The sequence below is a fragment of the Streptomyces sp. NPDC006372 genome (assembly GCF_040612515.1).
Taxonomy (GTDB): domain Bacteria; phylum Actinomycetota; class Actinomycetes; order Streptomycetales; family Streptomycetaceae; genus Streptomyces.
In genome coordinates this window covers 114,221-158,743 of sequence record NZ_JBEXQJ010000022.1, presented here as the reverse complement: position 1 = coordinate 158,743, position 44,523 = coordinate 114,221, and the positions used below count along the sequence as shown (strand labels likewise).

The following is a 44,523-nucleotide window of genomic DNA, read 5'->3' as shown; positions in this document are numbered from 1 at the left end:
GGGCGCGGCGGAGCGTGCTGTAGCGGGCCTCGTACTCCTGGCACAGCTGTTCGCCCGACTCACGCCACGACGTCGGCGCTGGAGGCGGCCGGTCGGTGGCCGTCTCGCTCGGCGTGCGCCGCCGCGAGGAGGAGGTAGCTGCCGGCGGTCCAGGTGTAGGCCCGGTCACGCAGGCCCGTTCCGGTGAGGGCGTCGAAGTTCTCGGCGAAGCCGTGGGTCTCGCACAGGGCGCGGAAGCGGGCGCTGATGTCGTCGGCCAGCCGCTGGTGGCCGGCGCGGCGCAGACCGTCCTCGACGAGGACCGTGGCGGGGGCCCAGATCGGGCCGCGCCAGTAACCGTCGGCGAGGTAGTGCGGTGAGGTGGGCAGTTCGGTGGCCAGGCCGTACGGGGTGAGGTGGGCCTTGATGTGGTCGGCCAGCGCGCTGCTGATCTCGCCGGGCAGGTACTCGCCCAGCGCGATGGGCATCAGGTCGAGGAGGCTTGCGCTGCTCCAGGTGTTGCCGGTGGCGACCGACCGCGCGACGAACCGGTCGCCCCGCCAGAGCTGGTCGAGCAGCGCGCTCTGTGTCTCCACGGCTGCTGCCGTCCAGTGCCGCGCCGCATCCTGCTTTCCCAACTCCCCTGCCATCCGGGCGAGTTCACGCAGCTGGAGGACGAGGAAGGCCGCCAGGTCGGCGGTGACGACCACGCGCTCGGGGTCGAAGGTGGTGGCGTTGTCCCAGCCGCTGTCATTGCCGTGCTGGTAATGGGGCAGTTCGGCGCCGGGGGCCCGTCGCGCGGTGAGCCAGAAGGCGGTCCAGCGTTCCAACAGGTCGTAGATTTCGGCCAGTTGACCCTCTGCGGGAGGTGCCGGCAGGAGGCGGCGCAGGTGACCGAAGGCCCAGCCGTGGATGGGCGGCTTGACGAAGTTGTACAGGACCTCGGAGTGGGTGACCGAGTCGGGCAGGGCGCCGCTGTCGTCCTGGTGGTCGAAGGGCAGGGCGAACTGGTCCAGGGCCAGTTCGGGACAACCGGGTGCCAGGGCGAGGGCGTTGAAACAGTGGTCCCAGCTCCAGACCTTGTCCATCCAGTGCTTGGACATCAGCACGGCGGGCCGGGTGACCAGCCCCGCCGGCCGTACGGTCGCCGACCAGACGACGTAGGCGGCGAGTTCCGCGGCCGGTGTGGCGGACGAACGCCAGGGGGCCACCGCGTCGACGAAGTCGGCGAACGCACGCCGTGCGGACTCCACGACGCCGTCGAAGGTCGCCGAGGACGCGTACGGCGGGCGGGCCGTGTCGAGTTCGTCGATCGCGATCTCCCAGGCCCCGTCCCCGTCCGCGGTCACGGCGACACCGCGGCCGGCGCTGCCCAGGGCCTGCGCCCCGGCCACCTCGGCGGGGGTGCCGGACAGTACGGTGACGCGGTAGCGGCGCCCGGTCTCGTACGACGTGAAGACGTGCCCGCCGGCCGCCGGGTCGTGGAAGAAGTACGTGCCGCTGAACGGGGTCAGCGCCTGCGCGGCGGCGAAGACGCCGAAGCCCAGGCCGCTCCCCCGCAGCCGTACGGTGTCCGGCGACTCGTAGGCGAGGTCGACGCGCCCGCTCTCGCCGATCCAGCTGAGCAGGCCCGGTGTCGCCTCGACGTGGGTCTCGGCGCGGTCGCCCTTCGCCGTGTTCAGGGGGACCAGGCGCAGGACGCCGTGCATGCCGTTCTGGTGCGAGACGAGGTGGAGGTCCTCGGCGTACGTCTTCTCCGCCACCACGGGCGAGATGTCGAACCAGGATCCGTAGGTGCTGAACGGGATGTCGCGGACGGAGAAGGCCGGGCCTGATCGGGCGGCGGTCATGTGGCGTGACTCGTTTCTGGAGCAGGGGAGCGGACGACCCACACTGGTCGGTCGTTCTGCGGGGTCAGGTGCTCAGTCCTTGACGGCACCGGCGGTCACGCCGGCGGCTACGTAGCGCTGGGCGAGGACGAGGATCACCGCGGCCGGCAGCGAGGCCACGACGGCGGTCGCCATGATGGCGTTCCACTGCTGGTTGTTGTTGCCGATGTAGTGGTAGATGCCGAGCGTGATCGGCTCGTGTGCGCCGCCGTTGGCCAGGGTGCTGGCGAAGACGAAGTCGGACCAGGACCACAGGAACGCGAACAGTGACACCGTGACGACGGCGTTGCGGCTCATCGGCAGTACGACGGACCAGAAGGTGCGCAGGGCCCTCGCTCCGTCCATCTGCGCTGCTTGGAGCAGTTCGCCGGGGATGCCGGACATGAACGCCGTGAAGATCAGGACCGCGAACGGGACGGCCAGGGTCGAGTCGGCGACGATCAGGCCGGGCACGGACTGGAGCAGCCCGAGTTGCAGGTAGATGGCGTAGAAGCCCATCGCCATGATGATGCCGGGGATCATCTGCGCGGCCAGCAGGAGGAAGCTCAGGATGCCGCCGCCGCGCGGGCGCAGCTTGGCCAGGGCGTAGCCGGCTGGGGCGGACAGGAGCACGGTGAGCAGGACGGTGCCCAGGCCGATGACCAGGCTGGTGGCGAGGTAGGGCAGCTGCTCGTCGAGGACGGTGCGGTAGCCGGCCAGGGTGCCGTGCAGCGGCAGCAGGTCCGGGGGGCTCTTGCGCATGTCCTGGTCGCGGGTGAGCGACACGTTGATCATCCAGTAGACCGGGAAGAGCATGATCCCGGTCAGCACGACGCCGATCGTGGTCTTCACCCGGGTACGCCTGCGTGTGCGGCTCATGAGAGGGCCTGCTTTCTCTGTACGCGGACGTAGACCAGGCCGAAGACCAGGGCGGCGACCACGAGCAGGTTGCCGACGGCGGCACCCGGGCCGAAGGCGGGAAGGAGGTTGCCGAAGCCGAGTTGGTAGGACCAGGTGGCGAGGGTGGTGGAGGAGTCGGCCGGACCTCCCTTGGTCATGATCCAGATGATGTCGAAGACCTTGAGTGTGTAGACCAGCCCGAGGAGCAGGGTGATCGCGGACACCGGGCGCAACAGCGGGAAGGTGACGCTCCAGAAACGGCGCCAGGCGCCCGCCCCGTCCAGCGCGGCGGCCTCGTACAGGCCGGCCGGGATGGACTGCAGGCCGCTGTAGAGGACGACCAGGTTGAACGGGACGCCGATCCAGATGTTCGCGATGATCACTGAGGTCAGCGACCAGGACGGCGAGGTCAGCCAGTTCACGGAGTCGATGCCGACGGCGTGCAGGGCGGCGTTGACGATGCCGGAGTCGGTGTTGAGCATCCACGACCAGGTGGAGGCCGAGACGATCAGCGGCAGCAGCCAGGGGACGAGGAACAGGGCGCGCAGGGTGGCCGAGAGCCGGAAGTGCTGGTTGAAGAAGACCGCGAGGGCGAGCCCGATGGCGTACTGGAAGACCAGGCACACGGCGGTGAAGAGCGCGGTGTGCAGCAGGGCCGGGGCGAAGGTCGGGTTGTCGAAGACCGTGCGGTAGTTCGCCAGGCCCGTGAACGGCGCGTCGCCCTGGACGAAGGAGCGGACGGTGTAGTCGCGCAGGCTCAGGTCGAGGTTGCGGTACAGCGGATACGCGTAGAAGAGGGCGAGGTAGACGGTCACCGGGGCGAGGAATCCCCAGGCGGCCCACTGGGTGGAGGTGGGCCGGCGGCGACGCTTCCTGCCGCGGGGCCGGGGCGGGGCTGTGGTGTGCTCCGCCTCGCCCCGGACGCGCTCGGACCGGTGGTCCGGCAGCTCTGTCGTGTGGTTCATCAACGACCCTCGTGGTCCGGTTACTTGACGGCGGACTGGGCCTCGGACAGCGCGTCCTCGGGCGACTTGGAGCCGCTGAGGGCGGCCTGGACGGCCTTCCACATCTGCTCGGAGATCTTGGGGTACTTGGTGCCCAGGTCGTCACTGGTGCGGCCCTTGGCGGTCTTGACGGCGTCGACCCACGGCTTCAGGTCGGGCTTCGCGGCCACCTGCTTGTCCTGGACCTCGCTGGTGGGGGCCACGTAGGACAGGGTGGTGTCGGTGTTGTAGAGGTTGTCGCCGCTGGTCAGGCAGGTCACCAGCTTCTTGGTGGTGGCGTAGCGGGCGGAGTCCTTCTGGATGGGGACGGTCACGAACTCGCCGCCGGTAGGGGCCGCGGCGTTGCCGCCGGTGGCGCCCGGGATGGGCAGTACCCCGTAGTCGAAGCCCGCCTTCTCGGCGCCCGCGAGCTGCCAGGTGCCGTTCTCCGCGAACGCGTAGTCGCCGCCGGTGAACTCCTGCCAGCTGGTGGTCTGGGTGTTGTTGAGGACCGAGTTGGGGGCGTAGCCCTTCTTCAGCCAGTTCTTCCACAGGGAGAGCGCCGACACGGCCTGGGCGGAGTCGAGTTCGGTCAGCTTCGCGCCCGAGCCCCAGAACCAGGGCAGGAACTGGAAACTGCCCTCCTCGGTGCCGATCGCCGAGAAGGTGATGCCCTTCTTGCCGGCCTTCTTGACCTTGGCCAGCGCCGCCGTCAGCGTGTTCCAGTCCTTGACCGAGGCGATGTCCACGCCGGCCTTCTTCAGCACGTCCTTGTTGTAGTAGAGAGCCAGGGTGTTGGCGCCGATGGGCGTGCCGTAGGTCTTGCCGGCCGACTGGCCGGCCGCGAGCAGGTTGGGGTCGATCTTCGAGGTGTTCAGACCGGTGTCGTCGGTGGTGGTGAGCACGCCCGCCTCGGCCAGCGTCGACACCACCGGGTTGTCGACGATCAGGACGTCCGGGGAGTTGCCCTGCTGCGCCGCCAGCAGCGTCTTGTTGCCCAGGTCGCTGGTGTCGAAGCCGGTCCGCTTGATCTTCACTCCGGCCTTGGTGCCGCACTGGTCCAGCAGCTTCGCCCAGGCCGACGTCTTGTCGAACTGCGGGTACGGGTCCCAGACGGTGTACGTACCGCTGCCGGCGCCGTTGCTGTCGCTGCTGCCCGAGCCCGAGGAGCAGGCGGTGGCGGCCACGGCCACGGCCAGGGCGGTCACGGCCGCGGCGGTCAGACGGCGCTGTCTGGAGGTGCTGTTCATGGCGACGGTTTCCTTTGTTCCGGGCGTGCGGCTGCCGAGGCACGGGGTGGTCGGGACAGGCGGGCACGGCGAACGGCGATGTCGGGCGGTTCGGGCGTCCGTGAGGTGAAGCGGATGACGCAGGCGAAGGGGGACTACGCGGGTTCGTCGGGTCAGGGCGCGGTACCGGTCCCGGCGGGGCCGGTGCTGGCGCGCAGGGAGATCGGCGGGACGAGGAGGTGGTGCCGGGGCGGTGCGTCGGGGTGGTCGAGCCGCTCCACCAGCAGGTCGACGGCGCGCCGGCCCAGTTCCTCCGCCGGTACGTCGGCGGCGGTGAGCTGCGGGGTGACCGTCTCGGCCCAGCGACTGGCGACGGCCCCGGTGACGGAGAAGTCGCGTGGTACGTGGCGGCCCGCCCGGGCGAGCCCACGGTAGAGACCGCCCAGCGCGGCCTCGTTCAGCGTGACCAGACCGGTGGTGGCCGGCTCGTCGTGCAGGATCTTTTCCAGGCAGGCCTGCCCGGATGCCGCGTCGTCCCCGCAGCAGTACGTCCGCACGGTCAGCCCCCGCTCGGCCGCGGCCTTCGTGAAGCCGTCCAGGCCGCGGTGCGCGGACTCGTACCCGGCCCGCAGGAGTTGCTCGGGGCGGTTGACGAAGGCGACCTTGCGGTGGCCGAGGTCGGCCAGGTGGTGGACGCAGGCCGCGGCGAGCGCGGTGTGGTCCAGGCCGACCCACCAGCTGCCCTCCGGGTGGGCGGTACGGCCGATGGCGACGAAGGGGAAGCCCAGCTCGGCCAGGTGGTCGGCCCGGTCGTCCTCGAGCCTGATCTCCATCAGGATCGTGCCGTCGACCCGCCGCTCCCCCAGCAGCCGCTGGAACGAACGGTCGCTGTCCACACCGCTCGGTGAGAGCAGGACGTCGTAGTCGTGGGCCGCGGCGGCCTCGACGACACTGCCGATGAAGTCCAGCTGCATGCCGGTGTAGTGGTTGCCGGCCGGCGGGAAGACCAGCCCGATGGTGTTGGTCCGGCCGTTGGCGAGAGCGCGCGCGCTGGCGTTCGGGCGGTAGCCCAGCTCGTCGATGACCCGCTGGATCTTCCGTCGGGTCTCGTCCGAGACCGGGCGCTTGCCGCTCAGCGCGTAGGACACGGTGCTCCGCGAGACACCGGCCCGGCGGGCGATCTCACCGATGTTCACGGGTGGCTCCTTCGTCGAACCGGTTCGCTTGCGACCGGTCGTCGAACCGGTTCGCGTGAAGTGAAGGTAGGAACTGCCCGAACGTCTGTCAACACCTCTGAAGGCGCTTTTGCACCTGCTTCGGCTCGGAGAGATCCTCGTGTCGGAGGGATTGCTGGCCGGGTTTCCCGGTGCTAGCTTCCCCGAACCGGTTCGACGAAGTGATCCTTCCGCGGCCGCGGGCCCGTGCCCGGCCCTCCCCCGTAGGCACAGGCCCCGTCTCCGGTCGACAAGCCGAGTCCCCTACGCCGTGCGTCACACGACATCGAACCGATTCGAGACAGCCACCCGAGGATTGAGGACGCAGTCCATGCCATCCGCTGACAGATCCGCCCGGCGCCGGGCCCCGGCCGCCATGACGCTGGCTCTCGGTGCGGGGCTGCTGGCCGCCCCGGCCGTTCCCGCGCAGGCGGCCGAGACGCCCCGGCCCACCGCCCACTACACCTTCGACCAGGACGACCTCGCCACCGGCAAGATCGCGGACAGTTCCGGCAACGGTCTGACGGCGACCCTGGTCAACGGTTCCACCGCCGAGTCCGTCGCGGGTACCGACGGCGGCAAGGCGTTGTCGCTGCCCGGCGGTGCGCCCGCCTCCGACGGCGCGTACGTCCGGCTCCCCCGCGAAGTCCTCGGCGACGCCGGCGACTTGACGGTCTCGGCCCGCGTGAAGTGGAGCGACGACAAGTCGGCCTGGCAGCGGATCTTCGATCTGGGCACCGACACCGGCAAGTACCTGTTCACGACGCCGTCCAACGGCGGAGTGCTGCGCACCGCCGTGACCACCGGCGGCGGAGGCGCGGAGGCACAGGTCTCCGGTTACGCGCCGCTGCCCGCCGACGGCTGGCGGACGGTGACGGTCACCCTCGACACCGCGAACCACCGGGTGACCACCTACCTCGACGGTGTCGCGGTCTCCTCCGCCGCGACCACCGTCAAGGCCAGGGACCTGCTGGCCGGTTCGGCCACGGCCGCCGGATACATCGGCAAGTCCTTCTACCAGGACCCGCTGCTCAAGGGCGCGATCGACGACTTCACGGTCTGGCACTCGGCGCTCACCGCCGAGCAGGTCGCCGGCACGGTCGGGACGCCGCCCACCCTCCAGCAGCTCTCGCGGACGTCGTTCGACGTCCGTACGACGACCGGCACCGCCCCCTCCCTGCCCGCCTCGGTGCGTTCCGCCTTCTCCGACGGCTACGACCGCGACACGCCGGTCACCTGGGACGCCGTACCGGCCGAGAAGTACGCCCGGCCGGGCACGTTCACCGTGGCCGGAACGGCGGCCGGACGAAACGTGAAGGCAACCGTCACCGTGGTCCGCGAGGGCGCTCTCACCGTCGACCTCGGCTCGGACACCGGTGCCTTCCACGGCGGCGCGTCCGGCACCCTCTACGGCGTGTACGGACCGGACGTCCCCACCAACAACCTCATCGAGGGGATGGGCCTGCGCACCGTCTCCACCAAGGCGCAGGACGGCCCGCAGCACCCCGGTGCCGACGCGCTGGACGTGGTGAAGCCGCTGGCCGACTCCACCGACGGTGATGTGTACATCTATATGACGGACATCCACCGCGGATTCCCGTACGAGTGGCCCGGCGACACCCCCGCGGAGAAGCTCGATCTCTACGAGAAGAAGCTCGCCGCGCAGGTCGACCAGGTTCTGAAGCTGCCGAAGCAGTACCAGGACAACATCGTCTTCGTGCCGTTCAACGAGCCCGAGGGCAACATGTTCGGCACCGGCCAGTGGAGCTACGACAAGGTCAGCTGGCTCACCGACCCCAAGGACTTCTTCGCCGCCTGGGACTCCGCCTACAAGCTCATCAAGGGCAGGATGCCGGACGCCCGCATCGCCGGGCCCAACACCAGTGTCCTGTACGACCAGGTGAAGGGCTTCCTCACGCACACCCTGGCCGCCGGCACGCTCCCCGACGTGATCACCTGGCACGAGCTCAGCCACCCGGAGGCGGTGCGCCAGAGCGTCGACAAGTACCGGGCGTGGGAGAAGGATCTGTTCAAGGGCACCGACCGCGAGGGCACCCGACTCCCCGTCAACATCAACGAGTACGCCTTCAACTACCACACCTCCGTGCCCGGTCAGATGATCCAGTGGGTGTCCGCGATCGAGGAGTCCAAGGTGGACGCCGACATCGCCTACTGGAACATCGACGGAAACCTCTCCGACTCCGCGGTGCAGTCCAACCGCGGCAACGGCCAGTGGTGGCTGATGCACTCGTACGCCTCGATGAGCGGGCACACCGTGAAGGTGACCCCGCCGTTCCCGGGCGAGAACTACACCATGCAGGGCGTGGCCACCCTCGACGTGACGAAGAAGCAGTCCCGGCTGGTCTTCGGCGGGTCCGCCGGCGAGGGGCACATCACCTTCGACAACGTCCCCCGGAAGGTCTTCGGGGACAGCGTCCACGCCTGGGTGCGGGAGATCGACTGGAGCGGGCAGGTCGGCGACAACTCCGGCCCGAAGCTCCTGACCGAGACGAACCTGAAGGTCGGTGACGACGGCAAGGTGATCGTCGACTTCGGCGACGGCACGCTGCCGAAGCTCAAGGAGTCCTCGGCGTACGAGATCGTCCTCAGCCCGGCCGGCAAGGCGAAGGGCACGCAGTCCGCGCCCGTGCGCTGGCAGGGCTCGTACGAGGCGGAGGACGCCGCGCACACGGGATCCGGCTACTCCAAGAACGGCCCGGAGGGCTCGACGAGCGACGTGTCGAAGTTCTACACCTCCGGCGGCTATGACGTCGGCGGGCTGCGTACCGGCTCGGATGTCACGCTCGACTTCACCGTGGACGTCCCCGAGGACGGCACGTACGACCTGAGTGTCTTCGCCAACTCCCTCAACACCTTCGACAAGGTGAAGGAACAGGGCCCGACCAACGTGTTCCTGCGCGTGGACGGCCAGGCGGACAGCGAGCAGGAGCTGTACATGCCGCTCGGCTACAAGTGGGTGGTGTGGGACCACACCGACGCCAAGGTGCACCTCACCAAGGGCAAGCACACCCTGACGCTGGCCGCGAAGAGCCTCGACGGCAAGCGCGTCACCAAGGGCGACACCATCGTCGACCGTCTCACCCTGTCCCTGCCGGACGCTGCGGCAGCCACCGCGGTCTACGAGGGCGAGCTGGCCTGGACGAGCGGCGGGGCGACCCCCGTCTACGACCTGCCGAAGCACACCCCGGCCCCCGCCACCGGCTCCGGCGCGGTCCGGGTCGCGAAGAACCAGAAGGCCACGTTCTGGGTCTACTCCCCCACCGACCGCGAGGCCACCCTCGACGTCGGCACCCTCGGCGGCGCGGACGCCCGGCTGTCCGTCAACGGGCACGACGTCCTGGAGGTGACCAAGTCCCGGCACAAGGTGGCCGTCTCCCTCTCGGGCGGCGTCAACAAGGTGACGGTAACCGGCCGTTCGGATGTGACGCTCGTCGACCGGCTGAAGGTCACACCCACCGACGGCACGCTCAAGACGCGTACGTACGAGGCGCAGGACGCCGAGCTGGCGGGCTCGGCGACGCTGACCTCGCTGCCCCTGGCGAGTGACGGTACGGCGATCACCGGAATCGGCGGTGATCCGGGCAACGGCAACACGGCGACGTTCACGGTCGGCGCGGACAAGGCCGGTCTGTACGCGCTGCGCATCCGCTACTCCAACCCGGAGCAGTCGGAGGCCACGCACTACAACCCGGACCCGCTGGCCCGCCACGCCGACATCACCGTCAACGGCGGCGGCGTGCAGCGCGTCGGCTTCCCGCACAGCTTCCACCAGAACAACTTCTGGGAGCTGACCGTCCCGGTCCGCCTCGAGAAGGGACAGAACACGATCTCGTTCCGTTCCGAGGAACTGCCGAACTTCGACGGCACCACCTACGCTTCGGACACCTTCCCGGGGGTGCTGCTCCGTTCCCGCTACGCACCGCTGATCGACCGGATCGCCGTCGCGCCCTACGCGCGGGAGGTGCGGTGACGTAACCCAGGTCCACAGCAGACGCCCGGATCCGTCACGGTTGACGGATCCGGGCGTCTGCTGTCACCGGCCGGTCCTCCATCCCCCCTCGCCGCCCACTGGCTCATCCCAGCGAGGCGAGCGCCCCACCGTCGAAGAACTTGCCGGCGCTGTAGACCATGGGCGGGTGTTCGGTCACCGCGGCGTGCACCACTCGGCAGACGAAGATCGTGTGCGTACTGGCGCGCAGCCGCTCGCGGATCCGCACTTCCATCTGGGCGCTGCTCCGGTCGAGCAGCGGGCTGCCGTTCGGGCCCCTCCCCCAGTCCAGCCCCTCGAACTTGTCGGCGGCTTTGCTCGCGAACCTGCCGACGACGTCGAGTTGTCCGGTGGAGAGGATGTTGATCGCGAGGTACTCGGCCCGGAACAGGCTGTCATGGGTGGACGAGGTGTGCTGAACACACACCATCACCGTGGGAGGGTCGAGCGAGATGCTGGAGAACGCGTTGACGGCCAGCCCTCGCGGTGTCTCTCCGTCCATCACGGTCACGACCGTGACCCCGGTGACGAACTGCCGGTTCACCTGCTTCATCACGTCGATGCCGGGGGTGGGGGCAAGCGCGGCCATGAGGGTGCTCCTTGTCATCTCGGTCGTCAGTCCTGTCCCACGCTGATGATGCCCAGCGCCACGAGCAGAGCCCGGGGATCCCATGTCACGTGCTCCTCGACGATCAGGTCCCCCTCGAAGCGGGCGAACGTGGCGCCGCTGATGTCGACGCGCCGCTTGGTGGCGGGGACACCGAGGAAGGAGTTCTCATGGGTCCCGCTGCTGTGCCAGCGAATCGCGGCCCTGTCGCCTTCGATCACGGTCTCGTCGATGGTGGTGGCCAGGTCCGGGAAGGCTGCTCGGGTGGAGACGATCGCCGCCTTGAAGGTGTCCAGGTTCTCCGGGTGCCGGTCCGTCCCGTGGCGCAGGTAGGCGGGGCTCAGCAACGCGTCGAGCGCGTCGACGTCACCGCGCCCCCAGGCCTCGGCCCATACCTTCTCGATGAGTTCTCGGCGGGCGTCGGGATGCACCATCTCTTTCCCTTCCACGACGACGGCTTTCCGGAGTGCGCGGTCGGTCGGGGCGAACGGGAGCGTTGTCTGCTCGACCGCTGGGTCCTGCCTTCCGGGCAGCACTGGCATACAAGAAGCAGTAAGGCACGCCACAGCAGGAGCGTCAAGGGGTGAGTGGTTCCGGATCGTGCCCGATTCCGTAGATCAGCAGATTGCAAAGTTCAAGGGCCGTTTGGCGACCGCAGTCCGCAGAATCCGGGAGGCACGAAGGCCGCTCCGATCCAACCCTTGACCGGTTTGCACATGCGTGCTTATCGTCCTGTGCCATGCAAGAGAGCTTGGAACACACTGACGCAAGCATCGGTCTCCGCAAGCTCGTGCTCTACCGTGACGTCGTCCTGACCGAGGCCGGCGAGGCCCCCGTACGGCCCGCGCACCGGGCCAGCGTCGCCGCCGTCATACGGAATCCATGGGCGGGATCCGGTCCCTCGGCCGATCTGTCCCCGGAACAGGCCCGTATCGCACCGGTACTCGCGAAGCTGCTGACCGACCGGCTCATCACGTCCCTGGGCGGCGCGGACGAGATCGAGTCCTTCGGCAAGGCCGCCGTCGTCGGCACCGCGGGCGAGATCGAGCACGCCGGGGCACTCATCCACACGCCGTACTTCGGCAACCTGGTGAGAGAGTTCCTCCGGGGCGAATCCGTCATCTGCTTCGCCGACACGCGTGCCGAGGCCGGAGAGTCGCTGATCATCCCCCTCTGGCACAAGACCCAGGCCGCGACACGCAGCCACTACCAGACCATCAGCGCCCGTGTGTCCGACGGGCCACGCGCGGACGAGATCGTCGTCATCGCGGCCGCCTCGACGGGGCCGCGCCCGCACCCCCGTATCGGGGACCGCATGACCGACCCCGTCGTCACCACCGAGACCCTGGAGGTCATCCCCTCATGAACGTGCGCAGGATCGTGACCGTCGTCGAGGAGATCCACGCGGAGGGCGGCCGTGAGCTGACCCGCCCGGCCCGGATCGCCGTCGTCGCGGCGGTGATCGAGAATCCCTGGGCCGGCCAGGGCTTCGTCGAGGATCTGAACCCCGGTATCGACGCGAACGCCTCCGACCTCGGCGCGCTGCTGGCCCCGGCGGTCCTCGACGCCCTCGGTGAACCCGCCGAGGCATACGGCAAGGCCGCAGTCGTCGGCCTGGACGGCGAGATCGAGCACGGTTCGGCGCTGATCCACACACTCAAGTTCGGCGATCACTTCCGCAAGGCGGCCCAAGCCACCACCCTGCTGCCCGCGGTCGAGAAGCGGGGCCCCGCCGGTGTGGGCTTCGACATCCCGCTGAAGCACATCACCGACGCCACGATCCGCTCGCACCACCAGAGCTTCGAGGTCCGCGTCAGCGACGCCCCGCACCCGAACGAGATCGTCATCGCTCTTGCCGCCGCCGCTCAGGGGCGCCCCCAGCAGCGCCTGGCGCCGCTCTCGACCGAACAGTAGGTGCCCATGAGCAAACCGACCGTGGTCCTGCTGCACGGCGTCGGCCTCGACCACACCATGTGGGAGCCCACCACCGCGCTCCTGGCCGATCGCTTCACCGTGATCGCCCCCGACCTGCCGGGGCACGGCACCCGCCCGCCGGTGAGTGACGAGGTGATGCTCGCAGACCTGGCCGACGGGGTGGCGGGTGAGATCCCGGCCGGCTCTCACCTGGTCGGATTCTCACTGGGGGCGCTGGTGGCCCAGTACCTGGCTCTGCACCGGCCCGAGCTGGCGGCGACCCTGACCTCGGTCTCCTCGGTGTGCCGGCGCACCGCCGAGGAGCGGACCGCCGTCCTCGCCCGGCTGCGCACCGCGGAGGCGGACTTCACGGCCGGCGCGGCCGCGAGCCTGAAGCGGTGGTACGACGGCACGGACGTCGACGCCGACCGGGTGGCCCGCACCGAGACCACGCTGCTCGCCAACGACGTCGAATCGTTCCTCGGCTGCTATCGCGTGTTCGCCTCGGCGGACGCGGAACTCGGGCCGCACCTGGGCCGCATCACCGTACCCGCACTGGCGGTGACGGGCGAGAACGATCCGGGCTCCACCCCCGAGATGACCCGTCGACTCGCGGCGGCACTCCCCGACTGCCGGGCGGTGATCGTGCCCGGCGCGCGTCACATGCTGCCCGTCGAGCGTCCCAGGGCGCTGGTCGACTCCCTCACCACCTTCCTCGGAGAGCGTGCTCATGTCTGACCTCACCACGTTGCAGCACTTCATCGGCGGGGCGCGCACGGAGCCCGCGTCGGGCGAGTACTTCGAGAGCACCAACCCGGCCACCCGCGAGGTCCTCTACCGCGCGGCGCGCGGCGACGCGACCGACATCGACCGGGCGGTCGCCGCCGCGCGGAGCGCCTTCGAGGTCCCGCGCTGGCGCGATCTCAGCCAGACGCGCCGAGGGCACCTGCTGCGCCGCCTCGGTGAGCTGATCGCAGAGAACGCCGAAGAGCTGGCCCGGATGGAGACGCTGGACAACGGCAAGCTGTTGCGCGAGATGCGGGGACAGCTGGCCGCCCTGCCCGAGTACTACCACTACTACGCCGGGCTCGCCGACAAGATCCACGGCGACTTCATCCCCACCTCCGACCGGCAGGTGCTGAACTACACGGCCCGCGAGCCGCTGGGCGTCGTAGGGGCCATCACTCCGTGGAACTCCCCGCTGACGCTGACCAGCAGCAAGCTGGCACCGGCCCTGTGCGCCGGCAACACCATCGTGATCAAGCCGTCCGAGTACACCTCGGCGACCGTCGTCAGGCTCGCCGAACTGGCCCTGGAGGCAGGTTTCCCACCGGGCGCGGTCAACGTCGTCACCGGATACGGGGCCGAAGCGGGACAGGCGCTGGTCGACCACCGCGACCTGGCGAAGATCTCCTTCACCGGGAGCACCGCCACCGGGGCACGGATCGCTGCGGCGACCGCGAGCCGGTTCATCGGCTCCACCCTCGAACTCGGCGGCAAGTCCCCCAACATCGTCTTCGAGGACGCGAACATCGCGAACGCGGCGATGGGCGTCGTGGCCGGCATCTTCGCAGCCGCCGGACAGACCTGCATCGCGGGCAGCCGCGTCTTCGCCCACCGGTCGGTCTACGACGAACTGCTGGAACGGGTCGCCGAGCGCGCCAGGACCATCCGGATCGGCGACCCCCTGGACGCGCGGACCGAGCTCGGGCCGCTGGCCTTCGCCGAACAGCGGGACAAGGTCGCCGGCTACGTCGACCTCGGGCGCCGCGAAGGCGCCCGGGTGCTGACCGGCGGGCAGCCGACCGACGGCGGGCTCGGCGGCTGGTTCTACGAGCCGACCGTCCTCGTGGACGTCGACAACGACATGCGCGTCGTCCGGGAGGAGATCTTCGGGCCCGTGCTCGCCGTCATGCCGTTCGACTCCGAGGAGGAGGCCGTCCGGCTGGCCAACGACACCGACTACGGGCTCGCGGCCGGCGTCTGGACGACCGGCCTCGCCCGGGCACACCGGATGGCGGCGCGCCTCGACGCCGGGACGATCTGGGTCAACACCTACCGGGCCATGTCCCCCATGTCGCCGCGGCAGGGCTTCAAGACCAGCGGCGTCGGGGTCGAGCACGGCACCGAGACCATCAAGGAGTACACGCGCCTGAAGAGCGTGTGGATCAACACCAGCGAAGAGCCGGTGGCCGACCCGTTCACCATGCGGAGCTGACATGCCACAGGTCTCCATCACCCTCGCCGAGGGCCGCACCCCCGAGCAGATCCGGGCCCTGCTGCGCGACGTGCACGCCGCGGTCCTGCGCACCACGAACACCCGGCCCGAACACATCCGTGTCGTCGTTCACGAGGTTCCCCGGTCGCACTGGGCGACCGGCGACGTCACCCTCACCGAGATGGACGCCACCGCGTCAGGCAAGGAGCCGCAGTCATGAGGTTTTCGTTGTTCGTCCACATGGAGCGCTGGGACGAGGAGGTCGGTCACCGCGAACTCTTCGAAAATCTCACCGAGTTGACGCTCATGGCCGAGGCCGGCGGCTTCGGCACCGTGTGGATCGGCGAGCACCACTCGATGGAGTACACGATCTCCCCGAGCCCCATCCCGCTCCTCTCCTACCTGGCCGCACAGACCTCGACGATCCGGCTCGGCGCCGGAACCATCGTCGCCCCGTTCTGGAACCCGATCCGCGCCGCCGGTGAGTGCGCCCTGCTGGACGTCATCAGCAACGGCCGGATGGAGGTGGGCATCGCCCGGGGCGCCTACCAGTTCGAGTTCGACCGGCTCGCGGGCGGGCTGTCGGCCCGTGACGGCGGCAAGCACCTGCGCGAGCTCGTGCCCGCCGTACGGGCGTTGTGGCAGGGCGACTACGCCCACGACGGTGAGATCTGGCAGTTCCCGACGTCGACCAGCGTGCCCAAGCCGGTGCAGCAGCCCACCCCGCCCATGTGGATCGCGGCCCGCGACCCCGACTCGCACGACTTCGCCGTCGCCCAGGGCTGCAACGTCATGGTCACCCCGCTGATGAAGGGGGACGAGGAAGTCGCCGCCCTGAAGGGGAAGTTCGACACGGCGGTGGCCAACCACCCCGAGGTGGAGCGGCCCGAACTGATGGTGCTGCGGCACACGCACGTCCACTCTTCCGACGAGCCCGACGGGTGGCGGCCGGCCGCGGAGGCGATCAACCGGTTCTACCGGACCTTCGACGCCTGGTTCGGCAACCGGACCACCCCTGAGAACGGCTTCCTCGACCCCAGCCCGGAGTCGAAGTTCGAGGACCGCCCGGAGTTCACACCGGAGTCGCTGCACAGGACGGCGATGCTCGGCACCCCCGCCGAAGTGATCGAACGGCTGCGCGCCTACGAGGAACTCGGCGTCGACGAGTACAGCTTCTGGATCGACACCAGCCTGCCGCACGAGGAGAAGCGCAAGTCGCTGGAGCTGTTCATCAAGGAAGTCGTACCGGCGTTCCGGTAGGCCGGCAGACCCTCGGCCCGCAGCCTTCTCTCCCCCTCCCCAGGAGCACCCATGACGCACGATGCTTCGGCGCCCCGGTACGGCAGTTCGGTCACGAAGATCGAGCCGTTCGGTGTCGACCACATCCCAGACAACGAGCGGCACGGCAAGCCCAGATCACAGTTCTTCGTCTGGTTCGCGGCCGGCCTGAACTTCCCGATCATCCTGCTCGGCTTCTCCGCGGCCTGGTTCGGACTGAGCTTCGCCGGCGCGGTCACCGCCATCGCGATCGGCGCCGCGCTGGGCTCGCTGCTGATGGCGATCATGTCGAGGATGGGGGTGCGGCTGGGGGTGCCGCAGCAGATCCAGGCCCGCGGCCCGCTCGGTTTCTTCGGCAACTTCCTGCCCGTCGCCTACATCAACGTCTTCGCCGGCGTCGGCTGGGCCGCCGTGACGGTCATCCTGGGCGGCAAGGCCTTCGCCGAACTGACCCACCTGCCGTTCTGGCTGTGCGCCGGGGCGCTGACCGCGATCCAGCTGGTCGTCGCGATCTACGGCTACAACATGATCAACTACCTGCAGCAGGTGCTGACCTATGTCCTCACGCCGCTCTTCCTGCTGATCACGGTGGTCGCGGTGGTCCGCGGCGGCAGCCTCTTCCATGCCGATGCGAAGGCGGCCGGCTACATCGGCTCCACCGGCGGCTGGATCACCTTCAGCGGCTGGTTCCTGTCCTTCCTGGTCGCCTGGGCCCCCTTCGCCTCCGACTACTCCCGCTACCTGCCCGACACCCCCGAAGTGGTCACCCGCACCGCCTGGTACACCGGCCTGGGCAACTTCGTCACGATCTGCTGGCTCGGCATCCTGGGCGTGGTCGTCGGCGGGAGCGCCACCAGCTCGGACACCATCACCGCCCTGCACCAGCTCGCCGGCCCCTTCGCCGTCCCCGCCCTCGTCGCCGTCGGACTGTCGGCCCTCGCCCAGAACTTCCTCAACGTCTACGGCGGCGCGATCTCCGTCCAGACCCTGAAGATCCCCGTCAGCCGCTCCCAGGCCGTCACCGTGATCTGCCTGCTCGCCTACGTCATCAGCCTGTGGGGTGCGTCGGGTACGGAGGACAAGTTCAAGGTGTTCCTCAATCTCACCGCCTATTTCATCGCCCCCTTCGCCACCGTGCTGCTGCTCGACTTCTACCTGGGCGGTCGCTCCGACCCCTCTCGCATCGCCGAGCTGTACGACCGGCGCCGGGTGCTGGACTGGGGCGTGGTCGCCTGGGCCGGAGGTGTCGCCGCCTCGGTGCCGTTCTGGCAGTCCGACTTCTACACCGGCCCCTTCTCCAAGGCCCACCCCGGCGCCGGCGACCTGAGCATGTTCGTCGCCGCCACCGCGGGCGCCGTCCTCTATCTGCTCACCTACCGCCTCAAGCCCCTGTGGGTACGCGACGGCGCAACCACGGCCGGGTCACCCGCCCCGAACCCGACTGTTCGTACGGGCTCCTGACGAGGCCTCGGCAGTGAGGTCGGGCGCCGGGTGCGGCACGGTGAGTACGTCGAGCAGGCGGTCCGCGCCGACGGGAACGGGCAGCGCACGGCCGCCGAGGTCGGCGGGGGTTTCGGGACGGTCCGGATTGACGCGGACGAGGCGTGCCGCGGGGAAGCGGCGGGTGAGGTGTTCGCCCGGCCATCGGATCACACCGGGGGTGTTGAATCCGGCGCCGAACTCCAGGATCAGCAGGCGGGTACCGGCCGGTGCCGTACTCAGCCAGTCCTGGAGGCGGCGGCCCGCGGGGCGGTACGGGGTGTCGACGAACTGAGGGCCTGTGCGGACGTTGATCTCGACCTCGCCTCCGCAGTTCGGGCACCGGGGCAGGGCCTCGGGGTCGGTCACGGCACCGGTGCCGGGGTCGTAGGCGGCGAGGAGCTGTGCGACGAGAGGGCGGCTGTCCCAGGTCGCGGGGGCGCAGGGGGTGCCGCACTGGTAACGGCCGTAGTCGCCCTGCGGGGTGAAGATCCGGTCGGGGGCGAAGCCACTCCGGGCGAAGAGGCCGTCCACGTTGGACGTCATCACCCAGTGATCCTTGCCGTCGACCAGTGCGCGCAGCCGCTGGTAAAGGGGGTTGGGCGCGGTGGAGAAGCGGATGTCGTCGATATGGACGGCCCAGTAGCCCCACAGCAGGGCGGGCGGCAGGGGTACACCGACCAGGTAGCGGGAGCGAAGGCCGTGGCGGTGCAGGGCGGGGAAGAGCTCCTGGAAGCGGACCTCGTCGCCGTAGTCGTACCCGGCCGCGGCGCTCAGGCCCGCCCCGGCGGTGATCAGGACGCGATCGGCGTCCGAGAGCCAGGTGCGTAGCGTGCCGACCGCGGCTGCCGGTTCGAAGGGGGGCTGGTTCATCGGGACGGGGATCCTCCGGTCAGTGCGTGGGCGTAGGCGGCGAGGTCGTCGTCCGCGTACACGTTGAAGATCACGCGGTCCAGGCGTCCGGGGTGGGTCTCGAGCCAGTCGGCCACGGTGTCCAGGGCGGTGCGGGCGGCGAGCTTCTTCGGGTAGCCGAAGACGCCGGTACTGATGCCGCAGAAAGCGACCGTGCGCAGGCCTTCGACTCTTGTGGCGAGGTCGAGACAAGCACGGTACGAGGCCGTCAGCGCCCTTGTGTGCGCCGGGCGCAGGGGACCGTCGACGACGGGGCCGACGGTGTGCAGGACGTAGCGGGCGGGCAGGTGGTAACCACGGGTGATCTTGGCTGTGCCGGTCGGTTCCGGGTGGCCCTGCAGGGTCATGATCCTGTGGCAGTCGGCGCGCAGGCGTGGGCCGGCCGCGGCGTGGATGGCGTTGTCGATGCACAGGTGCATCGGGACGAAGCAGCCGAGCAGGGCGCTGTTGGCGGCGTTCACTACGGCGTCGGCGCCGAGGGCGGTGATGTCGCCCTGCCAGAGGGCCGTGCGGTCGGCGGCCCGGTACGTGGTGCGGGGAAACATGTCGCGGATGGTGGGCTGCGAGGCGGCGTCGGTGGCGCCGCGCGCCAGGCGTTCGCCGGACAGCAACGCGTCCAGCACACGGGCGGCCCCGCCGGGCAGTGGGCGGGCTTCCCGGACGGTCAGCACAGCGCGCAGCAGCCGCCGGGCGGCGGCATCGTCGATCCCGTCCGCCGCGCCGGGGCGCAGCCCGGTCCGCACCGCCACCGGGTCGTCGCTCAGCAGGCCGAGCGCCTCGCGGACCAGGTCGGCGGACCGCCAGCCCGGATCATGGCCGAGGGCGGGCCGGAACGGCTCGTCCAAGGCGACGGCGGCGCGATAGGAGGCGATCGGCAGCGCGGTCGCGTTCACGGTTGTCCTCCGGGCGGTGGGGCACGTGGCGGGTCGTAGGTCGCTCGGCGAGTCCCGGCCCCTGTCGCCACGGTGTCGGAGTCGAGCACGGTCGTGACCCGCGCATTCACGTTATGGGCGAGGCATGGGTCGAATCGGATACGTCGGCGACCTGCGATGGTCGAAATGCGACACGATGCCGGTCGCGGGATGCCGGAGGCACTCCCCATCACGCACCCCAGTATCATCAACGTCACTCTCGGTGTGCGGAATCCGGAACCGGCCGCACGGAACGTCGAACTGATCAGGCCGGATGTGCCCGAGGAGTACACGCCTGGAGGGGGTTCGCAGTGTCCCTTACGGACAAGGCCATAGAACAGATCCGTGAGCTGATCCGGACCGGCGCCCTCCCGCCTGGCTCGAAGCTGCCGCCGGAACCGGAACTGGCGGCCCAGCTGGGGCTGTCCCGCAACCTGGCGCGGGAGGCGGTGAAGGCACTGGCCGTCGCCCGGGTGCTGGAGGTCAGACGAGGTGACGGCACCTACGTCACCAGCCTCCAGCCGAGCCTCCTGTTCGGAAACCTCGGCGGTGCGGTGGAACTCCTCCAGGGCGACTCAGGAGCACTGCTCGACCTGATGGAGGTGCGGCGGCTGCTCGAACCCGCGGCCACCGCGCTGGCCGCCACCCGCATCTCCGACGAACAACTGACCCAGGTGAGGAAGCACCTCGACGCCATGCGTGCGGCCCGCGACGACGTCGAGGCGCTGAACGCCCACGACGCGGCCTTCCATCACGCCGTCGTCTCGGCCACGGGCAACGAGTCCCTGCTGACCCTTCTGGAGGGTGTCTCGGGCCGTACTCTGCGCGCCCGTATCTGGCGCGGTCTGGTCGACAGCCGGGTAGCGGGCCGGACGATCGAGGAGCACGAGGCGATCTTCGCGGCACTTTCGGCCAGGGACCCCGCGCTGAGCCAGGCGGCCGCCCTGCTGCACGTCAGCAATACCGAGCGGTGGCTCAGGGAGCACCTCGAGTCAGCGGCATGATCGCCAAGGGGAACCCGACCGCGCCGAAGCCCGGGCCGACCAGCCCGTCGACCGGTACATGCCGACGGGGCCGAAGTCGCCAGGACTACCATGGTCATGCCGCTGAGCTGCGGTGCGAGGTGCGGGACACGTCTGGGAGGACTCCTGAACAAGGTCACCATCAGGGATGTCGCCGAGCTCGCCCGGGTCTCCCAGTCGTCCGTGTCGAACTACTTCCACAAGCCGCACAAGCTCTCCGAGGCCACCCGGGAGCGGATCCGGCAGGCGGTGGACGCACTGGGGTTCGTTCCCAATGACGCGGCCCGCATGCTGCGCACCGGGGTCAGCCCCGTGGTCGGTTATCTCGCGTTCGAACTCGCCAGTGCCACGACTCCCGAGATCGCCGCGGCGATCGAGCAGCGTGTGTCCGCGCGCGGTATGTACCTGCTGATGGCCAACGACACCGGCTCCCGTCAGCGCGAACGGGAGTACTTGCAGCTCTTTGAACAGCAACGGGTCGGGGGCATCATCATCTCGCCCGTGGGCGATGTCGAGCCGGAGCTCGACCGGCTGCGCCGACGCGGCATCGCCAGTGTGCTCAGCGCACGACGCGCGGTCTCCCCCGGGCAGGCCTCGGTCTCGACGGACCATGTCGCCGGAAGCCGTCTGGCGGTCCGGCACCTGATCGAACTGGGCCGGCGAAAGATCGGCTTCGTCGCGTCCTCACTGGACCTGCAGCAGGTCGCCGATCGGCAGCGCGGTGCCCTGTCCGTGATCGAGACCGTGCCCGACGCGAGTCTGGAGATCATCTCCGTTCCGGAGCGGTCGGTGCAGGCGGGCATCGCCTGCGCCGACCGGCTCGCGGCGCGCGACCCCGCGGACCGTCCCGACGCCCTCTTCTGCGCCAACGACCTGCTGGCCATCGGCGTCATCCAGTCCTTCGTGGCCGGTGGACGGGTGCGCATACCGCAGGACATCGCCGTGGTGGGCTACGACGACATCGAGTTCGCGCAGTCGACGGTCGTGCCCCTGACCTCGGTGCGCACACCGCACGCCCGGCTGGGCGCCGCCGCCGCCGACCTGCTGATCGACGAGATCGCCGCGCTGCGCGAACCGGGCAAGGCGGGTGCGGAACGCAGGGTGCCGCAGATCGAGTTCTCACCCGAGCTCGTGGTGCGCGCCTCCACCACCGGCGCCTGAACACCGGACTCCCCCGGTCGTGCCGTCCGATCCGGGGCGACTGGTAAATCGTTTCACTATTTTACTGCTCGCCCTCTTGACCGCCGCTTGCAGCTTCATGCCTCATGTACGGAACCCAGGTAAAACGTATTACCTAGAGGGCAGGGAACTGCCTCCGTGCAGAATGGAGCACCTCATGGCGCAGACGAAAGCACCGCCACCGCAGCTCGACCGCAGACACTGGATGCTGGCCGTGGCGGCGGGCATGGCGTCGTTCCTGGACTCCGGCGCCATCATCTCCGTCGGTCTGGGACTCGCCCTGTGGCAGGACAGCTTCGGACTCGACGTCTGGACGGTCGGTCTTCTGGGGTCGGCGCTGACGCTGTTCATCGCCGTGGGGGCGCTGACCGGAGGACGGCTGGCCGACCTCTTCGGCCGCGGCCGGGTCTTCTCCCTGACGATCCTGCTCTACGCGGCGGCCGCGCTCGCCGTGACGTTCGCACCGAGCGCCGGAGTGCTCGTCGTCGGTGTCATCGTGATCGGTGTCGCCGCCGGAGCGGATCTGCCGACCTCCATCGCCGTGCTCTCCGAGCGCGCACCGGCCGGGGCCGGGGGCAGGCTCGTCGCCTTCACCCACGTGATGTGGACCGCCGGCGTGGTCTTCGCGACCTCCCTGGGCTTCGCCGTCTCCACGCTCGGCACCCTCGGCATCCGGCTGATCTTCGCCACCCTCGCGCTCCTCGCCGTCGCGACCTTCGCCTTCCGCGCGTTCTACCCGCCGTTCCGGCAGTTGGAGTCCGAAGCCGACGCGCGGCACACCGCCGAGGGGGTCGACCCCTTCCGCGCGATGCCCCTGCGCACCCTGTTCCGCGACCGCGGCCTGGCCGCCATGATGCTGCTGACCGCGCTCTTCTACCTCTTCTTCACCCTGGTCGCCAACACCTTCGGCTCGTTCAAGACCTACTTCCTGGTCACGGTCGGCGGCAGCTCCCAGACCTTCGCGACCGCACTGTCCTTCGTCACCACCCTCATCGGCCTGGCCGGCACGATCGTCTTCACCCGCATCGCCGACACCAGGTGGCGTAGCCGATTCTTCGCTGCGGGCGTCGTGATCTTCACGTCGTGCCAGCTCCTCATCGCGGTCACCGGCGGTGTCGTCCTGCCCGTCATGATCGTCGCGCTCGTGCTGTACAACATCGGCTTCCCCTTCGTCGGCGAGGCGCTGTACAAGATCTGGACCCAGGAGTCGTTCCCGGTGAACGCGCGGGCCACGGTGCAAGGGGCGACCATGGCTGTCGCCCGCCTCGTCGCGTCGGGGTTCGCTCTCGTGACCCCGGCACTGATCGAATGGAGCCCGTCGGGCCTGTACGTCCTGCTGACCGTCTTCGCCATCGTCTCCGGCGCGATCGGCATGCTGATCATCCGGCGAGTCCAGCGGCCACCGGCCGAGGCATCGGCAACGACCGATGCCCTGACCGCCACCGCCGCCGGAGACGCCCGATGACCCATGCCGACCAGGTGCACGCCGACGCTCCGCGTATCGGCCACAGCGACGAGCCGTTCATCCCCGCCTCCCGCCCCCCGCTGTCCTGGAAGACCACGACGGAACTGCACTCGTGGACACAGGCCGCCGCCGACATCACGGTCACCCGCGACGGCAGGACCGCCACGGCACGGGTCGACGGACCCCAGTCCGTGCTGGTCGACTGGCCCTTCGAACCACTCCAGCCGCTCGAGACGGTCCTCGTCCGCGTGCGGGTGCACGGCAAGGACGGTTCCGTCTCCGCGTGGAGTGCGAGTTCCGAGGCGACCGCCGGATTCCTGGCCCCCGATCAGTGGCGCGCACACTTCATCGGCTCAGGATCCGACGAGCCGCATCTTCTGCGCACCACCTTCGACGTGGCCCGCCCGGTCCGTCGCGCCCTGCTGCACTCCACCGCGTTCGGCGCCTACGACCTCCTCGTCAACGGCGCGCCGGCCGACGACGCCGAGCTCAAGCCCGGCTGGAGCAGTTACCAATGGCGCGTCGATCTCGATGTCGCCGACGTCACCGAGCTGCTCCGCCCCGGCCGCAACGCGCTCGGCATCACTGTGACCGGCGGCTGGTACACCGAGCGTTTCGGGTTCCGCGACGCCGCCGCGCGCTTCTACGAAGGGCCGCCGGCCGCCGCCGCACAGCTCACGCTCGAGTACGAGGACGGCAGCGTGGACACGGTGATCACCGACGAACGGTGGCGCTGGACACGGGCTCCGGTCGTGTCGGCCAGTCTGTACCAGGGCGAGACCTACGATGCCCGCCTGGCCGCCCCCGGTTGGTCCGGCCCGTCCTTCGACGACTCGCGCTGGAGTCCCGTTCGACGGCCCGGTGTGCCCGAGGCGACGCCGACGCCCCGCTCGGCACCACCGGTTCGGGTGACGGAGCATCGCTCGGTCGAACGTGTCCTGACCTCACCGAGCGGCAGGACCATCCTCGACTTCGGCCAGAACCTCGTCGGCCGGGTCCGGATCCAGGTCACGGGGGAGGCAGGCCACACCGTCACCCTGCGCCACGCCGAAGTCCTCGAGCACGGAGAACTCGGAACCCGGCCCCTGCGCAACGCCGCCGCCACCGACCGGTACATCATGAGCGGCGACGGGGAGGAGGTCTGGGAACCGAAGTGGACCTTCCACGGATTCCGCTACGTCGAAGTCGACAACTGGCCGGGCCCGTTCGCACCCGAACACGTGACGGCGGCCGTGCTGCACACCGACATGGCCCGGACCGGCGACTTCACCACCTCCCACCCGCTGCTGCAACGCTTCCACGACAACGTCGTATGGGGCATGCGCGGCAACTTCCTCTCCATCCCGACCGACTGCCCACAACGCGACGAACGCCTCGGCTGGACCGGGGACATGCAGATCTTCGCCCCGGCCGCCGCCTTCCTCTACGACTGTGACGCCTTCCTCCGGTCCTGGCTGGAGGACGTCAGGCTCGAACAGCGTGTCGCGGACGGGGTCGTGCCGATGGTCGTGCCGGCGGTGATCCCGCAAGTACCCGGCCTCCTCGAACCGGTTGCAGCCTGGGGAGACGCCATCACCGTGGTGCCGGCCGTGTTGTGGGAGCGCTTCGCGGACCACCAGACGCTCAGGGACTGTTACGCGTCCATGGCGGCCTGGGTGGACGTGGTGCGCGACCGGGCGGGCGGTTCCCTGCTGTGGGAGGAAGGGCTGCAGTTCGGCGACTGGCTCGACCCCGACGCGCCGCCCGAGCGGCCCGGTGACGCCAAGACCGACGCCGGCATCGTGGCCACCGCCTACTTCCACCGTTCGGCACTGCTGACCGCCCGGACCGCCGCTCTCCTCGGGCTCGAAGCCGACGCCCGCCACTACGGCGACCTCGCCGAGCGGATCGCCGAGGCCTTCCGCGGCGCCTACGTCACGCCGCACGGGCGCATGATGTCCGACTCCCCCACCGCGTACGCGCTGGCGATCGTCTTCGATCTGGTCCGCGACGACCGACGGCAAGCCCTGGGCGACCGCCTGCGCGACGTGGTCCGCGCCGCCGGCTACCGGATCGCGACCGGCTTCGTCGGGACTCCGATCATCTGCGAGGCCCTGACGAGGACGGGGCACGCCACCGCCGCGTCCCGTCTGCTGACCCAGACGGAATGCCCTTCCTGGTTGTATCCCGTCACGATGGGTGCGACCACGGTGTGGGAACGCTGGGACTCCATGCTGGAGGACGGCTCGATCAACCCGGGCCAGATGACGTCCTTCAACCACTACGCCCTGGGTGCCGTCGCCGACTGGCTGCACCGCGACGTCGCCGGACTCGCACCGCTGGAACCGGCGTACCGGGTCATCCGCATCGCACCGACCCTGCTCGACGACCTGGACGACGCCTCGGTCCGGCACGAGACACCGTACGGACGCGCGGAGGCGGGATGGCGGCGCGACGGCGACGAGGTGTCCTTCCACGCCCGGGTCCCGCCGAACACGCGGGCCGTGGTGGAGCTGCCTTCCGGAGCGCGCCATGCAGTGGGCAGTGGTACGTACACCTGGGTGGAGCGCCACCCCCGGCCGTCGTCACAGCGCGGTCGGCTGACTCTCGGCAGCGGCCTGGACACCGTCATCGACGACCGGGCGGCGTACCAGGCCGTGCTGGACGCCATCCGCGGGATCGACGAGCGGCGCGCGGAGGCGTTCCGCCGCACGACGCGGTGGTGGCGCGGCCGGGAACTGCGCGAACCTCTGGACAAGGCACCGTTGCCCGTCCTCGCGGCGGTGGAGCAGGCTCTCGCCGACCTTCCGGCCCACGACCGGTGATCGGAACGAGGTCACCGCAGTACTGCGGTGACCTCGTCGCCGACCGTACCCACGAACCACCTTTTCGCCGCGTGTGTGTCCCCGAAGGGGCCCCGCGGAGGGCAGGGATGATGACGAGCCTTGCATCCCGTCATAGTCACCTGTCAAGATGGTGATGTGAATCTTGACCATGTCTTCGTGTGCGGGCACCCCGCGCTCGACTTCGCAGCGACGTTGCGCGCCCGGCGTTCGACCCGGTTCGAAATGTTCGTCACGCCGGACCGGCTCAACGCCTGGTATCTGGAGTCCGGACTCGTGGACACGATCACGCCCGGCGGGGAGGACGACGTACGGGATGCGATCGCGGTACGCGAGGCCGTGTACCGCCTGTTGACCGATCGACGTCTCGGCGAGGACTTCGACCGGCAGGCGCTCGGGGTGCTCAATGCCGCCGCGCGCCAGGTCCCGGCGCCCCCTCAGCTCACTCAGGCGGGCCGGCACACAGACGCGACCCCCGCGCAGGCCCTGGCCACCGTCGCCCGGCAGGCCGTCGAACTGCTCAGCGGCCCGGACGTCGTCCTCCTCAAGGAGTGCGGCAACCCGGAGTGCACGCGCGTCTATGTCGACCGCTCCCGTGGGATGCGGCGTCAGTGGTGCGGCATGGAGTCGTGCGGCAACAAGATCAAGGCAGCGGCCTATCGCGCCCGCAAGAGGACGGCACCGGTCGCGACCGGGCACTGAGCCCGGCCACCACCGGTGACGAAGCCCGCCGGCCGCCTACAGCCCCGGGTCGAGGGCGAGGCAGGAGAAGTACTTCCACGAGCCCTCGGGGTTGTACGGGGCGGCCCCGCGCGGCCCGCCGTCGGTCTCCGCGCTCATGTCCTCGGGGCGGACGCGCTCGGGAAGCCTGCCGAAGCGCTTCTGACGCCCCGCGGCCGCGGCGGCTTCGGCGGCGGCGTGCTCCCGAGCGGTGTCAGTGTCGGTGCCCGTGGCAGTGCCCGCAGCGGCGTGCGCGGCGCGTTCCCTGTTCATGCCCGTACTCCCCTTCGTCGGTCGTCGAACGAGGCCCCGGCGGCGGCCACCGCGCGGTCCCCGTCCGCCGGTTGCGCCTGAGCGGCCCGGCCGATCAGCGAACGGTCGTGGACGATCATGTCTGCACTCCTCCTCCGGGGCGGCGCGCGCTCACAGACGGTCGGCGTCGATGACGGCCTGCGCGAAGGTGGCCGGCGCCTCTTGCGGCAGGTTGTGGCCGATGTCGGCGATGGTGCGATGCTCGTACGGGCCGGTGAAGTGATGGCGGTAGCCGGAGCCGTCACCGGGCGGGGTGAAGGGATCGAGGGCGGGGTCGAGGGCGATCGTGGGGACCCGGACGGGCGGCTGGGCTGCGAGCCGCTCCTCGTAACGGCTGTATCGGCGGTCGCCTTCGGCCAAGCCGATGCGCCACCGGTAGTTGTGGAGCACGATGGCCGCGTAGTCCGGGTTCTTGAAGGCCTCGGCGGTGCGCTCGAAGGTGGCGCCATCGAAGTCCCAGCCGGGCGAGACGAGGGTCCACACGTAACGGCACAGCGCGATGCGTTCGTCGACGTTCTCCATGGCCTGCTTGCCGCGCTCGGTGGCGAAGTACCACTGGTACCACCATGTGCGCTCGACGGCCGGGGCGGCGGGTCTCTGCTGGGCCTTGCGGTCGGTGATGAGGTAACCGCCGGTCGAGACGAGCGCCTTGACCCGATCGGGCCACAGGGCGGCGATGATGTCGGCGGTCCGTGAACCCCAGTCGAACCCGGCGAGCACCGCCCTGTCGATCTTGAGGGCGTCCATCAGGGCGACGATGTCGAGCGCCACGGCGGACTGTTCGGCGGTCCGGGGCGTACGGCGGGACAGGAACCGGGTGCCACCGTGGCCACGCAGATACGGGACGATCACGCGGTACCCCTGGCCGGCGAGGAGCGGGGCGACGTCGGCATAGCTGTGGATGTCGTAGGGCCAGCCGTGCAGGCACAGGACGACCGGGCCGTGCACGGGCCCCGCCTCGGCGTAGGCGACGTCGAGGACGCCGGCCTTGACCCGCTTGAACGTGCCGAAGGTGGTCAGCGGGCCGGACGTGCCGCCCGGGAGGGGCCCGCCCGCCGCGCCGGATGTGCCGGATGCGGCCCCCTTGGCGGAGGCGGTGGACCGCAGGCCGGTCAGGGAGACCGCGGCGGCGCCGGTTCCCAGCCCCACGGCCTTGCCGAGCGTACGTCTGTTGATCATGACCAACCCCTCCGTCGCGCACTTCCGGTGACCGGCTCGCGGGCCGGCCGACGACAGGGCGACCTTCACACATGACTCGTCACCTGTCAAACCGGTGACGCACGTAATCGCGACCGCGGCGCATGGAAGACACCCCCCTGGGCCGTCGCCACGCCACCACCCAAGACCGCAACATCTCGAACGACCGGGCGACCTCGGCATAATGCTCCGTCACGCGCGACGAAGCGTGCCACCCATGACCCCCACGACGGGCCATGAATGAAGACGAAGCATGGCTGCATCACCGGTCAGGGGTGATCTTCGAAGACTTAATGTCCGCGGTCCGACCCGGACCCCGAACCGGACTCCCTTGCGGCGCAGCACTGTTGCCGTTTTCGAACCTCCTTGCCGTCACCATCTTGACCAGTGACGCGCAGCTTGCCATGCTGACGTCACCACCTCACCCGGTGACGCCCTGTGGGTGTACCAGCCTGAGCCCCATCGAGCCGTCACCTCACATGGGGAGCACTGGTCATGGCAGTCACCCACACCGCGCATGCGGTGTCGCCGCCTGACCCACCGCAGATCAATCCGATGCGCCGATATGAGTCGGCTGAGAAAACGAAGGAGACGGTAGTGAACGTACACAGGACAGCGTTGAGGCTCGCCGTGGGCGCCGCCGCACTGGCCGGGGCCATCGCCGCCACGACGACGAGCGCGAGCGCTTATGTCCTCACCGACATTCAGACAGGAGCCGGCAAGTGCCCGGCGAACTGGGTGTGCTTGTGGAGCGAGAACGATTTCGTCAGGGGAAATCCGGCGGACGGGTACGACTACGGGGCGGTGGGTTCGGACGCGGATGTCTCCGACATGGGGAAGTTCTACTTCGAGAGCAAGTACTGGCGCTGGAAGGGGATGCAGGATTCCGCCTCGTCGGTCGTGAACAACACCGGACGGAGCGTCTGTTTCTACGAGCACAACGGATATGCCGGCGCGCAATTCAGGATCGGCCCGTGGGAGAAGTGGGCCTCCGTCCCGTCGTGGATCAACGACAAGATCAGCTCCTTCAAGTTCTGCTGATCCGCCACCACATCGGAAACGACCAGTCAGCATTCGGCAGAAAGAGAACACGATGAAGTCGACCGCGAAGATGGCCAGGTCAGGGCTGTGTGCTGCGGCCGTCACCGGGTTGATCATGACCACGGCGACCTCCGCCGGCGCCACCACCGTCTTCGACATCGGCCACGGGGCCGGCTCATGCCCCGACGGCTACGTCTGCCTGTGGTCGGAAGGGAACTTCGTCCAGGGGAAGTTCACCTATGACCGCAAGTTCGGTTCCATGGCGTCGAATCAGAACGTCGGCGACATGGGGAAGCTGGCCCGCACCCCCACCGGCGACAAGGGAATGCAGGACGTCGCCACGGCGGTGCTGAACAACACGGGCAGCAGCGTCTGCTTCTACGAGAACAACTGGTACGGCGGCCTGGAATTCAGGATCGGCCCCTGGGAGCACTGGCCCTCCGTCCCGTCATGGATCAACGACAAGATCAGCTCCTTCAAGTACTGCTGACCACTCCCCCAGAGCTGAACGGACGGTAATGAAATTGCCCAGGAAAGTGGCGAAACTCGGACTGTGTGCCGCAGCCGTCACCGGGTTGATCATGACCACGGCGACCTCCGCGAGCGCCACCACCCTTCTCGGCATCGGACAGGGGTCCGGAGCGTGCCCCGGCAATTACGTCTGCCTGTGGTCCGAGAACAGCTTCATCGGGGCTGCCGGCGGCTCCAAGTTCGGCGCCATCGCCTCGAACCAGAACGTCGACGACATGGGCAAGCTCCAGCGGGAGGGAGCCCTGTGGCAGGGCATGCAGGACACCGCGTCGTCCGTGGTCAACAACACGGGAAGCAGCATCTGCTTCTACGAGCACAACTCGTACGGCGGCCCGCAGTTCAAGATCGGCCCGAGGGAGAAGTGGCCCTCCGTCCCGTCGTGGATCAACGACAGGATCAGCTCCTTCACGTACTGCTGACCTGCCCGTAGAACCAGCCGTGTGCGTTTCCGGGACGCAGACTCCCGGCGCGTGACCAGTGATCCGTCATCCCGACCACGCTCGGGGTGACGGATCCGCCGTTTCGGCCGACGCCTGCCGGACCCTAGCGCCGGTGGTTTCCGATGGTGATGATGCCCTTTGTCCTGGCGCCGGTCCTGTTGTCGTAGAGGACATCGCCGGTGGACTTCTTCCAGATCCTGATGCGGAAGGTGTCCGGGCCGTCGGTGGCGGTGACTCTGAAGGCGTAGCCGCTCCTCCCGCCGACCGTGCCGGTGCCCTGGTAGACGGCCTGGGAGCCGTTCACCACGAGCCAGTCGGAGCCGGTCGAGCGGAAGGTGAGCCGGGCGGAGCCGAGGACGAACGTGGCCTTGCCGGTGGGGACGTCGGCGCCCTTTCGGTACTGGGCGCCCAGGGTGAACGCCGCCTTGCCGGTCAGCCCCGGCTCGGCCGGGTAAGCACCGGCCGGTGAGGTGATCGTGCCGGCGCCGGCAGCCGGTCCGGCGGCGCGGTCGTAGACGATCAGCTCTGCAAGGGTCGTGGTGTCCGTGCCCCCGTCGTCGTCGGTGACCGTGACGACCGGGCGGTGGATGCCCGCGTCGTCGTAGACGTGTGTGGCGCGGCAGCCGGAGTCGGTGACCGTGCCGGTCGTCGTCCGGCTGCCGTCCTTCCAGTCGACCGTGCAGCTGTGGCGGTCGGACGTGCCCGGGTCGTCGAAGGAGGCCGTGACGACGGTGGCCTTGCCCACCGGGACGGGCGAACCGGGGCCCTTGGCGGAGGTGATCGACGGGGCGGCGTTGGACACCTTGACGGTCGTGGTGTCGGTGCCGCGCCCGCCGGTGAGGGTGACCTGGAAGGTGCCGTCGTCGGTGCAGGTGAGGGTCGTCCGGGCCGCCGCCGGGTTCTGGACGGCGCACGGGGCGCCGTCCTCAACGGTCCACTTGGGGGTGGCGGCCCCGGAGACGGTGCCGGCGAGGGTGATCGCCTCGCCCTCGGCTCCGGTGGTGTCCGGGCCGGCGTGGACGACGGTGACCGGGTCGATGCCGCCGAGGGTGGGGACGACCTTCTTGATCAGGCCGTCGGAGTCGAACTCCAGCCTGTCGATGGTGGTTTCGCGGTGGGTGCCGTCACCGCCGGGAATGGCGAAGCGGTGGTAGGCGATGTACCAGTCGTCGGTGTTCGGGACGTGGACGACGGAGTGGTGGCCCGGGCCCTTGATGCCCAGGGAGAGGTCCTTCTCCAGGATCACGCCCCGCTTGGTCCACGGGCCGGTGGGCGAGGGACCGGTCGCGTAGGCGACGCGGTAGTTCTCGTCCCGGGTGTCGTTCTCCGACCACATGAAGTAGTAGGTGCCCTTGCGCTTGATGACGAAGGTGCCCTCGTTGTAGCCGCTCGGGGTGATGTCCTCGACCTTCGCGGTGTCGATGGAGGTCATGTCGTCGCCCAGCGGGACGACGTAGGCGCGGCCGTTGCCCCAGTACAGGTACCGCTTGCCGTCGTCGTCGGTGAAGACCGCCGGGTCGATCATCTGGCCGCGGAAGTCACCGGCCTTCAGCAGCGGCTTGCCCAGGGCGTCCTTGAACGGCCCGGTGGGCGAGTCGGACACCGCGACGCCGATGTTCGCGTCGGCGCAGAAGTAGAAGTAGTACTTCCCGTCCTTCTCCGTCATCGTCGGCGCCCAGGCCCGGCTGTCGGCCCAGCCGACGTCCGGCCCGAGGTCGAGGATGACGCCGTGGTCCTTCCAGTGGACCAGGTCCGTGGAGGAGTAGGCCTTGAACTGCGTGCCGCTCCAGCCCTCGAAGCCGTCGGTCGTCGGGTAGATGTAGAAGGTGTCGCCGAAGCGCACGATGTTCGGGTCGGCGTTCAGCCCCGGCAGGACCGGAGTCCTCATGATCAGTGCCGAGACCTTCCAGGTGCGCTTCTTGCCGTCCGACCCGGTGACCTCGTACGTCACCGGCCGGGTGAAGTCCCGCACGCTGCCGGAGGCGGGGCTGATCGTCGCGCCCTCGGCGAGGGTGAACTCCGGTGCCAGGGTGGTGAGATCGGTGCCTTCCCGCATCGGCAGGGTGATCGTGCCGCCCGCGTTGTCGAGGAGCGCGTCTACCTTGAGCGCGGGATGGGTCGCCTTGGCGATGCCCGTCGTGTTGCCGCTGAGTTCCATGACCTCGGCGCCCGTGAGCGCACGGTCGTAGATGCGGAAATCGTCTACCTCGCCGCCGAAGTACGGGTCCGCCGAGTACAGGGACCGGCCTATGTAGCCGCTGTAGTCCTTGGCCGCGCTGTACAGCTCGGACGGTTTGATGGTGGTCGTGGTGCGGGCCGCCTCGACGCCGTCGGCGTAGAGGACCATCGCGCCGGTGGCGCCGTCCAGCGTCACCGTGACGTGCCGCCACTGGCCGGGGGTGAGCTGCGAGCCGGCCGTCAGTTTCGACTCGGCCGACCAACTCGCCTTCGTGATGGCCGAGTAGAGGCTGGAGCCGCCGTTGGACGGAGTGGCGAACAGGTACTTGTCGCTGTCGGGTCCGAGCCCGAACAGCCATTGGAAGCTGCTGCCGCCCTTCCACTTGGCGTACGTCGACACCGTCACGCTGTCCGCGTTCTTCAGCACACCGTTCGGGATCTTCACGTACGGCGAGCCTGAGTCGCCGGACATCTTGAACGAGCCGCCCTCGACACCGGTGCCGAACTCGGGCGTGCGTACATAGGTGCCGTGGTAGCCGTGCCCGCTGGTGTCACGGGCGATGCTGCCGCCCGTCTCGTCGAAGTCGTAGCGCAGCAGCAGATCGGCCGGGGTGTCCGGCCCGTCGTCGGACACGGTGACCTCGGCCCGGACCGGGATCGCGGCGCCGTCCGGGAGACTACTGGTCAGGGTGAAGGTGCCGGCCTGGGCGTACTTGGATGCCGGTACGTCTTCCCAGGTGACCGCGACGGGGCGCTTGACGCCGTCGGCGTACTCGGCGATCACCGTGGCCGGCAGCACCGGCGCCTTGCCGATCCCGGTCTTCACGGAGACGTCCTCGACGCTCTTCACGACCTGGTCCGGCTGGTAGGCGCGCAGCAGCCGGTCGTACTCGGCCTGGGTGACCGGCAGCACGGTGCCGTGGCGGGGCTTGGCGGGCAGGTCGTAGCCGGTGGAAGGGGTCCAGGTGCCGGAGTCGAGGTCGGTCGTCTCGAACGGGATGTAGCCGCGGCCGCCGAACTCGTCGAGGAACGCGTACCACTTCTTCTCGGCGTTGGACTTGAACACCAGCGGTCCCTCGGCCGCGTTCATCGCGCCCTTGCCGATGCCCTCGGCGACCGGTGTCCAGGACGGGTTCAGGATCGAGTCGCTCTTCTCCTCGAAGATGAACTTGCTGTTGGGCGTGGAGGAGGTGTTGTTCCGCTCGTCCTTCGACAGGCGGTAGTACGTGCCGTCGTGGCGGATCATCGTGGAGTCGATGACCGAGTAGCCCCGGTCGATCCAGACCTTGGGCTCGCTGAAGGTGTAGAAGTCGCGGGTGGTGGCGTACATCATGCGGTTGTACGTGTCGCCGGAGTGGTCGGCGTTGTCGTACAGCTTCGACGCCCAGAAGACGACGTACTCGCCGCGCTCGGCGTCGTAGAACGCCTCCGGCGCCCAGGTGTTGCCCGCGCTGTCGGGTGAGACCTTGACCAGCCGCTGGTTCGTCCAGTGCACCAGGTCCGTGGACTCCCAGACCATGATGGACTTGCTGCCGGTGCGCTGGGAGGCGTCCCAGTCGCCGTTGCCGTAGATCCTGAGGTCGGTGGCGATCTGGTAGAACTTGTCGCCCTCCGGGGAGCGGATGATGAACGGGTCGCGCAGGCCCTTCTCGCCGAGCGTGGAGGTGAGGACCGGCTTGCCGTCGTTCAGTTCGCGCCAGTGCAGTGGGTCGTCGCCCTTGCTGAGGGCGGCGTAGAGCTGTTCGCCGTCCGAGGTGCCCTCGCCGGTGAAGTAGCTGAACATGTAGCCCTTGAGGGCCGCCGCTGCGGGCAGTTCGGGCACCTTGGCCGTCAGGACGCGGGTCGTCTTCGCCTCGCCCTTGGTGACGGTGGCGGTCAGCTCGACGGTGGTGGCGCCGTCGCCGTGGGCGGGGCGGTGGACCTCGCCGTCTGCGGAGACGAGGTCCGGCTTCGCGGAGGACCAGGTGACGGCCGTGCCGTACTTGCCGCTCTTGGGCAGGGTGAGGTTGCCGCGTACGTCGTCGAGGTTGTGGACCGTGAGCGCCTCGGCGGCCTCCCGGGTGGCGGCGGCGTCGTCGAGCGCGGGCCGGACCGTGACGTCGAAGGTCTTGGTGCCGGTCACGGTGCCCTTCTTCAGGGTCGCCGTGAGCGTGGCGCGGCCGTCCGGTGAGCCGGCCTCGGGACGGGTCACCTTGCCGGTGCCGGACACCACGGACGGGTTGTCGCTGGCCCAGCTGATGGCGGAGCCGCCCGCCGGGCCGGTCTTCGGCAAGTCCAGGTCGGCGGTGACGCCGCTGGTGTCACCGAGGCTGAGGGCGTCCTTGTCGTCGGCGACGCCCTGGGTGGCCACGGGAAAGGAGAGCTGCTCGACCTCCGAGCCGTTCAGCGCCCGGTCGTACACGCGGAAGTCGCGGATCCGGCCCTTGAAGAGTTTGTCGCCGTCGTAGACGGACTTGCCGATGTAGTTGGCCTTGGTGGTGCCGGAGCCGATGGCGCCGGGTGTGGTGGTGACCGAGGTGTTGCGGCCGACCTCCACACCGTCCTCGTAGAGCACGCCCGTGGAGCCCGTCTGGGCGTAGGTGATGTGCTTCCACACCCCGCGGGTCAGGTTGTGCGAGTCGGACGGCTTGGTGGTCTGCTCGGTCGACCAGTTGCCCGTGGCGACGGAGGTACGGAAGGAGTTGCCGGTGGTGAACAGGTAGCCGTTGCCGCTGCCCGCGCTGGTGTTGCCGAAGCCGTAGAGGAAGTAGGGCGTGCTCTGGGTGGAGTCGATCAGCACGTCCATGGAGACGGTGATCGAGTCCATGCCCTTCATGATGTCGTCCGGCACCTTGATGTAGGTGTCCGACCCGTTGAAGGCGAGCCCCTGACCGGAGGCCGACCAGTCGGCGGTGCCGCTGACCGTGCCGTTCCGGCCGTTGCCGGAGGCGTCGGTCACGGCTGCGCCGGAGCCGGAGTCGAGCCGGTACCACAGGGCCAGGCCGTCGGTGATGTCCGCGGCTTCGGCCGCCGGTGCGGCCTGGTCCGCCTGTGCGGAGGCGGTGGGTCCGGCGAGGGTGAGCAGCATCGAAGCGGCGGTCAGTCCGGCGAGAGGGCCCGCCAGGCGTCTCGCGCGGCTGCGAAGTCGTGCGACGTGCGTCATGTCGAGATTCCCTGCTGAGGCATGGCTGAGGACGGACAAGGCGGAACGGAGAACGAGGAGCCGACGAGGCGACGGCAAGTCCTTGCCGTGGGCCTGCCGTTACACGCAGGTGAAGTGTGTGGCGAGAGTCTCAGCCGATGCCCGGGGCAGCGTCAAGAGGTTCCGAACAATGTCCGACGGGTCGAACGGCCCAGCGGCAAGATCCCCTGCCGGGTCGGCGAGTAATGTCTGACTTGGCATGCCCGTTGCAGTTGAACCTAGGGAAGGAACGACCCGTGGTCGAGCAGGACGAGCGATTCGATGTTGTCGTACTCGGCTCTGGCCCCGGCGGCTATGTCGCCGCCGTCCGCGCCGCCCAGCTGGGCAAGCGCGTCGCGGTCGTCGAGGAGAAGTACTGGGGCGGAGTCTGTCTGAACGTGGGCTGCATCCCCACCAAGGCCCTCCTGCGCAACGCCGAACTCGCCCACATCTTCACCCGTGAGGCGAAGACCTTCGGTATCAAGGTCGACGGCCAGGTCTCCTTCGACTACGGCGAGGCGTTCCGCCGCAGCCGCAAGGTCGCGGACGGCCGCGTCAAGGGCGTCCACTACCTGATGAAGAAGAACAAGATCACCGAGTACGACGGCCGCGGCACCTTCCTCGACCCGCACACCCTCCAGGTGGCCGGCTACGACGGCGAGACCCGCACCATCGGCTTCGACCACTGCATCATCGCCACCGGGGCCACCCCGAAGCTGCTCCCCGGCACCAAGCGCACCTCGCGTGTGGTGACGTACGAGGAGCAGATCCTCGCCGAGGACCTCCCACAGTCGGTCGTCATCGCGGGCGCCGGCGCGATCGGTATCGAGTTCGCCTACGTCCTGCACAACTACGGCGTGAAGGTCACGATCGTCGAGTTCCTGGACCGCGTCGCCCCGCTGGAGGACGCCGAGGTCTCCGCCGAACTCGCCCGCCAGTACCGCAAGCTCGGCATCGACGTGCTCACCTCCACCCGTGTCGACGCCATCGACGAGTCCGGGCCCCAGGTCCGCGTCACCGTCACCGGCAAGGACGGCGCCCAGCAGATCCTGGAGACCGACAAGGTCCTCCAGGCGATCGGATTCGCCCCGAACGTCACCGGCTACGGCCTGGAGAACACGGGCGTGAAGGTCACCGAGCGCGGGGCGATCGACGTGGACGGCCGCTGCCGGACCTCCGTCCCGCACATCTACGCCATCGGCGACGTCACCGCCAAGCTGATGCTCGCGCACGCCGCGGAAGCCATGGGCGTGATCGCCGCCGAGACCCTCGCCGACGCGGAGACCATGGAGCTGGACTACGCGATGATCCCGCGCGCCACCTACTGCCAGCCGCAGATCGCCAGCTTCGGCTACACCGAGGCCCAGGCCCGCGACCTCGGCTACGACGTCAAGGTCGCCAAGTTCCCCTTCACCGCCAACGGCAAGTCCCACGGCCTCGGCGACACGACCGGCTTCGTGAAGCTGATCAGCGACAACACCCACGGCGAGCTGATCGGCGGTCATCTGATCGGGCCGGATGTGACCGAACTTCTGCCGGAACTGACCCTGGCCCAGCAGTGGGACCTCACCGTCCACGAGGTCGCCCGCAACGTCCACGCCCATCCCACCCTGGGCGAGGCCGTCAAGGAGGCCGTGCACGGACTGGCGGGGCACATGATCAACATGTGAGCCGAGGCGCCCGGTGTGACGGACTCCTGGGCCGTGCCGAGCACGGGACCGGCCGATGGATCGGAGTCGGCTCAGGAGAGCACGCGGTAGGTGAAACGCGTGACCCGGCTCGGCGGCCTGGATGTCACCTGGTCCGGCTTCAACGGTGGGACGCCGTCGAACAGCCGTGTCGCGGCGCCGAGTGTGGACGGCACGCTGTGCAGCCGCAGCTCGTCGATCGGGCCGGCGGTGAGGAACTGGTTGACGGTGGTCGCGCCGCCGAGGATCAGGACGTCGCCGTCGTCGGCCGCCGCACGCGCCTGGGTCAGAGCCGACGCGATTCCGTCGGTGACGCAGTGGTACGTGGTGCCCCCGTCCATCGGCTGCGGTGCGCGGGCGTGATGGGTGAGCACCAACACGTGTCGAACATCCAGGAGTGCGGCTCGCCGCCCGAGCCGTCGTCGCCGAAGGGGCGTTCCTCGGTCTGGCCGGGCCCGGCCCATCACCCCTTCGTCCGGTCATCCCGGTCGCCTCTCGGACGAGTCAAAACCGCGACCCGGCCACCCGCTTCGGTGGCGGGTAACGTGGAGCACACGCGGCGGTCAGTTCCCGGGAGCTTGCCCTCGCGAGGTTTCCTCGGTTCGACCCCGAGCCGAGGAAGCCGCTCACGGTGCCGAGCCTTCAGGGCTCGGTCGGCGCTCCCAGGACCACGGTCGGATCCAGGACGCGGCTGACCAGGGCGTGGGCGGTTTCGACGAGGCTGACCCGGTGGTGGCCTGCGTACCCGGTGAGCAGGCGCCCGGCGTCACTGATGGTGACGCCCGCGTACTCGGCGATCATGCCCTTGGCGATGTCCAGGGTGGCCTTGGAGGCGATGGCGCTCTGCACCCGGGTGGTGACGTCGTCGGTGCGGTCCGGTTCGGTCGACCAGTGCATCAGCGCCAGTGCGGAGGAGTCCGCCAGTGCCTGTGCGAGGTACACGTCGTCGTGGGGCATGCCGCCCATGTGTGCGTTCAGCAGGGTGAGGGCGCCGAGTGGGCGGTCGTGGAGCCGGACCGGAACGGTCTGCAGGGCCTGGTACCCGGCATGGGACATGGCGGACGCGAGTTTGGGCCAGCGCTCATGTTCGGCGGTGATGTCGGGGACGCTGGCCGCCTCGCCGGTGCGGAAGCAGTCCATGCAGGGGCCGCTCCCGGTCTGCATCTGCATCAGCTCCACGAAGGCGGCCTCCTCGTCGGTGGCGGCCATGGTCTTGAGACCGCCCCGGGCGTCGGCGACCATCACGGCCACGGCATCCACCTGCAACAAGCCCTTGCAGGCGTGGACCAAACGGTTGAACAGATGCAGCGGGTCGAATTCGGGCGCATACGTGTCCGACAGGTCGACGAACGCCTTCGCCAGCTGTCGCTCGCGGTTCATGCTCGCCTCCCCGGCGGTGCCGTCCTGTGTGCGGGTTGTTCAGTCATGGCGCATGTCCAAGCTGCGGTCGAGGATCCCTTGCGCGATCTCGGTCGTGGTCCGGCCGTCTGCGAAGGCACGGGCACGCAGCCGTAGCAGGGCGTCCTCGGCGCTCACTCCCAGTTGCACCATGATCATTCCGGTGGCCTGGTGGATCTCCTCCCGGTCGGATTCGGCCCCCTCCAGCCACGTTACGACTCCTTCCGACGTTGCAGAAGTGTGGTCCAGGGCGGTGACGGCCAGCGTGATCGCGTCGGCGACCAGCAGCGCGGTGCGTACCTGGTCGCCGCTCATCGGGCCGGCGGTGCTCCGGTACAGGTCGAGGGTGCCCAGTGCGCCCACGGCGCCCGCCAGCGGGAGGGAGAAGACGGCCTGCGCGCCCGTCTTGGCCGCCTGGTCCGAGAACAACGGCCAGCGGCGGGCGTCCGGGGCCCGGGTCAGATCGGCTGCGAACACGGGAGCCCGCAGCCGGACGGCCTCGGTGCACGGTCCTTCCCCGAGCGTGAACTGGATCTCCGCCAGCCGTACCGCCACATCATCACTGGCACAGAGCAGGACCGCCGCGCCCGAGCCGCTTCCCAGCACGGACATCGACAGTCCCGAGACGTCCGGCAGGAGGGCCGAGCAGGCACGGCACAGCGCCTCGGGCACGTCGGAAGGGGGGAGCCCGCGCACGCCGACGATGAGCTCGCGGGCGATCCGGGCCCGCCTGACCCGCGTCTCCTGCTCGGCGTCCCCGTCGCCGAGACCGTGATCACGAGCCACCGTCCTCACCTCCCCGGGCCCGTCCGCCATGGCCTGCATCCGATCTTGCCCGATCGGCGGGGCTTCGTCTTCATTTGCATCCGGTTCTCGGGTGTCCGGCGCGTCGGGTGCCCGTCGGTCGGCCCGGGAAACGCGGTGCGGCCCCGGCGGAACGTGATCTCCGAGACGGTTCCGGGACGGGTAGCGCCTCGCCCCACCGTGCGGCCTCGGCCGCGTTCAGCAGGGCCGGGTCACGCCGTGCCGTCCCGCCAGGAGCAGGCCGCCGTCGCCCGGGCCGGTACGGGGATGCCGAGCACCGCGCCGGAGGCACGGGTCGGGTTCCGCACCCCGTACCGGGCCGTGGTGACGAGGAGGCGGTTCTCGGTGGGGTGCAGGCACACCGAGGTGGGGTGCGGGGCGGGCACGGTGACGACCTGGAGCAGGCGGCCGTCGGGGTGGTAGCGGTGCACCGTGCCGGCGCCCCACATCGCGACCCACAGGCAGCCCTCCTCGTCGACAGTCATGCCGTCGGGGCCGCCCTCCCCCTCGCCCGGGCGGGCGAAGGTCTCGGGGCCGCCGGAGAGGTCGCCCGAGACGGGGTCGACCCGGCAGCGGAGGATCGTGCCCGCGGCCGTGTCGGCGAGGTACATGATCGTGCCGTCGGCGCTGAAGGCGGGACCGTTGACGATGGTCAGGCCGTCGAGGACACGTACCACGGTGCCGTCGGGATCCGTCCGGTAGAGCGAGCCGGCGCCGTGGGTGGCGTCGTAGGCCATGCTGCCGGCCCAGAAGCGGCCGGCGGGGTCCGCGACGCCGTCGTTCATCCTGCTGGGCAGCGGGGTGCGGTCCTCCGGGCGGTCCAGCCAGTCCAGTGTGCCGTCGGCCGAGAGCAGGGCGATCCCCGTGCCCGCAGCGGCGATCCACCTGCCCGGCCGGTTCTCCACCGGCGCGACGGCCCCCAAGGGCACGTCCAGGACGGCCAGTTGGGACGGCCCGGTGGCGTCGCGCAGTTCGAAGAGCCGGCCGCTGAGGATGTCGACGTACACGTACCGGCCGTCGGCCCAGCGGCCGCCCTCGGCGAGTTCGTAGCCGCCGTCCACGACGACCGTCGCCGCCGGTGCTGTCGTTGATGTCATGTCCGGTCTCCTGGCTCAGCGGATGGTCGTGCCGTCGGGCTGGTCGAACAGGCCGAGTTCGTCCCGCGTGGGAAGGCCCTCCCAGTCGCCCCGGGTGGCGACGGCGAAGGCCGCGGTGGTGACGGCACGGTGCAGACGGGCGGGGACGTCCGCGCCGTCGAGGAGCCCGGACAGGTACCCGGCCACGAAGGCGTCACCGGCGCCGACCAGATCCACCGCGTCGACCTGCCGGGCGGCCCGGTCGTTCACCCCGGCGGCGGTGTGGCTCGTCGCCCCGCGTGCGCCGCGTTTGACGACGACCTCGCCGACGCCCGCGGCCAGGAGGCCGGCCACCGCCTCCGGCTCGTCCGCGCCGGGCCTCTCCTGCACCAGCGGCAGTTCGTCCTCGGACGCGATGAGCAGGTCGACATGGGCCAGCAGCGGGATCAGGACCGTGCGGGCCCGGTCGGCGGACCACAGCCGGGAGCGGTGGTTGACGTCGAGGCAGACCGTGAGGCCGGCCTCGCGGGCGGCGGTGGCGGCGGCCAGGACCGCCTCGGCCGCCGACGGGCCGAGGGCCGGGGTGATGCCGGTGAGATGCAGGACGCGGGTTCCGGCGGCCAGGGCGGGCAGCACGTCGGCGGGTGAGACGGCGGATCCCGCCGAACCGGCACGGTAGTAGCTGACGCGCGTCAGCGTGCCCAGACGCGGTTCGGTGAGGAGCAGGCCCGTGGGCCGGCCGGAGTCGTCGGTGACCGCGTGGCCGGTGTCGACGCCCTCGGCGCGGAGCGTGCGCAGGACGAGCGCCCCGAGTTCGTCCGCGCCGACCCGGCCCGCCCAGCGCACCCGGTGCCCGAGGCGGGCGAGGCCGATGGCGACGTTGGACTCGGCCCCCGCCACGGACAGGCCGAGGCTGCCGCCCAGCCGCAGCGCGCCCTGCGCCCGGAACGCCGCCATGGTCTCGCCGAAGGTCACCACGTCGGGCGCGGCCCGGCCGTCCGCTGCCGTCACGGCGCCTCCCCCGCCGCCACCTCGCGGAACTCGGCCGCGCGGGCACGGAGCCGGTCCAGGTCGCCGCCGTCGGCCGCGTCCCCGACGAGGGGCGAGCCGACGCCGACGGCGATGGCGCCCCGGTCGAGGTAGTCACGGGCGGCCTGCGCGTCCACTCCGCCGACGGGCACGAAGGGCACCTCGGGGAACGGGTCGCGCAGGGCCTTCAGATAGCCGGGGCCGCCGAGGGAGCCGGGGAAGAGTTTGATCGCGTCGGCGCCGCGCGCGAGGGCGAGTTCGATCTCGCTCGGTGTCAGGGCGCCCATCAGCACGGGTACGCCGCAGTGCTCCAGCCCGTCGACGAGTGCGGGGGTGACGAGGTAGGAGGCACCGGCGTCCACGGCGCGGGCGGCGTCAGCGGCCGAGCGCACGGTGCCGGCGCCGAGGAGCGCGTCGGGGCCGAGTTCCTCGCGCGCCCGCGTGATCACGGTCAGGGCGTCGGCGGTGGTCAGCGAGACCTCGACGGCCGCGATGCCCTCCTCGGCGAGGGTGCGTACGGTGCGCAGGGCGGCGGCGGGGTCCTTGCCGCGCACGATCGCCAGCAGGCGGTGGGCTCGGAGCGATTCCACCAGGTTCATGGGTGCGGGCTCTCCTTGGGCGTGGGGTGCGGGGGCCGGTGGGTGGTCACCATTCGGTGAACGCCCCGTCGGCGCCTCGCCACACGGGGTTGCGCCAGCGGTGGCCGGTCTCGGCGGCGCGGCGCACGGCCTTCTCGTCGATGTCGACGCCGAGGCCCGGGCGCGAACCACGGGCGGCGTAGCCGCCGTCGAAGCGGAACGGCTCCGGGTCCATGACGTACTCCAGCAGGTCGCACTGCTGGTTGTAGTGGATGCCCATGCTCTGTTCCTGGATGAGGAAGTTCGGCACGGCGAAGGCGATCTGGAGGCTGGCGGCCAGGGCGATCGGGCCGAGCGGGCAGTGCGGGGCCATGGTGACGTCGTACGTCTCGGCCATGGCCGCGATGCGGCGGACCTCGGAGATGCCCCCGGCGTGCGACAGGTCGGGCTGGGCCACGGCGATGCCGCCGGCCAGGACGTCCCGGAAGTCCCAGCGGGAGTAGAGGCGTTCGCCGGTGGCGAGCGGAACGCTCGTGGACTCCACCAGGCTGCGCAGGTTGTTCGAGTGTTCCGGCGCGACGGGTTCCTCGACGAACAGCGGATGCAGGGGTTCCAGCAGGGGCAGCAGACGGCGGGACATCGCCGTGGAGGCCCGGCCGTGGAAGTCGACGGCGATGTCCCGTTCGTCGCCGAGCACTTCGCGGACGGCCGCGACGCGGTCGACGACCTCGGCGGTGCGGGCCGGGGTGTCGATCGGGGCGAGTTCGGCGGAGGCGTTCATCTTCACGGCGGTGAAGCCCGCCTTCATCTGTTCCTCGGCGAGCTCCGCCACGTCGCTCGGCCGGTCGCCGCCGATCCAGGCGTACATGCGGACGCGGTCGCGGACCGGGCCGCCGAGGAGGCGGTGCACCGGGACTCCGTAGGTCTTGCCGGCGATGTCCCACAGGGCCTGGTCGATGCCGGCGACCGCGCTGGAGAGGACGGGGCCGCCGCGGTAGAAGCCGCCCTTGGTGAGCACCTGCCAGTGGTCCTCGATGCGCAGCGGGTCCCGGCCGACGAGGTAGTCGGCCAGTTCGTGGACCGCGGCGCGCACGGTCTCGGCGCGGCCCTCGATCACGGGCTCGCCCCAGCCGGTGATGCCCTCGTCGGTGGCGATGCGCAGGAACAGCCACCGCGGAGCCACCAGGAATGTCTCAAGTCCGGTTATCTTCAAGGGGCTTCCTCCGGAAGCGTGTCGTTCGCGGCGGGGTCGGGGTCTTCCCGGGCGCGCACGGCCGCGAGGTCGTCGGAGGCCTGCGCCAGCAGTGACTCGACGGCCGCGGCGGCGGCGTCGGGATCACCCGCTTCGACCGCTCGCAGCAGTTCCTGGTGCACGGGGATGGAGTCGGAGTGGTGCCGGGCGCCGTGCACGATGCGGTCGCGCACGCGCAGACCGGCCTCGATGACGACCTCCATACGGCTGAGCAGTTCGTTGTGGGCGGCGTCCAGCAGGGCACGGTGGAAGGCCAGGTCCGCCTCGACCATCGCGTCCGCGTCGGTGCCCGCCGCCGCCATCGCGTCGAGCGCCTGCCGCATGGCGTCCAGGTCGGACGGGGTGCGGCGGGTCGCGGCGAACCGTGCCCCGGCGGGCTCGACTATCGCGCGGACCTCGGACAGGTCCTCGAGGAAGGCGTCGGTCGGCGCGCTGCTGCCCTGCCAGCGCAGCAGGTCGCTGTCGAGGAGGTTCCAGTCGGCGCGGGGCCGGATGGTCGTACCGCGCTTCTGTTTCGACTCGAGCAGGCCCTTGGACGCCAGCACCCGCATGGCCTCGCGGACCACTGTCTTGCTGACTCCGAGCTCCGTCTCGAACTTGACCGGGTCCACCACGGAGCCCGGGGGGTAGTCGCCGCGGATGATGCGCCGGCCCAGCTCCTCCACGGCCTGGCCGTGCAGCCCCTTACCGGGATGGGTCACCACGTTCTCCGTTTCCGCTCCGGTCCTCTTCGACGGTGCCGCGCACGGCCCCTGGCACAGTACGCGCCGCTCACGAGGACTCCTTCATGACGCTCCATCCTCCATCGACCACGAGACTGGCACCGGTCACGTAGGAGGCGTCCTTTGATGCCAGGAAGGCGACGGCGGCGGCCACCTCCTGCGGCTGTCCGAACCTCCTGGCCGCCGTGGCCGCCACGCTGCGCGCCCGGTCGGGCTCCGGGATCCCGTCCCAGGCGGCGGTGAGGATGGGTCCGGGCAGCACCGTGTTGACGCGGATGTCGGGCCCGTACTCGACGGCCAGTTGGCGGCCCAGCGAGCACAGAGCGCCCTTCGCGGCGGCGTAGGCGGCGTGGCCGGGCAGGCCGATGACCGCGTGCACCGAGGAGGTCAGGACAACGGCCCCTCCGG

Annotated in this window: 38 protein-coding genes and 1 pseudogene (1 of these 39 running past the window's edge); 17 read left to right on the top strand and 22 right to left on the bottom strand. The window is 69.9% G+C overall.

Annotated elements, in window-relative coordinates; genetic code table 11:
• Positions 1 to 59: 59 nt before the first annotated feature.
• The 5 genes from ABZ016_RS28115 to ABZ016_RS28095 form a co-directional block, all read right to left on the bottom strand.
• The gene (locus tag ABZ016_RS28115; RefSeq protein ID WP_356919484.1) at positions 60 to 1,829 is read right to left on the bottom strand and encodes a trehalase family glycosidase; all 1,770 of its coding nucleotides are present in this window, start codon (positions 1,827 to 1,829) and stop codon (positions 60 to 62) included.
• A gap of 72 nt (positions 1,830 to 1,901) precedes the next feature.
• Positions 1,902 to 2,726 carry a carbohydrate ABC transporter permease gene (locus ABZ016_RS28110; protein WP_356919483.1) on the bottom strand — a complete coding sequence of 275 codons (825 nt, stop codon included), beginning with the start codon at positions 2,724 to 2,726 and terminating at the stop codon, positions 1,902 to 1,904.
• Positions 2,723 to 3,712, bottom strand: a complete 990-nt coding sequence (locus tag ABZ016_RS28105) for a sugar ABC transporter permease (RefSeq protein ID WP_356919482.1) — start codon at positions 3,710 to 3,712, stop codon at positions 2,723 to 2,725. The genes ABZ016_RS28110 and ABZ016_RS28105 overlap by 4 nt, the downstream gene beginning before the upstream one ends.
• 20 nt (positions 3,713 to 3,732) lie before the next feature.
• Positions 3,733 to 4,980: an extracellular solute-binding protein gene (locus tag ABZ016_RS28100; protein WP_356919481.1), complete on the bottom strand. Its 1,248-nt coding sequence runs from the start codon at positions 4,978 to 4,980 to the stop codon at positions 3,733 to 3,735.
• 152 nt (positions 4,981 to 5,132) lie between these two features.
• The gene (locus ABZ016_RS28095; RefSeq protein WP_356919480.1) at positions 5,133 to 6,155 is read right to left on the bottom strand and encodes a LacI family DNA-binding transcriptional regulator; all 1,023 of its coding nucleotides are present in this window, start codon (positions 6,153 to 6,155) and stop codon (positions 5,133 to 5,135) included.
• A gap of 349 nt (positions 6,156 to 6,504) precedes the next feature.
• On the opposite strand from ABZ016_RS28095, the gene ABZ016_RS28090 reads away from it, so the two are divergent.
• Positions 6,505 to 10,164, top strand: a complete 3,660-nt coding sequence (locus ABZ016_RS28090) for a LamG-like jellyroll fold domain-containing protein (RefSeq protein WP_356919479.1) — start codon at positions 6,505 to 6,507, stop codon at positions 10,162 to 10,164.
• 103 nt (positions 10,165 to 10,267) lie between these two features.
• Here the strand turns inward: ABZ016_RS28090 and ABZ016_RS28085 are convergent, their stop codons facing one another.
• Together ABZ016_RS28085 and ABZ016_RS28080 are read right to left on the bottom strand one after the other, a co-directional pair.
• The gene (locus ABZ016_RS28085) at positions 10,268 to 10,771 is read right to left on the bottom strand and encodes a flavin reductase family protein (RefSeq protein ID WP_356919478.1); all 504 of its coding nucleotides are present in this window, start codon (positions 10,769 to 10,771) and stop codon (positions 10,268 to 10,270) included.
• Between the two features lie 26 nt (positions 10,772 to 10,797).
• Positions 10,798 to 11,223, bottom strand: coding sequence for an ester cyclase (locus ABZ016_RS28080; RefSeq protein WP_356919477.1), 426 nt, complete (start codon positions 11,221 to 11,223; stop codon positions 10,798 to 10,800).
• 317 nt (positions 11,224 to 11,540) lie between these two features.
• Here ABZ016_RS28080 and ABZ016_RS28075 point away from each other — a divergent pair, with 317 nt between their 5' ends.
• The 7 genes from ABZ016_RS28075 to ABZ016_RS28045 are packed head-to-tail and all read left to right on the top strand — an operon-like array spanning position 11,541 to position 17,660.
• Positions 11,541 to 12,155 carry an amino acid synthesis family protein gene (locus ABZ016_RS28075; protein WP_356919476.1) on the top strand — a complete coding sequence of 205 codons (615 nt, stop codon included), beginning with the start codon at positions 11,541 to 11,543 and terminating at the stop codon, positions 12,153 to 12,155.
• Entirely contained in the window at positions 12,152 to 12,703 is a 552-nt protein-coding gene (locus tag ABZ016_RS28070) for an amino acid synthesis family protein (protein WP_356919475.1), read from the top strand. The genes ABZ016_RS28075 and ABZ016_RS28070 overlap by 4 nt, the downstream gene beginning before the upstream one ends.
• Before the next feature lie 6 nt (positions 12,704 to 12,709).
• The gene (locus tag ABZ016_RS28065; protein WP_356919474.1) at positions 12,710 to 13,441 is read left to right on the top strand and encodes an alpha/beta hydrolase; all 732 of its coding nucleotides are present in this window, start codon (positions 12,710 to 12,712) and stop codon (positions 13,439 to 13,441) included.
• On the top strand, positions 13,434 to 14,921 hold the full coding sequence (locus ABZ016_RS28060) for an aldehyde dehydrogenase (protein WP_356919473.1): 1,488 nt from the start codon (positions 13,434 to 13,436) through the stop codon (positions 14,919 to 14,921). The genes ABZ016_RS28065 and ABZ016_RS28060 overlap by 8 nt, the downstream gene beginning before the upstream one ends.
• Position 14,922: 1 nt before the next feature.
• Complete coding sequence (locus ABZ016_RS28055) at positions 14,923 to 15,141, top strand: 2-hydroxymuconate tautomerase (RefSeq protein WP_356919472.1); 219 nt, start codon at positions 14,923 to 14,925, stop codon at positions 15,139 to 15,141.
• Entirely contained in the window at positions 15,138 to 16,181 is a 1,044-nt protein-coding gene (locus tag ABZ016_RS28050; RefSeq protein ID WP_356919471.1) for an LLM class flavin-dependent oxidoreductase, read from the top strand. Before ABZ016_RS28055 ends, ABZ016_RS28050 begins: the two co-directional genes overlap by 4 nt.
• A gap of 51 nt (positions 16,182 to 16,232) precedes the next feature.
• Entirely contained in the window at positions 16,233 to 17,660 is a 1,428-nt protein-coding gene (locus ABZ016_RS28045; RefSeq protein WP_356919470.1) for a cytosine permease, read from the top strand.
• Here ABZ016_RS28045 and ABZ016_RS28040 read toward each other — a convergent pair.
• Together ABZ016_RS28040 and ABZ016_RS28035 are read right to left on the bottom strand one after the other, a co-directional pair.
• On the bottom strand, positions 17,622 to 18,551 hold the full coding sequence (locus ABZ016_RS28040; RefSeq protein WP_356919469.1) for an NAD-dependent protein deacetylase of SIR2 family: 930 nt from the start codon (positions 18,549 to 18,551) through the stop codon (positions 17,622 to 17,624). The genes ABZ016_RS28045 and ABZ016_RS28040 overlap by 39 nt on opposite strands.
• Complete coding sequence (locus ABZ016_RS28035; protein WP_356919468.1) at positions 18,548 to 19,483, bottom strand: protein-ADP-ribose hydrolase; 936 nt, start codon at positions 19,481 to 19,483, stop codon at positions 18,548 to 18,550. Before ABZ016_RS28035 ends, ABZ016_RS28040 begins: the two co-directional genes overlap by 4 nt.
• Before the next feature lie 329 nt (positions 19,484 to 19,812).
• Between ABZ016_RS28035 and ABZ016_RS28030 the strand changes: the two genes are divergently transcribed.
• From ABZ016_RS28030 to ABZ016_RS28010, 5 genes are all read left to right on the top strand, one after another.
• On the top strand, positions 19,813 to 20,505 hold the full coding sequence (locus tag ABZ016_RS28030) for a FadR/GntR family transcriptional regulator (RefSeq protein WP_356919467.1): 693 nt from the start codon (positions 19,813 to 19,815) through the stop codon (positions 20,503 to 20,505).
• Positions 20,506 to 20,601: 96 nt separating this feature from the next.
• Positions 20,602 to 21,684: a LacI family DNA-binding transcriptional regulator gene (locus ABZ016_RS28025; RefSeq protein ID WP_356919466.1), complete on the top strand. Its 1,083-nt coding sequence runs from the start codon at positions 20,602 to 20,604 to the stop codon at positions 21,682 to 21,684.
• 175 nt (positions 21,685 to 21,859) lie between these two features.
• Positions 21,860 to 23,167, top strand: coding sequence for an MFS transporter (locus ABZ016_RS28020; RefSeq protein ID WP_356919465.1), 1,308 nt, complete (start codon positions 21,860 to 21,862; stop codon positions 23,165 to 23,167).
• Positions 23,164 to 25,971 (top strand): family 78 glycoside hydrolase catalytic domain, encoded by a 2,808-nt coding sequence (locus ABZ016_RS28015; RefSeq protein WP_356919464.1) that lies wholly within the window; start codon positions 23,164 to 23,166, stop codon positions 25,969 to 25,971. Before ABZ016_RS28020 ends, ABZ016_RS28015 begins: the two co-directional genes overlap by 4 nt.
• Before the next feature lie 156 nt (positions 25,972 to 26,127).
• Entirely contained in the window at positions 26,128 to 26,691 is a 564-nt protein-coding gene (locus ABZ016_RS28010; RefSeq protein WP_356919463.1) for a CGNR zinc finger domain-containing protein, read from the top strand.
• 36 nt (positions 26,692 to 26,727) lie between these two features.
• Here ABZ016_RS28010 and ABZ016_RS28005 read toward each other — a convergent pair whose 3' ends face one another.
• From ABZ016_RS28005 to ABZ016_RS27995, 3 genes are read right to left on the bottom strand one after another with little or no spacing between them, the layout of a single operon-like run.
• Positions 26,728 to 26,982 (bottom strand): hypothetical protein, encoded by a 255-nt coding sequence (locus ABZ016_RS28005; RefSeq protein ID WP_356919462.1) that lies wholly within the window; start codon positions 26,980 to 26,982, stop codon positions 26,728 to 26,730.
• Positions 26,979 to 27,101 carry a hypothetical protein gene (locus ABZ016_RS28000; protein WP_356919461.1) on the bottom strand — a complete coding sequence of 41 codons (123 nt, stop codon included), beginning with the start codon at positions 27,099 to 27,101 and terminating at the stop codon, positions 26,979 to 26,981. The genes ABZ016_RS28005 and ABZ016_RS28000 overlap by 4 nt, the downstream gene beginning before the upstream one ends.
• A 31-nt stretch (positions 27,102 to 27,132) precedes the next feature.
• Complete coding sequence (locus ABZ016_RS27995; RefSeq protein ID WP_356919460.1) at positions 27,133 to 28,200, bottom strand: alpha/beta hydrolase; 1,068 nt, start codon at positions 28,198 to 28,200, stop codon at positions 27,133 to 27,135.
• A gap of 513 nt (positions 28,201 to 28,713) precedes the next feature.
• On the opposite strand from ABZ016_RS27995, the gene ABZ016_RS27990 reads away from it, so the two are divergent.
• From ABZ016_RS27990 to ABZ016_RS27980, 3 genes are all read left to right on the top strand, one after another.
• Positions 28,714 to 29,259: a peptidase inhibitor family I36 protein gene (locus ABZ016_RS27990; protein ID WP_356919459.1), complete on the top strand. Its 546-nt coding sequence runs from the start codon at positions 28,714 to 28,716 to the stop codon at positions 29,257 to 29,259.
• A 52-nt stretch (positions 29,260 to 29,311) separates the two neighbouring features.
• Positions 29,312 to 29,749 (top strand): peptidase inhibitor family I36 protein, encoded by a 438-nt coding sequence (locus ABZ016_RS27985; RefSeq protein ID WP_356919458.1) that lies wholly within the window; start codon positions 29,312 to 29,314, stop codon positions 29,747 to 29,749.
• A gap of 91 nt (positions 29,750 to 29,840) precedes the next feature.
• Positions 29,841 to 30,209, top strand: coding sequence for a peptidase inhibitor family I36 protein (locus ABZ016_RS27980; protein ID WP_356919457.1), 369 nt, complete (start codon positions 29,841 to 29,843; stop codon positions 30,207 to 30,209).
• 124 nt (positions 30,210 to 30,333) lie between these two features.
• Here the strand turns inward: ABZ016_RS27980 and ABZ016_RS27975 are convergent, their stop codons facing one another.
• Positions 30,334 to 35,550, bottom strand: coding sequence for a family 43 glycosylhydrolase (locus ABZ016_RS27975; protein WP_356919456.1), 5,217 nt, complete (start codon positions 35,548 to 35,550; stop codon positions 30,334 to 30,336).
• Positions 35,551 to 35,825: 275 nt separating this feature from the next.
• Here ABZ016_RS27975 and lpdA point away from each other — a divergent pair, with 275 nt between their 5' ends.
• Entirely contained in the window at positions 35,826 to 37,238 is a 1,413-nt protein-coding gene (gene lpdA / locus ABZ016_RS27970; protein ID WP_356919455.1) for a dihydrolipoyl dehydrogenase, read from the top strand.
• A 71-nt stretch (positions 37,239 to 37,309) separates the two neighbouring features.
• Here the strand turns inward: lpdA and ABZ016_RS27965 are convergent.
• The 9 genes and pseudogenes from ABZ016_RS27965 to ABZ016_RS27925 all read right to left on the bottom strand — a co-directional run.
• Positions 37,310 to 37,716 (bottom strand): annotated as a pseudogene (locus ABZ016_RS27965) (dihydrofolate reductase family protein); the annotation flags it as partial.
• A 182-nt stretch (positions 37,717 to 37,898) separates the two neighbouring features.
• Positions 37,899 to 38,636, bottom strand: a complete 738-nt coding sequence (locus ABZ016_RS27960) for a GAF and ANTAR domain-containing protein (protein WP_356919454.1) — start codon at positions 38,634 to 38,636, stop codon at positions 37,899 to 37,901.
• Between the two features lie 39 nt (positions 38,637 to 38,675).
• A complete protein-coding gene (locus ABZ016_RS27955) occupies positions 38,676 to 39,440 on the bottom strand; it encodes a GAF and ANTAR domain-containing protein (protein WP_356919453.1) in 765 nt (254 codons plus the stop codon).
• A gap of 230 nt (positions 39,441 to 39,670) precedes the next feature.
• Positions 39,671 to 40,555, bottom strand: coding sequence for an SMP-30/gluconolactonase/LRE family protein (locus ABZ016_RS27950; protein WP_356919452.1), 885 nt, complete (start codon positions 40,553 to 40,555; stop codon positions 39,671 to 39,673).
• A gap of 15 nt (positions 40,556 to 40,570) precedes the next feature.
• A complete protein-coding gene (locus ABZ016_RS27945) occupies positions 40,571 to 41,545 on the bottom strand; it encodes a sugar kinase (protein WP_356919451.1) in 975 nt (324 codons plus the stop codon).
• Positions 41,542 to 42,162, bottom strand: coding sequence for a bifunctional 4-hydroxy-2-oxoglutarate aldolase/2-dehydro-3-deoxy-phosphogluconate aldolase (locus tag ABZ016_RS27940; RefSeq protein WP_356919450.1), 621 nt, complete (start codon positions 42,160 to 42,162; stop codon positions 41,542 to 41,544). Before ABZ016_RS27940 ends, ABZ016_RS27945 begins: the two co-directional genes overlap by 4 nt.
• Before the next feature lie 46 nt (positions 42,163 to 42,208).
• The gene (gene dgoD / locus ABZ016_RS27935; RefSeq protein ID WP_356919449.1) at positions 42,209 to 43,354 is read right to left on the bottom strand and encodes a galactonate dehydratase; all 1,146 of its coding nucleotides are present in this window, start codon (positions 43,352 to 43,354) and stop codon (positions 42,209 to 42,211) included.
• Positions 43,351 to 44,097, bottom strand: a complete 747-nt coding sequence (locus ABZ016_RS27930) for a FadR/GntR family transcriptional regulator (RefSeq protein WP_356919448.1) — start codon at positions 44,095 to 44,097, stop codon at positions 43,351 to 43,353. The genes dgoD and ABZ016_RS27930 overlap by 4 nt, the downstream gene beginning before the upstream one ends.
• Positions 44,098 to 44,164: 67 nt before the next feature.
• On the bottom strand, positions 44,165 to 44,523 hold the final stretch of the coding sequence (locus ABZ016_RS27925; RefSeq protein WP_356919447.1) for an SDR family oxidoreductase. Its footprint extends 403 nt past the window's final position; 359 of the gene's 762 nt are visible here — the last part of the coding sequence; the start codon falls outside the window, past its right edge; it ends in the stop codon at positions 44,165 to 44,167.

What these genes read in the sequence shown, in the direction of transcription:
- ABZ016_RS28115 (WP_356919484.1), bottom strand. Translation starts at nt 1,829, where the DNA reads ATGACCGCCGCCCGATCAGGCCCGGCCTTCTCCGTCCGCGACATCCCG.
- ABZ016_RS28110 (WP_356919483.1), bottom strand. Translation starts at nt 2,726, where the DNA reads ATGAGCCGCACACGCAGGCGTACCCGGGTGAAGACCACGATCGGCGTC.
- ABZ016_RS28105 (WP_356919482.1), bottom strand. Translation starts at nt 3,712, where the DNA reads ATGAACCACACGACAGAGCTGCCGGACCACCGGTCCGAGCGCGTCCGG.
- ABZ016_RS28100 (WP_356919481.1), bottom strand. Translation starts at nt 4,980, where the DNA reads ATGAACAGCACCTCCAGACAGCGCCGTCTGACCGCCGCGGCCGTGACC.
- ABZ016_RS28090 (WP_356919479.1), top strand. Translation starts at nt 6,505, where the DNA reads ATGCCATCCGCTGACAGATCCGCCCGGCGCCGGGCCCCGGCCGCCATG.
- ABZ016_RS28085 (WP_356919478.1), bottom strand. Translation starts at nt 10,771, where the DNA reads ATGGCCGCGCTTGCCCCCACCCCCGGCATCGACGTGATGAAGCAGGTG.
- ABZ016_RS28080 (WP_356919477.1), bottom strand. Translation starts at nt 11,223, where the DNA reads ATGGTGCATCCCGACGCCCGCCGAGAACTCATCGAGAAGGTATGGGCC.
- ABZ016_RS28070 (WP_356919475.1), top strand. Translation starts at nt 12,152, where the DNA reads ATGAACGTGCGCAGGATCGTGACCGTCGTCGAGGAGATCCACGCGGAG.
- ABZ016_RS28065 (WP_356919474.1), top strand. Translation starts at nt 12,710, where the DNA reads ATGAGCAAACCGACCGTGGTCCTGCTGCACGGCGTCGGCCTCGACCAC.
- ABZ016_RS28060 (WP_356919473.1), top strand. Translation starts at nt 13,434, where the DNA reads ATGTCTGACCTCACCACGTTGCAGCACTTCATCGGCGGGGCGCGCACG.
- ABZ016_RS28055 (WP_356919472.1), top strand. Translation starts at nt 14,923, where the DNA reads ATGCCACAGGTCTCCATCACCCTCGCCGAGGGCCGCACCCCCGAGCAG.
- ABZ016_RS28050 (WP_356919471.1), top strand. Translation starts at nt 15,138, where the DNA reads ATGAGGTTTTCGTTGTTCGTCCACATGGAGCGCTGGGACGAGGAGGTC.
- ABZ016_RS28045 (WP_356919470.1), top strand. Translation starts at nt 16,233, where the DNA reads ATGACGCACGATGCTTCGGCGCCCCGGTACGGCAGTTCGGTCACGAAG.
- ABZ016_RS28040 (WP_356919469.1), bottom strand. Translation starts at nt 18,551, where the DNA reads ATGAACCAGCCCCCCTTCGAACCGGCAGCCGCGGTCGGCACGCTACGC.
- ABZ016_RS28025 (WP_356919466.1), top strand. Translation starts at nt 20,602, where the DNA reads ATGCCGCTGAGCTGCGGTGCGAGGTGCGGGACACGTCTGGGAGGACTC.
- ABZ016_RS28020 (WP_356919465.1), top strand. Translation starts at nt 21,860, where the DNA reads ATGGCGCAGACGAAAGCACCGCCACCGCAGCTCGACCGCAGACACTGG.
- ABZ016_RS28015 (WP_356919464.1), top strand. Translation starts at nt 23,164, where the DNA reads ATGACCCATGCCGACCAGGTGCACGCCGACGCTCCGCGTATCGGCCAC.
- ABZ016_RS28005 (WP_356919462.1), bottom strand. Translation starts at nt 26,982, where the DNA reads ATGAACAGGGAACGCGCCGCGCACGCCGCTGCGGGCACTGCCACGGGC.
- ABZ016_RS28000 (WP_356919461.1), bottom strand. Translation starts at nt 27,101, where the DNA reads ATGATCGTCCACGACCGTTCGCTGATCGGCCGGGCCGCTCAGGCGCAA.
- ABZ016_RS27995 (WP_356919460.1), bottom strand. Translation starts at nt 28,200, where the DNA reads ATGATCAACAGACGTACGCTCGGCAAGGCCGTGGGGCTGGGAACCGGC.
- ABZ016_RS27990 (WP_356919459.1), top strand. Translation starts at nt 28,714, where the DNA reads ATGGCAGTCACCCACACCGCGCATGCGGTGTCGCCGCCTGACCCACCG.
- ABZ016_RS27985 (WP_356919458.1), top strand. Translation starts at nt 29,312, where the DNA reads ATGAAGTCGACCGCGAAGATGGCCAGGTCAGGGCTGTGTGCTGCGGCC.
- ABZ016_RS27980 (WP_356919457.1), top strand. Translation starts at nt 29,841, where the DNA reads ATGACCACGGCGACCTCCGCGAGCGCCACCACCCTTCTCGGCATCGGA.
- ABZ016_RS27975 (WP_356919456.1), bottom strand. Translation starts at nt 35,550, where the DNA reads ATGACGCACGTCGCACGACTTCGCAGCCGCGCGAGACGCCTGGCGGGC.
- ABZ016_RS27960 (WP_356919454.1), bottom strand. Translation starts at nt 38,636, where the DNA reads ATGAACCGCGAGCGACAGCTGGCGAAGGCGTTCGTCGACCTGTCGGAC.
- ABZ016_RS27950 (WP_356919452.1), bottom strand. Translation starts at nt 40,555, where the DNA reads ATGACATCAACGACAGCACCGGCGGCGACGGTCGTCGTGGACGGCGGC.
- ABZ016_RS27940 (WP_356919450.1), bottom strand. Translation starts at nt 42,162, where the DNA reads ATGAACCTGGTGGAATCGCTCCGAGCCCACCGCCTGCTGGCGATCGTG.